This is a genomic window from Clostridium sp. (assembly GCF_050717635.1).
Lineage (GTDB): Bacteria > Bacillota > Clostridia > Clostridiales > Clostridiaceae > Clostridium_AD.
Genome location: NZ_JBOITO010000002.1, coordinates 57672 through 115342, shown reverse-complemented (window position 1 = coordinate 115342; position 57671 = coordinate 57672). Strand labels below are relative to the sequence as shown.

General features: G+C 33.0%; 52 protein-coding genes (2 of these 52 cut by a window edge). 11 read left to right on the top strand and 41 right to left on the bottom strand.

Annotation, left to right across the window (positions count from 1 at the left end; genetic code table 11):
* Positions 1-970, bottom strand: partial view of an oxamate carbamoyltransferase subunit AllH family protein gene (locus ACREWB_RS00865; RefSeq protein ID WP_431545588.1) — the 5' portion only. The gene continues 29 nt to the left of window position 1, outside the view; the window shows 970 of its 999 coding nt (coding positions 1-970); it begins with the start codon at positions 968-970; the stop codon falls past the left edge of the window.
* A gap of 278 nt (positions 971-1248) precedes the next feature.
* Here ACREWB_RS00865 and ACREWB_RS00860 point away from each other — a divergent pair, with 278 nt between their 5' ends.
* Complete coding sequence (locus tag ACREWB_RS00860; RefSeq protein WP_431545587.1) at positions 1249-2421, top strand: endonuclease; 1173 nt, start codon at positions 1249-1251, stop codon at positions 2419-2421.
* A 74-nt stretch (positions 2422-2495) separates the two neighbouring features.
* On the opposite strand, the gene ACREWB_RS00855 is transcribed toward ACREWB_RS00860, so the two are convergent.
* Positions 2496-3149, bottom strand: a complete 654-nt coding sequence (locus ACREWB_RS00855) for a pentapeptide repeat-containing protein (RefSeq protein ID WP_431545586.1) — start codon at positions 3147-3149, stop codon at positions 2496-2498.
* A 390-nt stretch (positions 3150-3539) separates the two neighbouring features.
* On the opposite strand from ACREWB_RS00855, the gene gltS reads away from it, so the two are divergent.
* The gene (gltS, locus tag ACREWB_RS00850) at positions 3540-4742 is read left to right on the top strand and encodes a sodium/glutamate symporter (RefSeq protein ID WP_431545585.1); all 1203 of its coding nucleotides are present in this window, start codon (positions 3540-3542) and stop codon (positions 4740-4742) included.
* 104 nt (positions 4743-4846) lie between these two features.
* Here gltS and ACREWB_RS00845 read toward each other — a convergent pair whose 3' ends face one another.
* From ACREWB_RS00845 to ACREWB_RS00810, 8 genes are all read right to left on the bottom strand, one after another.
* Positions 4847-5491, bottom strand: coding sequence for a hypothetical protein (locus ACREWB_RS00845; RefSeq protein WP_431545584.1), 645 nt, complete (start codon positions 5489-5491; stop codon positions 4847-4849).
* A gap of 131 nt (positions 5492-5622) precedes the next feature.
* A complete protein-coding gene (locus ACREWB_RS00840) occupies positions 5623-6342 on the bottom strand; it encodes a M15 family metallopeptidase (protein WP_431545583.1) in 720 nt (239 codons plus the stop codon).
* 166 nt (positions 6343-6508) lie between these two features.
* On the bottom strand, positions 6509-7000 hold the full coding sequence (locus tag ACREWB_RS00835) for a glutathione peroxidase (RefSeq protein WP_431545582.1): 492 nt from the start codon (positions 6998-7000) through the stop codon (positions 6509-6511).
* 81 nt (positions 7001-7081) lie between these two features.
* Positions 7082-8395, bottom strand: coding sequence for a hemolysin family protein (locus ACREWB_RS00830; RefSeq protein ID WP_431545581.1), 1314 nt, complete (start codon positions 8393-8395; stop codon positions 7082-7084).
* A gap of 130 nt (positions 8396-8525) precedes the next feature.
* Positions 8526-9323: an ABC transporter permease subunit gene (locus ACREWB_RS00825; protein ID WP_431545580.1), complete on the bottom strand. Its 798-nt coding sequence runs from the start codon at positions 9321-9323 to the stop codon at positions 8526-8528.
* 14 nt (positions 9324-9337) lie between these two features.
* Complete coding sequence (locus ACREWB_RS00820) at positions 9338-10216, bottom strand: ABC transporter ATP-binding protein (RefSeq protein WP_431545579.1); 879 nt, start codon at positions 10214-10216, stop codon at positions 9338-9340.
* A gap of 181 nt (positions 10217-10397) precedes the next feature.
* A complete protein-coding gene (msrB, locus tag ACREWB_RS00815; RefSeq protein WP_431545720.1) occupies positions 10398-10853 on the bottom strand; it encodes a peptide-methionine (R)-S-oxide reductase MsrB in 456 nt (151 codons plus the stop codon).
* Between the two features lie 60 nt (positions 10854-10913).
* Complete coding sequence (locus ACREWB_RS00810) at positions 10914-11672, bottom strand: AIM24 family protein (protein ID WP_431545578.1); 759 nt, start codon at positions 11670-11672, stop codon at positions 10914-10916.
* 406 nt (positions 11673-12078) lie between these two features.
* On the opposite strand from ACREWB_RS00810, the gene ACREWB_RS00805 reads away from it, so the two are divergent.
* Positions 12079-12963, top strand: a complete 885-nt coding sequence (locus ACREWB_RS00805; protein WP_431545577.1) for a cation diffusion facilitator family transporter — start codon at positions 12079-12081, stop codon at positions 12961-12963.
* 46 nt (positions 12964-13009) lie between these two features.
* Positions 13010-13426 (top strand): hypothetical protein, encoded by a 417-nt coding sequence (locus ACREWB_RS00800; protein ID WP_431545576.1) that lies wholly within the window; start codon positions 13010-13012, stop codon positions 13424-13426.
* Between the two features lie 133 nt (positions 13427-13559).
* Here ACREWB_RS00800 and ACREWB_RS00795 read toward each other — a convergent pair whose 3' ends face one another.
* Positions 13560-14750, bottom strand: coding sequence for a pyridoxal phosphate-dependent aminotransferase (locus tag ACREWB_RS00795; protein ID WP_431545575.1), 1191 nt, complete (start codon positions 14748-14750; stop codon positions 13560-13562).
* A gap of 377 nt (positions 14751-15127) precedes the next feature.
* Between ACREWB_RS00795 and ACREWB_RS00790 the strand changes: the two genes are divergently transcribed.
* A complete protein-coding gene (locus ACREWB_RS00790) occupies positions 15128-15325 on the top strand; it encodes a cold shock domain-containing protein (RefSeq protein WP_071611355.1) in 198 nt (65 codons plus the stop codon).
* A 113-nt stretch (positions 15326-15438) separates the two neighbouring features.
* Here ACREWB_RS00790 and ACREWB_RS00785 read toward each other — a convergent pair whose 3' ends face one another.
* From ACREWB_RS00785 to ssnA, 22 genes are all read right to left on the bottom strand, one after another.
* The gene (locus tag ACREWB_RS00785; RefSeq protein WP_431545574.1) at positions 15439-16605 is read right to left on the bottom strand and encodes a YgeY family selenium metabolism-linked hydrolase; all 1167 of its coding nucleotides are present in this window, start codon (positions 16603-16605) and stop codon (positions 15439-15441) included.
* A gap of 182 nt (positions 16606-16787) precedes the next feature.
* Complete coding sequence (locus tag ACREWB_RS00780) at positions 16788-18245, bottom strand: collagen-like domain-containing protein (RefSeq protein WP_431545573.1); 1458 nt, start codon at positions 18243-18245, stop codon at positions 16788-16790.
* A gap of 230 nt (positions 18246-18475) precedes the next feature.
* Complete coding sequence (locus ACREWB_RS00775) at positions 18476-19558, bottom strand: tetratricopeptide repeat-containing glycosyltransferase (RefSeq protein WP_431545572.1); 1083 nt, start codon at positions 19556-19558, stop codon at positions 18476-18478.
* Between the two features lie 86 nt (positions 19559-19644).
* On the bottom strand, positions 19645-20244 hold the full coding sequence (locus ACREWB_RS00770) for a hypothetical protein (RefSeq protein ID WP_431545571.1): 600 nt from the start codon (positions 20242-20244) through the stop codon (positions 19645-19647).
* 166 nt (positions 20245-20410) lie between these two features.
* Positions 20411-21058 carry a L,D-transpeptidase family protein gene (locus ACREWB_RS00765; protein ID WP_431545570.1) on the bottom strand — a complete coding sequence of 216 codons (648 nt, stop codon included), beginning with the start codon at positions 21056-21058 and terminating at the stop codon, positions 20411-20413.
* A 111-nt stretch (positions 21059-21169) separates the two neighbouring features.
* Positions 21170-22009: a molybdate ABC transporter substrate-binding protein gene (gene modA / locus ACREWB_RS00760; RefSeq protein WP_431545569.1), complete on the bottom strand. Its 840-nt coding sequence runs from the start codon at positions 22007-22009 to the stop codon at positions 21170-21172.
* On the bottom strand, positions 22002-22796 hold the full coding sequence (locus ACREWB_RS00755) for an ABC transporter permease (RefSeq protein WP_431545568.1): 795 nt from the start codon (positions 22794-22796) through the stop codon (positions 22002-22004). Before ACREWB_RS00755 ends, modA begins: the two co-directional genes overlap by 8 nt.
* 29 nt (positions 22797-22825) lie before the next feature.
* Positions 22826-23848: a molybdopterin-binding protein gene (locus ACREWB_RS00750; RefSeq protein WP_431545567.1), complete on the bottom strand. Its 1023-nt coding sequence runs from the start codon at positions 23846-23848 to the stop codon at positions 22826-22828.
* A gap of 1 nt (position 23849) precedes the next feature.
* The gene (locus ACREWB_RS00745) at positions 23850-24647 is read right to left on the bottom strand and encodes an XdhC family protein (RefSeq protein WP_431545566.1); all 798 of its coding nucleotides are present in this window, start codon (positions 24645-24647) and stop codon (positions 23850-23852) included.
* Between the two features lie 14 nt (positions 24648-24661).
* Positions 24662-25426 carry an ABC transporter ATP-binding protein gene (locus ACREWB_RS00740; RefSeq protein WP_431545565.1) on the bottom strand — a complete coding sequence of 255 codons (765 nt, stop codon included), beginning with the start codon at positions 25424-25426 and terminating at the stop codon, positions 24662-24664.
* A 14-nt stretch (positions 25427-25440) separates the two neighbouring features.
* Positions 25441-26481, bottom strand: a complete 1041-nt coding sequence (locus ACREWB_RS00735; protein WP_431545564.1) for a FecCD family ABC transporter permease — start codon at positions 26479-26481, stop codon at positions 25441-25443.
* Entirely contained in the window at positions 26456-27472 is a 1017-nt protein-coding gene (locus tag ACREWB_RS00730; RefSeq protein WP_431545563.1) for an ABC transporter substrate-binding protein, read from the bottom strand. Before ACREWB_RS00730 ends, ACREWB_RS00735 begins: the two co-directional genes overlap by 26 nt.
* A 6-nt stretch (positions 27473-27478) precedes the next feature.
* Positions 27479-28018 (bottom strand): nucleoside-triphosphatase, encoded by a 540-nt coding sequence (locus tag ACREWB_RS00725; protein ID WP_431545562.1) that lies wholly within the window; start codon positions 28016-28018, stop codon positions 27479-27481.
* 221 nt (positions 28019-28239) lie between these two features.
* Positions 28240-28569: a winged helix-turn-helix domain-containing protein gene (locus ACREWB_RS00720; RefSeq protein ID WP_431545561.1), complete on the bottom strand. Its 330-nt coding sequence runs from the start codon at positions 28567-28569 to the stop codon at positions 28240-28242.
* The gene (locus tag ACREWB_RS00715; RefSeq protein WP_431545560.1) at positions 28570-29379 is read right to left on the bottom strand and encodes an XdhC family protein; all 810 of its coding nucleotides are present in this window, start codon (positions 29377-29379) and stop codon (positions 28570-28572) included. It lies immediately after the preceding gene.
* Positions 29372-30193 (bottom strand): selenium-dependent molybdenum cofactor biosynthesis protein YqeB, encoded by an 822-nt coding sequence (gene yqeB / locus ACREWB_RS00710; protein WP_431545559.1) that lies wholly within the window; start codon positions 30191-30193, stop codon positions 29372-29374. The genes ACREWB_RS00715 and yqeB overlap by 8 nt, the downstream gene beginning before the upstream one ends.
* Complete coding sequence (gene mocA / locus ACREWB_RS00705) at positions 30186-30779, bottom strand: molybdenum cofactor cytidylyltransferase (RefSeq protein WP_431545558.1); 594 nt, start codon at positions 30777-30779, stop codon at positions 30186-30188. The genes yqeB and mocA overlap by 8 nt, the downstream gene beginning before the upstream one ends.
* 16 nt (positions 30780-30795) lie before the next feature.
* Positions 30796-31530: a selenium cofactor biosynthesis protein YqeC gene (yqeC, locus tag ACREWB_RS00700; protein WP_431545557.1), complete on the bottom strand. Its 735-nt coding sequence runs from the start codon at positions 31528-31530 to the stop codon at positions 30796-30798.
* A gap of 15 nt (positions 31531-31545) precedes the next feature.
* Positions 31546-34104, bottom strand: coding sequence for a selenium-dependent xanthine dehydrogenase (xdh, locus tag ACREWB_RS00695; RefSeq protein WP_431545556.1), 2559 nt, complete (start codon positions 34102-34104; stop codon positions 31546-31548).
* Entirely contained in the window at positions 34097-35470 is a 1374-nt protein-coding gene (gene hydA, locus ACREWB_RS00690) for a dihydropyrimidinase (protein WP_431545555.1), read from the bottom strand. The genes xdh and hydA overlap by 8 nt, the downstream gene beginning before the upstream one ends.
* 20 nt (positions 35471-35490) lie before the next feature.
* Positions 35491-38493 carry a putative selenate reductase subunit YgfK gene (gene ygfK / locus ACREWB_RS00685; RefSeq protein ID WP_431545554.1) on the bottom strand — a complete coding sequence of 1001 codons (3003 nt, stop codon included), beginning with the start codon at positions 38491-38493 and terminating at the stop codon, positions 35491-35493.
* Between the two features lie 19 nt (positions 38494-38512).
* Positions 38513-39844: a putative aminohydrolase SsnA gene (ssnA, locus tag ACREWB_RS00680; protein ID WP_431545553.1), complete on the bottom strand. Its 1332-nt coding sequence runs from the start codon at positions 39842-39844 to the stop codon at positions 38513-38515.
* A 292-nt stretch (positions 39845-40136) separates the two neighbouring features.
* Between ssnA and dpaL the strand changes: the two genes are divergently transcribed.
* The 5 genes from dpaL (at position 40137) to ACREWB_RS00655 (ending at position 46297) form a co-directional block, all read left to right on the top strand.
* Positions 40137-41339 carry a diaminopropionate ammonia-lyase gene (gene dpaL, locus ACREWB_RS00675; RefSeq protein ID WP_431545552.1) on the top strand — a complete coding sequence of 401 codons (1203 nt, stop codon included), beginning with the start codon at positions 40137-40139 and terminating at the stop codon, positions 41337-41339.
* 58 nt (positions 41340-41397) lie between these two features.
* The gene (locus ACREWB_RS00670; RefSeq protein WP_431545551.1) at positions 41398-42708 is read left to right on the top strand and encodes a YgeY family selenium metabolism-linked hydrolase; all 1311 of its coding nucleotides are present in this window, start codon (positions 41398-41400) and stop codon (positions 42706-42708) included.
* Positions 42709-42733: 25 nt separating this feature from the next.
* Positions 42734-43927: a knotted carbamoyltransferase YgeW gene (gene ygeW, locus ACREWB_RS00665; protein ID WP_431545550.1), complete on the top strand. Its 1194-nt coding sequence runs from the start codon at positions 42734-42736 to the stop codon at positions 43925-43927.
* Between the two features lie 91 nt (positions 43928-44018).
* Entirely contained in the window at positions 44019-44948 is a 930-nt protein-coding gene (gene arcC, locus ACREWB_RS00660) for a carbamate kinase (RefSeq protein ID WP_431545549.1), read from the top strand.
* Between the two features lie 29 nt (positions 44949-44977).
* Positions 44978-46297: a uracil-xanthine permease family protein gene (locus ACREWB_RS00655; protein WP_431545548.1), complete on the top strand. Its 1320-nt coding sequence runs from the start codon at positions 44978-44980 to the stop codon at positions 46295-46297.
* A gap of 79 nt (positions 46298-46376) precedes the next feature.
* Here the strand turns inward: ACREWB_RS00655 and ACREWB_RS00650 are convergent, their stop codons facing one another.
* The 7 genes from ACREWB_RS00650 to ACREWB_RS00620 all read right to left on the bottom strand — a co-directional run bounded on the left by ACREWB_RS00650 (position 46377) and on the right by ACREWB_RS00620 (position 56051).
* Complete coding sequence (locus ACREWB_RS00650) at positions 46377-47726, bottom strand: NCS2 family permease (RefSeq protein ID WP_431545547.1); 1350 nt, start codon at positions 47724-47726, stop codon at positions 46377-46379.
* Positions 47727-47805: 79 nt separating this feature from the next.
* Positions 47806-48300 carry a xanthine dehydrogenase subunit XdhC gene (xdhC, locus tag ACREWB_RS00645; protein ID WP_431545546.1) on the bottom strand — a complete coding sequence of 165 codons (495 nt, stop codon included), beginning with the start codon at positions 48298-48300 and terminating at the stop codon, positions 47806-47808.
* Positions 48293-49180, bottom strand: a complete 888-nt coding sequence (gene xdhB / locus ACREWB_RS00640) for a xanthine dehydrogenase subunit XdhB (protein ID WP_431545545.1) — start codon at positions 49178-49180, stop codon at positions 48293-48295. Before xdhB ends, xdhC begins: the two co-directional genes overlap by 8 nt.
* Before the next feature lie 19 nt (positions 49181-49199).
* Positions 49200-51479 (bottom strand): xanthine dehydrogenase subunit XdhA, encoded by a 2280-nt coding sequence (gene xdhA / locus ACREWB_RS00635; protein ID WP_431545544.1) that lies wholly within the window; start codon positions 51477-51479, stop codon positions 49200-49202.
* Between the two features lie 34 nt (positions 51480-51513).
* Positions 51514-52872, bottom strand: a complete 1359-nt coding sequence (locus ACREWB_RS00630) for an 8-oxoguanine deaminase (RefSeq protein ID WP_431545543.1) — start codon at positions 52870-52872, stop codon at positions 51514-51516.
* A gap of 61 nt (positions 52873-52933) precedes the next feature.
* Positions 52934-54658, bottom strand: coding sequence for an adenine deaminase (ade, locus tag ACREWB_RS00625; protein ID WP_431545542.1), 1725 nt, complete (start codon positions 54656-54658; stop codon positions 52934-52936).
* Positions 54659-54695: 37 nt separating this feature from the next.
* Positions 54696-56051: a nucleobase:cation symporter-2 family protein gene (locus ACREWB_RS00620; RefSeq protein WP_431545541.1), complete on the bottom strand. Its 1356-nt coding sequence runs from the start codon at positions 56049-56051 to the stop codon at positions 54696-54698.
* 212 nt (positions 56052-56263) lie between these two features.
* Here ACREWB_RS00620 and ACREWB_RS00615 point away from each other — a divergent pair, with 212 nt between their 5' ends.
* Positions 56264-56908 (top strand): helix-turn-helix transcriptional regulator, encoded by a 645-nt coding sequence (locus ACREWB_RS00615; RefSeq protein WP_431545540.1) that lies wholly within the window; start codon positions 56264-56266, stop codon positions 56906-56908.
* 59 nt (positions 56909-56967) lie between these two features.
* Here the strand turns inward: ACREWB_RS00615 and ACREWB_RS00610 are convergent, their stop codons facing one another.
* Positions 56968-57671: the 3' portion of a 2-hydroxyacid dehydrogenase gene (locus tag ACREWB_RS00610; RefSeq protein WP_431545539.1), read on the bottom strand. Its footprint extends 274 nt past the window's final position; 704 of the gene's 978 nt are visible here — the last part of the coding sequence; its start codon lies beyond the right edge, outside the window — the gene reads right to left on this strand; its stop codon occupies positions 56968-56970.

Below are 57671 nucleotides of genomic sequence, written 5' to 3'. Positions count from 1 at the left end.
AAACCCTCCTATACTTTAATTTAGTCAAAATTCTAAGTCCCACGTAAATTCCAAGCGCTGTATCAGTTCCTGATGTTTCACCATACTCAATAACTTCTCTTAACCCTTTAATAATACTTCTATGGTTTTCATTACTGGTATCATTATTAAGCTTTAAAATTGCTTTCATTAAATTTTGTACAGCCTCATTTGTCTCCCCCACTGATGAATGTTTCAACATTTCAGCACTAACTCTAGTTGTTATTTTTAGACCACTACTAATAATTGCACTGTTAAATTTATATATTTTTAGAGAATTTAATTTATAATAACTTCCCATATATATGTACGCAATCATTAAGCCACTAATAAAATCATCCATTGATGGTGTAAGCCCACATCCAAACCCAATAACATACTGTGCTATATATCCTATGCCATCTTCATATGCATTTATTACTGAATAAATAAAATTCATAAACCTACCCTTTATAAATTCGAAGCTTATATCAAAATCACATTCAGGAAGGAAACCCAATTCAAGTTCTGGTAGTTTATCTGCAAGCATATTTGTGAGTGAACCCATAACATAGTACTTTCCATGTGTCTTTAACCCTTGTCCAATAATTTTTATGTTTTCTAAAAGCTTGTGCTCTGGGCAGTATAAAATATTGGTATCAACCAACGAAGACCACTTTTCAGCACTACTCATGGATATAAATAAATTAATTTGTCTGCAATAAATTTTACTTGTAGTAAACTCAAATATCAAACCTTGTGTTATATTTAGATTATTAAAATCAACTTGTCCTAACCCATCTACAATTACGCTCATTGGGGACATCTTTTTCTGTTTGCACAAGAGTGTTATGAATAAGTCACCGCACTCAATGTTGCATGCATTTTTAAATACAGAGTGAACATGTCCACATAATGTGCCTCTTTTTAAAATAATCTTTTGAAGATTTTCGCATATAAATAATCCATTCATTAAAATCATCCCTTTATATCTAAATCTTATTATTAAATTTATATTTTTATTCATCAATTTATCTAAATATTAATTTTATAATAGAAGAAGAAATAATGTCTTCCATTGCGGAAGGTCATCAAAAAATATTAAAAGCACAAAATAAGTCTACAATCCTTTAAAAATCATTATTTTAATAGATTGTAGACTTATTTGTTTAAATTTTTTTTTGTTTTTCTATATTTTAGAGTATAATAATAATTACCAATCAATTTCTAAAAAAATTAGGGGGAATTATTTTGAACAAGAAAACCTTTAAAAAGAGAAATTTCATGCTTAGTTTTATTCTTATCTTATCCCTTGTCATATCGTCTTTTGCATTCAAGTTTTCATTTGCAACTACTGAAGACGGATCATGGGAAAACCCTTACACAGTGGCACAAGCAAACAACACACAAAATAATACTTTAAAAACACTTCAAGGATATATTGTTGGTCAACCCACTGCTACTACAACAGTGATTACTAGCAATTATCCAAACGATTATGCAATAGCAATAGCCGATATTGCTACAGAGACAAACACATCTAAGATGATTTATGTACAAATACCGACTGCTAGTAGAACTACTTTTGGATTAAAAACAAATCCAAGTTTAAAAGGAAGTAAAGTCAAGATTACTGGTTATTTAACTGCATACTTCACCCATACCGGTGTTAAAAATGTTTCCGCTATGGCGAAAGCAACACAAACTATTCCTGAAACAGGTGGTACTTCCCCATACGATGGCACATACTATGCACTTGCAGTTGGCAAAACAGGTGAAAGTCTTAAAAGAATCTTAAATGATATTATCTCTAATCAAACCAAGATTTCCTACAATGCAGTTTGGGATGCATTAAGATATACAGATCAGGATCCAAATAATACGAATAATGTGATTTTACTTTACACCGGACGTTCTCAATCAAAGCTTACAAACGGAGGTTTAGTAAACGATTGGAATAGAGAACATGTATTTGCAAAATCTCATGGTGATTTTGGAACTTCAACAGGACCAGGAACAGATTTACACCATCTTAGGCCAACAGATGTATCCGTAAATGGTGCAAGAGGAAATTTAGACTTTGATATGGGCGGCACATATAATATAGAAGCAACAGAATGTAAATCTGATAATGATTCTTGGGAACCACGAGATAGCGTAAAAGGTGATATTGCTAGAATGATATTCTATATGGCTGTACGTTATGAAGGAGAGAATGGAGAAGTAGATTTGGAGTTAAATAATTTAACAAGTAATACTACTGCCCCTTACATGGGTAAATTATCCACTTTATTACTATGGAATGCCCAGGACCCAGTTGATGATTTCGAAAGAAATAGAAATGATGTGATCTATACTAAATATCAACATAATAGAAATCCATTTATAGATCATTCAGAATGGGCAAATGCAATCTTTAATTAAATCATTAACAAAATAAGGCTACAATCCTTTATTATTTTAAAGGATTGTAGCCTTATTTTTTTATAAAATTAGTTTCACTTAATAATAAGACCTAGTATGGAAGAAAGAGAAACTGCTTGCATAGTGGTAACTCTTGCACCCTTAACGTCAGCAATATTCACTCCAATTCCTTCAATCTGGCAACTAGTAAAATCTATTCCTTTAAGGCTTGTAAAATTCATTTGAGCCTTGGTAAGATTAGACTCCTTAAATTCAACTTTTAGAAATTTCGAATTTTGGAAATCCGAAGAACGTAATTGACATCTAAGAAATGCAACTTCCTTAGAATTAGAATAACTGAAAAAAGCAAATTCACCATTACAATTTTCAAATATTACATTTCTAAAGGTGCCTTCATTTAAATTAATACCAATGATCTTACAATTCACAAATTCTACTTTATGTAATGAAGCCTCATTAAAATCTACATTTGATAAGTCACAATTCTCAAATCTCACATCCATCATTTCTATACGTCTGAATTTTACCTTATTAAAAATAACATTTTTGAATATTACTTGTTTAAAAGTAACTCTGTCTGCTTCATAGTTTTCTAAAGAACAATCACTAATTGTTCCAAAAGAAAATATACACTCATCCTCAATATTTTCTTTAGAAAGGTCTATTATATCTAAATCGCTATCAAATTTAGGTCTTAGTACTTTTGTTTTTATTTTAGTATTTTCCATAGTATACTCCCCCTTTAGTGGCATATATTTTCAAAGAAGAGTGAATAAGTTTACTTTTCTTTGTATGTTTAAGTAGAATTTTGTAGTTAGTTGTACCCTAGCCGTATAATAGATATTATAGCATAAATAGTATTTTTGAACCTTAAGTCCAACTGAAATACATGAATTTTAATTTTAAAATATAATAGCTTACTAATGAAAATAGTTCCTTTCTGTTTTCATTAATAAGCTATTAACATATAGCGGTTGCTATTTAAATGAGTTAATAAAAAAAGCTACATATTGAGATATTAACTTTATTTTATAACGGTTTTATGAAAACGATTCCTTTAAGAAGACCGTTAATTAGCTTTTTTACACACAATAAAAATTATAAAGGGGACAAATAAAATGGTATTAGAATTAGATATGGTCCAATCAGCAGCATTAGCAGTTGTAGTCTTATTTATAGGGCAAATGCTAAAAAACAAATTAACATTTTTAAGTAAATACTGTATTCCTGCACCAGTAATCGGTGGAATACTTTTTGCGATTATGACACTCATATTAAAACAAACAAATGTATTGGCTTTTCACTTTGATGTTACACTGCAAAAATTCTTTATGACTGCATTCTTTACAACAATTGGTTTTACAGCAAGTTTTACGCTTCTGAAAAAAGGTGGAAAACAAGTTTTCATTTTCCTCGGAATAGCTATATTGCTAGTAATTTCTCAAGACATTACTGGAGTAGTATTTGCTAAAATTTTCAACTTAAATCCACTTATAGGGCTTTCTACCGGTTCTGTACCTATGGTTGGCGGACATGGAACTGCGGGTGCTTTTGGTCCAGTATTTGAAGAAGCAGGTGCTGTAGGAGCAAATACAGTAGCAATGGCTTCAGCTACCTTCGGATTAATTATGGGTAGTATGCTTGGCGGACCAATAGCTAAGAAACTAATTGAAAAACATAAACTTGCGCCTTCGATAAAATCAGATAAATCTTTGTCAGAAGTTGCAGTAGCTAAAGAAAGTAATTCTAAAAAATTAATACCTGATAACTTCATGCATGCTACAACTCAAGTTTTTATAGCTATGGGTGTTGGAACAATAATATCTCTTCTTTTAGAAAAAACAGGTTTGACATTCCCAGCATATATTGGAGCAATGTTTGCAGCTGCAATTCTAAGAAACTTATCAGATTCAACAAAAATATTTAAGATTTATGCAGAAGAAATTGATATTATAGGAAGTGTTGCATTAGCTATATTCTTGTCTATGGCTTTAATGGGATTAAAACTATGGCAATTAGCTGATTTAGCTTTACCACTTTTAGTAATGTTGTTAGCTCAAGGATTAATAATTGCATTATTTGCTTACTTTATAACCTTTAATCTTATGGGTAAAGATTATGAAGCAGCAGTAATGTCTGGTGGTACATGTGGATTTGGTATGGGTGCTACACCAAATGCTATGGCAAATATGGAAGCTCTTACACAAAACTATGGGATTGCTCCAAGAGCATTCTTTATCGTACCACTTGTAGGAAGTTTATTCATAGATTTCTTCAACGCTGGTATTATCACATACTTTATGAACTTTTTCGTAAAATAGCCCGCTTAAAAATTTTACGAATATACATTTTAATATTTAGATTTAGATAATAACAAAGGTATAGACTTTTAAGTCTATACCTTTGTTATTATCTTTTATACCTCTTAAGGTGTATATTGCCCCTCTACTTTTACAACTACTTTATTTTCAGTATAGATATAACATAACATATGCTGATTCTTAGTAGAAACACTTCTAAATTTATCATAAGAAACAGAATGGTTATTAACATCACCGTTATATGGATCTATCGAACATCCTAAAAGACTTAGTGAAGCTTTATCATCTATAACATAGTTTTCCATCTTTTCACTGCTATTAACAATATAGTAATCATCATATACGAAATATTCTCCATTTTCATACTCGGCATCCCCATTTTTTTTAGCTGCTTCAATAGCTTCATTTCCCATTAGAAATTTCACATCATCAAATTTCAAATATCTCTTGCCACCCTCTTCATATACTTTAGATATATAACCTATTTGTTTTGATTTCACTATTGGAGTTGGCTTAACAATAAGTTGGATTTTTATTTTTTTTTCATAATTCTGAACAGTTCCAATAAAATCTTGTGCTCCAATGATTCTACTGTCTACTTTATTTGAGTGATCAATATTTTCACGAATATTATTAACTACTACCTTGTTTTTTATAAAATTAACAGTTACTACTAAAATAAATACTAAAACTATCATAGATAGTGCAATCATAACTTGTACTTTGGGTTTATTTAAATTAGAACTCATAAAATTATCAATCCCCTCTTATAATTTCCTTACTATAATATTCATCAAGACTACAATTTATCATACAAATAAAAAAACCACTAAATATATTAGCAGTTTCTTCGCTATCTTTCATAAAGTTCTACTTATATCTATCTATCAGCAACACTTATATTTAAATATTCCTCTAATGTAATATCTCTGCGTGCAATCTCCCTAGCCACCTTATCTCCAACATATCTAATATGCCAAGGTTCATAAGCATATCCAGTAATTTCTTCTTTCCCCTCTGGATATCGAAGTATAAATCCATATTTATAGCAATTCTCAATAACCCATTTATAAGCTTTTGTATTTTTAAATCCTTCATCTAAAGTTGTATATTCATCTGAGAGTAAATCCATAGCCAGTCCCGTTTGATGTTCACTTTCTCCCGCTTGTGCAACGAATTTATCTGCTTCCTCTTTACCACTTCTAGTCACTTTATCATTGTAAAGTTTTTCTTGATAAGAATAATCCCTATATCCTGATACTCCAAGTAATATTATATTATTACTTTTAGCAGCATCAAAAAGATACTCTAGTGCTACTGCTGCATCCTTTTCCATTTTCCTAACATTTGGATCTCCATTAGATATAAACTCAACATTTGGGATTTTAAATTCCTTTATGTAATTATCTTTTTCTAGACCATTTTCCTTATTCACTAGCACTATGTTTGAGCTAAACGTATAAACATCCTCTATTTTATTATCCATTTCCCCAATATTTGTTTTTGGAGTATTATTAGTGCTGACAGAATCAACCTGCTTAACACCTAGTGTACTACTCAGCATTATTAAAACAAAAATACAAAATTTATTATTTTTCATATGCCTCACTTCTCCTCTTTATAAATATCATTCATCTAATAGTTCTGCCCAATAAATAAAATAATATACAATTAAAAAGGAGACATTGCCTGATGCCACCCCAACCTAGGTTGGGGCTACCATCGTGGCAAGTTGCAAAGTGGACAACAAAATAGCAGCTCTGCCTTTAACTTACAGAACTGCGTTTTAATAAACTCTCAATACCACCTTTTAACTTTATTGGAGCTACTGTTGGTCCATATCTCTTAATTATATTTCCATCTGTATCAATTAAGAATTTAGTAAAATTCCATTTTATTTCCTTACTTAAAAAACCATTTTGCTCACTCTTTAAATATTTATATAGTGGATGTGCATTTTGTCCATTTACATTTATTTTTTCAAACATAGTAAAACTAACTCCATAGTTTAATAGGCAAAACTGATGTATTTCATTATTACTTCCTGAATCTTGATTTGCAAATTGATTGCATGGAAACCCCAAAATTTCAAAGCCTTGTTCTTTATATTCCTCATATAATTCTTCAAGCCCTTTAAACTGAGGTGTTAACCCACAATTGCTTGCAGTGTTTACAACTAAAACCACTTTTCCTTTATATTCATCCATCTTCACTTCTTGGCCATCTATATTTTTCATTGTAAAATCATAAAATTTCATATTATTACTCCTTTCCGATTTCAAGTTAATAGTATTAAAATTATATAAATGATGCTCTACTTTTTAAAAGTAGAGCATCATTTATATACATATTTTAATTTTTCCTATTCTTCTTTCTCTGACTTCTTCTATTTTAAATATTACATTACCATATTGGATAGTTTTGTTTTCATTTTTCTTTGGAATACGTCCTAGTAGGCTAACTAAAAAGCCTCCTATTGTATTGTAATTTTCTGACACTAATTCCAAATGTAAATTATCATTTAATTCATCTATTGATAAAAGTCCATTCACTATATAAGTATTGTTATCAACTTTTCTTATATCAGGTTCATCATAATCATATTCATCTTCAAAATTACCCATAACTTCTTCTATAAGATCTTTAGTAGTAACTACCCCTGAAAATCCTCCATATTCATCTATAAGTACAGCCATATGATTTTTAGCTCTTTTTAACTCCATAAATAATTCATCTATATTTTTACTTTCGTTAACAAAGTAAGGAACATGTAATATACTCTTAATGTTTACATTTTCAAAACCATTTGTGCGAGCTTCTATTATAAAGTCTTTCATGTGAAGTATTCCTATGATGTTATCAACATCACCGTCATACACTGGCACCCTAGAATGCTTTTGATCTAATAGCTCGTCTAAAAACTGTGTAACAGAATCATTTATGTCAATCAAAAACACTTCAGTTCTTGGAGTCATAACTTCTTCAGCTGATTTATCATCAAATTCGATAATATTATTTATCATTTTTTTTGCAGTTTCGTTTAGAGATCCATGTTCTTGACCCACTGCTATAATTGACTTTATTTCCTCTTTTGATAGTTTTTCCTCTGTTTTTTTTATATTAAGACCAGTAATCTTAACTAAACCATTAGTAGACTTTGAAAGTACCCATACAAAAGGAACAACCAGTTTAGATATATAAAAAATAGGTACTACTGAAAACATTGCAATAGTTTCTGATTTTTGCTTTGCTATGAGCTTTGGAAACCATTCACCAAACACAATCATTATATATGTTATTCCAATAGTTATGCTCGCTAAAGCAATTTGTTTACTAAAAGGTACATCCAAATTGTTTAAGTATCTTGCAAAATTACTATATATACCTGTAGCCGCAAATGCGCTAGCCAAAAAAACAGTAATCGTAATTCCAATTTGAACAGTGGATAAATATTTTGTTGGTTCTTCAATAATTCTCACTAAAAGTTTTGCTTTTTTATTGCCCTCTTCAGCAAGATGTTTAATTTTATTTTTGTTTAATGATACTATTGCCATTTCCGCTGATGCAAAAAATGCATTTATCAGTGTTAAAATACCAATTAGTATAAATTGCGCCATTATATTAGTAAGCGCCGGGTCGGGGTCTGGATTCATTAAAAATTCCTCCTCTTAAATAAAAAATCTTAACACTATTATTATATCACAAAAATGATTGTTTTTCTGGCATTATAAAAATTAATATTTTAGCAGTGCATCTAAGTTTTTATATGCTTTTTAAAAGTTATTAGACAGATATATCCTTATTTCTATATACAGCATATGTTAGTGCTATGCTGATCACCATAACTGACACCATAATGAGTATATATAACGGTTCAATGGCATTATTCATTAATATATCCCCCGCATCCACATATTTAAAAGGACTAAGGTATTTTAAATTATTAAATTTATCTGATATTCCTGAGATTACACCTAAAAAATAACATAAAAATACTAGTCCTAGTGAAGCCGCTAGAATATTCCTGCTCTTTTTTATTATTGTAGATAGAAAAAAAGAAATCGTTGCAAAAGTAAAATGTAGTAATATAGTAGCTATAACCAGCAAAGAAAAAGTTTTCATTGATGGTTGCTCGTTCTTTGCAAATTGGAAGCCCAAAATACTTATTATAGCAATGATGCCATTAAAAATTAAAATATTAGCACTCATTGCAAGTAACTTTTCAGTAACAATTTGAGTCCTAGTCACAGGCTTTGATAATAAAAATTCAATTGTTTTTTCATTCTCTTCTTTAGAAATGATGTTTGATGCTAGCATTGAGGCAAAAATGCTTCCAAACAGCGTAGTCATCATATAAATTTCTATACCGTAAAAGCCTAATATAGTACTCATGTCCAATTTGTCCATGCTGAATGCTTTTTTAAGGGATTCTGGGTAAGAATTTAAAAGTTCATTCATAGCCTTATTGTTAATATTAAATTGTGGATATATGCTTAGCATTAATAAAACAAGACCACCTATCGCAATACTCCATATAATTAAAGATTTTAAATTTCTTGAAATTTCTCTTTTAAAAATCATATTATCTCCTCTCTCTATTTTTCATAATAATGCATAAACACTTCTTCAAGTGAAGGCTCTTCAATTAATAAGTCTTTAAATTCCATATCATTTAATTTACTAACAAGTGCTTTCATATCTCCATTGTATAATAGTCTAATGCTATTGCCCGTTACTTCTTTTTTCACAATACCATCAATAACAAGTTCAATATCTTTAATTTTATCTAAAGTTAAAGATACATTTTTAAATCTACTATTCATTAAAGTTTCAATAGTTTCTACTTTAATTAATTTCCCATCCTTAATAATTCCAACCCTATCGCAAAGCTTTTGCACTTCACTTAATACATGGGATGAAAAGAACACTGTTGCTCCTTTTTCTCGCTCCTCTTTTAAAAGCTCAAAAAATACATTTTGAATTAATGGATCAAGCCCACTAGTAGGCTCATCTAATAACAATAGCTTAGGTTCATGCAAAAGTGCTTGGACTATACTTACTTTTTTACGATTACCAAAAGATAAATCTTCTATCTTTCTACTTAAGTCAAGATCTAGTTTATCAGCAAGTTCTTTCATTCTTTTAGGATTTTCTTTTTTATGAAACTTGGCCGAATAGATAAGGATGTCACTTACCTTCATGTCATCATAGTAAAATACCTCAGAGGGTATATATCCTATGTTTTGTCTTATGTCCTTTGATTTTTTAACTATATCCATTCCAAATATTGTAGCATTGCCACTAGTAGGAAAAATAAAATTTAGAAGTGTTCTAATGGTTGTACTTTTCCCTGCACCATTAGGTCCAATAAACCCAAATATTTCACCTTCCTCAATGGACAAATTCAGATCGATTATTCCTCTACTTTTCTTATTATAAAATTTAGTCAGATTATTAATTTCAACAATTATCATAGCTTTACCTCCATAAATATACTCCTCTAATTATTTAAGTTTACACAACCTACTATTTCTACATTAATTTACAATTACCTTCATTTAAATTAATAAACTACTATACACAAGAACTAATAAATCCGTTAATACTGAAAATAAAAGCAATCAACATTTCTGTTGATTGCTTTTATTTTTAGTATTATGACTTACTTAAACTTAGAAGATATCCATACCCTTCATTCTCCATTTTATTCATAGGTATAAATTTTATAGCAGCACTGTTAATGCAGTATCTGTTCCCGCCTTTATCTTTAGGACCATCATCAAATACATGACCTAAATGTATATCTCCACTTCTGCTTCTAACCTCAGTTCTGTTCATATTAAATTTTTTATCCTCTTCAAGTTTAACTACTTCAGGTACAATAGGCTTTGTAAAGCTGGGCCATCCGCATCCTGAATCATACTTATCCTTTGAAAAAAATAATGGTTCACCTGTCACTACATCTACATATAAACCATCCTCGTGATTATCAAAGTACTCATTTGAAAAAGCTCTTTCAGTATTATTCTCCACGGCCACCTTATATTGAGTATCTGTTAACTTTTCTTTTAGTTCTTCATTACTAGGTCTAGGATATTTTTTAATATCTATGTTAACCACCTCTTTTTTTAAATTAGAAAAATATTTATTTTTATCTTATCCAGTTTATTATTATACATTCATTGGTCTATTTTTTTTTGTAGGTGCAATCCAAACTTCACCAGTTCCTTCAAATGTTTGTAAATACCCCTCACGCTTTGACTTTTCTATCTTTGTTTCTATTTTACCTCTTATGACAATTGAGAAACTCCCATCGACTTTTAGTGTCTCATTATTTAGCTCATATATGAGTATTTCATCAAAGGGTACATAACTTTCTAGAATTGCAATGCCACTCCCACTTAGTTTCGGTTGTCTAAATCCATCAGCACTCACTAAGCCTGTGGCAATGTTTTTATTTGTATGTACAGAAAGTTCAATGCTGTCTTCACAGCAATAAAACATTCCATCACCTAAAATAATCTCTTCATTAGATAACTCTAGAACATAAAAATACTTATATGAGGGATCTAAATATATTTCACCGTATTTCCCATAATATCTCGAGGTAAATGATGCTTCTCCAGTACCCACGTTTTTAAAAAACCCCTTAGAAGCAGAAGGTGCGTTTTTCTGAATCTCAATTTGAATTGGCCCCTTCATAAATTGGAGCTCTCCAGGTTGTACTAATACTCCTCCATCGTTAATATTAATTCTAACTTGACGAAGTTTTTCACCACCATATTGAGTGGGCAAGGTGTTTACAGCCGCAGCATTAAAAACACCTCCATTTCTAGGTTTCTTATATTCAATTACTTCGAATATGGTATTATTGTTACTTGTTATAGTATCAATTACTCTTACTGCATCTGAAAAATCCGGATTAAACATATTAATTTCCCCCTTTATTCTATTTAATATTATTACTATTGTTTGTATTTTACCATTAGCACCACTTTCTTTCAATTGCTAGCTATATTCCTCTGTAAGTTTCTCTTGAAGTAAGTCTATTCTTTCACCCATCACCAATTATTATTTTATTCTATCGCTATGTAAATACAAAATTAACAAAATATCACGGCAGCCCATATACTATAATGTAATTACTTTACAATGACTAATTAAATTTATATGTTCCTATATTCTTAGATAATAATCACTCCCAAAATATAGTGGATATTGTTATCAATTGATAATTCATTTCGTTACAAAAAGTTGTTGCAAATCATATTATATCAGCATATACTGATAATATAGTTTGCAAGATCTATTATCAATTAAAAACGAGGTGTGTTAATTGGACAGTGAAGAAAGATTTAATATTGGTATCAAAATATCTAAGATAACAATAACTTTCAATATTTTGTTATCAGCAATTAAATTGTTTGCAGGCATTATAGGTCGAAGCGGAGCTATGATTGCTGATGGTGTACATTCACTTTCAGATGTACTAAGTACAATTGCTGTAATGCTTGGATTAAAATTAGCCAAACAGCCTGCTGATGAAGATCATCCATATGGTCATGAAAAAATGGAGCCTATTATGGCTAAGATACTGGCTAGCATATTGTTAATTACAGCACTACTAATTGGTTACAATGGTATTGTGGTTATTATTAATGGAACAACGGTAATTCCGCAAAAGATTGCTATGTATGCAGCTATACTTTCTATAATAGTCAAAGAATGGATGTATAGATATACCGTAAATGGCGCTAAAAAAATTGAAAGTTCCGCTCTTATGGCAGATGCTTGGCATCATAGATCCGATGCATTTTCTTCTATCGGTACACTAATCGGAATTTTTGGTGCTAGAATGGGCTATCCGATATTAGATCCAATTGCATCACTAGTTATATGTATTTTAATAACCAAAGTAGCGATAAATATTTATAAGCAAGCTATTGATCAATTAATTGATCACTGCGCCGATAAAAATACTATTAATAACATAAAAAATAAAATTGAAAATATAAATGGTGTTATAAGTATAGATGAACTAAAGACTAGAATTAGTGCTAATAGGTTATATGTAGATGTAGAAATATGTGTTAATAGCAATTTAACCGTTTGTGAAGGTCATGAAATTGCGGAGAGTGTTCATAGTACTATAGAAAATTCTGATAATAGGATTAAACATTGCATGGTACATGTTAATCCAAATTTGAATAACAAAAACTAATAGAACATCATATACTATAATGTAAATACTTTTAGGAGCCAATTTTATGTATATAGATGAAGATACTATTAGATCTTATTATTCAGAGTACATGTATGAACTAGAAAATCAAGACCTTCCTTTAGATTGCCCCTACAGACAAATGCTTCCTTTTCCTTTTTTACCAATAGGTACTCCAGGTCCTAAAACTCCTCAAGGCGGGCCACCTTCTGGACCTCCAAATTACACACCATCGCTTCCTAAATCACAGCAATTTGGCGCTACTCCTAAAGCTGTAGACCCAGGTGCAATTCGGCCTTGCCTCTATAGATTCGTATATATATGGCCAAGAAGAGGTAGCGGATTCTGGGCATGGCTTACATTTGTAGGGCCTAGATCTGTAGCAGGCTTCCGCTTTAATAGGAATACTTGGAGTTACTTCGGAATGGATCTTAGAGATATTAATAGTTTCCAATGCTCTTAAAATAGGATAACTCAACATACCTATTCCAGCGAAATACTCATATTTTGCTAATCTCAACTTATACGTAAAACTAAAAAATTAAAGGAAGCCACAATGGCTTCCTTTAATTTTTCCTCTTAATTTTATCATAATATTACTTAATTTCGTATAACTGGGCTAATTTATCAAAAGCTGATAGTGAATTTTGTATTTTTTCGTAAGATATACAGTAAGCTAACCTTGCATGTCCTGGGCACCCAAAGGCTGATCCCGGTACAATCAATAAGTTAAACTGTTTTGCTTCATGGCAGAATTTTTTATCGTCTGCTATTGGTGTTTTAATAAATAAATAAAATGCTCCCTGGGGTTTCACACATTTAAAACCTATTCCTGTAAGATGATTGTATAAAAGGTCTCTGTTCTTTTTATATATACTGACATCAACTTCAGACTCCAGGCAATTTGCAATAACCCTCTGAAATAGTGATGGTGCATTTACAAATCCTAAAATTCTATTGGCTACATTTAAAGATGCCATTATCTCTTCAGAGGTATCCATATTTGTATTTGCAACTACATATCCAATTCTCTCTCCAGGCAGTGATAATGATTTACTATATGAATAACCAATAAATGAATTTTTATAGTATTTTAAAATATATGGAACAACCACATTGTCATAAACTATTTCTCTATATGGTTCATCAGATATTAGATATATACTTGTATTTAGTTCCTCTTCTTTTTCACAAAGTAGTTTTGCTAAATCTTGTATAACCTTTTCCGAATAAACAATACCTGTTGGATTATTTGGCGAGTTTATAATAATTGCTTTTGTTTTGCTATTTATTTTATCTTTTAATACTTGCATATCAGGTTCAAAGGTATCAATATCCGTAGAAACTACTACAAGCTTACCATCAAAATTATTTACATAGTTTCTGTATTCACCAAAAAAAGGTGAAAAAACAATAACTTCATCCTCTGGGTTAAGTAATGTTTTTAACAATATATTTAATCCACCAGCTGCTCCACAGGTCATAACTATATTATTATAACCAATATTTATATCATGCTTTTCATTTAAATATTGCGCTATTTTTGTCCTGACATCTTCATATCCAGAATTATTCATATAGCCATGTATAAGTTTAGGCGCTGTTTCACTTAATATTTTATTAATTTGATTTTTAATATTCTCAGGCGGTTCAACATTGGGATTACCCAAGCTGTAATCAAAAACATTTTCTTCTCCATAAATTTTAGATAATCTTTTACCTTCCTCAAACATCGCTCTTATTATAGAACTATTAGCAACTAATTTTTTCATTTTGTTAGATATCATTTCAAGTCTCCTTTTTATATGTTTTTGTAAATATAGTTAATTATATAATTCAGTATATCATATGAACAGAATTTGTATAGTGCCACCCACGTGGCAAGTGGCAAGTGACAATATGGACAAGTTAATCTGCAAGTAATATAATTATATTTATTCTAAATAAAGGTAATAGTATAGCACAATAAAAATATTATGTTTAATAAAACTTGCTTTTTGAAATAAAGTATGATAATATAGGAATTGACTTAAATGAATAGTAAGTAATGCAGCACAGATATATTTCAATTAGTACTTTTTAAATATAGTATTTTAATATCGAAATTTTATTTAGTGAACTATTACAAAGCATTTAAGAAAATAAAATTTCGGAGGTATACATTATGAACGGTACAGTTAAATGGTTTAATGGAGAAAAAGGATTTGGTTTTATTACAGGAGAAGACGGAGTAGATGTTTTTGCACATTTCTCTCAAATAAATTCAGATGGTTACAAATCTCTTGATGAAGGACAAAAAGTTTCTTTTGATATAGTAAAAGGACCTAAAGGACCTCAAGCTGAAAATATTACAGTTCTTTAATTTGAACTAATATTTAACCATTAAATAGGAAACTATTTAATGGTTTTTTTATTTTTTTGTAAATTATAAATAAAGTACCACCCACATGGCACGTAGGTGGTACTTTTGTAACTTTATCTATTTTCCATTCTACTTACATATAAAATAGGAATAACTGCATACATAGCAGCTGCCTTTACTAATTCACTTTTCCAAGTTCGTTCATTTGTTGAATGTGCCTCTGCCTCATGACCTGGTCCAAATCCAATACATGGGATATCATATCTCCCCATGATAGAAGCACCATTTGTAGAAAGTGTCCATTTGTCAAATAGAGGTTCTTCATTAAATAAAATTTTATAGCCTTCTGCTAAAGTTTTGCAAACTGGATGTTCCTCTTCTATTACCCAAGCTTCAGAATAAGCAGCCGTTGGATAAACAACCCCCTTATAAGAAGGTTTTTCATAATCACAAATGAAAACCTGTGCTTTAGTCTCTTTCACCGAAGGAAGATTTCTTATTTCTTCTAGTGCATCTTGATATGTTTCTCCATTAGTTAACCTTCTATCTATTAAAATTGTACAACGGTCTTGCACACCGACTGAAGAAGAAATAACCGGCACCCCAGAAACAGTTAATGATCCACTTCCTAAAAACTCATCATACTGTAACTTTTCATTAAGGTGACCTAAATCATTTATTATGGAATCTATCTTATAACCTTCAGCAATTACTTTTATCTCCATTCTTCCTCTATGACCCCTATATATATTACAAGAGGTAGGCTCTGTTATTACAACAAATTCAGGTTGAATCTTATCTTCATTTATCATATACTGCCAACAAAGTCCCGCACATTCCTCCTTTTGAACTGTACCTGTAATAATCAGCGTATAATTGTCTTCTAATTCTAAATCTTTAATTATTTTTCCAGCATATACCATAGCAGCCATTCCGCCCTTTTGCTCACTTCCACCTCTTCCTATGATTATATCTTCATCTTCATAACCCTTGTATGGATCATACTGCCATAAATTCTCTTCTCCTATACCTACTGTATCAATATGTGCATCCATAGCAATAACATGTTTACCCTGCCCTATAGTCCCTATTATGTTACCCATTTTATCTATTTCTATATTATCAAAGTTGGTCTTTTGCATTTCCTCTTTTATTCTCTCTACAATTCTTCTTTCATGACAACTTTCACTAGGAATAGCAATCATGTCCCTTAAAAACCTTGACATGTCCCCTTTGTACTCTTCTGCTTTCTGTAAGACTCTTTGAAAATCTACATTCATAGAAAACCCTCCTTCTATTTATCAAAGTTTATCAGTTTATACCTCTAGTGCTTTATTTTCACTACTAACAATATCATATTTATAAACGCACAAAAAAATTACTCAATCAAAAAATAAAAAGAGGCCGTCTAAGAGTAAAGAATAATCTCTACTCTTAGGCTACCTTTTAAATCAACGGTTTGTTATACAATTCTAAAAATAGATACAGTTCCAATAGGTCCAGTTAAACCTACCAACACTATACTAATAGGGCCACTTGAATTGTTAACAAATTTGAAAGTTTCTCCTGCAGTTGCAGCATAAATTCTATTAGATCCACTTATTATTGGATTTGTTGCTGTAATAGATATACCAGCAATTATCCCATTAAGTGATGATCGCAAGTCAACCTCTATAGAAACTGTTCCAGGATTTGGAGTAACAGCTAGTTTCCAGTCGATTACATAAACACCTGTTGTATTGAATGTGAATACACCCGTTACTGAATTATAGCTTAGATCAGCTCCTACAATATTTACAGCATCATAAATAATAGTACCTGCAACTGGAATGTTTAATTTGTTTGTTGTTATAACACCATTTAAATAAGAATTAAAACATGGGCCTGTTGGGCCTATTGGTCCTGTTTGACCTGTTGGTCCTGCTGGTCCTGTTTGACCCGTTTGACCTGTTGGTCCTACTGGTCCTGTTGGTCCTACTGGTCCTGTTGGTCCTGTTTGACCTGCTGGTCCCGTTTGACCTGTTTGACCTGTTTGACCTGTTTGACCTGTTGGTCCTGCCGGTCCTACTGGTCCTGTTGGTCCTGCTTGACCTGCTGGTCCTGTTTGACCTGTTTGACCTGTTTGACCCGTTTGACCTGTTGGTCCTGCTGGTCCTACTGGTCCTGCCGGTCCTACTGGTCCTGTTGGTCCTGTTTGACCTGTTGGTCCTGCTGGTCCTGTTTGACCCGTTTGACCTGTTTGACCCGTTTGACCTGTTGGTCCTACTGGTCCTGTTGGTCCTGTTTGACCTGCTGGTCCCGTTTGACCCGTTTGACCTGTTTGACCTGTTTGACCTGTTTGACCCGTTTGACCTGTTGGTCCTGCCGGTCCTACTGGTCCTGTTGGTCCTGCTTGACCCGTTTGACCCGTTTGACCTGTTTGACCTGTTTGACCTGTTTGACCTGTTTGGCCCGTTTGACCTGTTGGTCCTGTTGGTCCTACTGGTCCTGCTTGACCTGTTTGGCCTGTCGGACCTTGAATACCCTGAATACCTTGTGACCCTGTTGGTCCTGTTGGTCCTGTTGGTCCTTGACTACCTTGAACACCTTGCGCTCCTGTTGAACCAGTTGGTCCTATTGGGCCTATCGGGCCTGTTGGACCTGCTGGTCCTGTTGGTCCTGTTCGTCCAGTTGGTCCTGTTTGACCTGTTGGTCCTGTTTCTCCAGTTGGGCCTGTTCGTCCCGTTGGTCCTGTTTGACCTGTTTGACCTGTTTGACCCCTTGGGCCTGTTGGACCTGTTGGACCTGTTGGACCTGTTGGGCCAACTTTACATTTACATTTAGGATGACAATGGTCAAAGCAATCATCGTCATCATAACAATGTTTATTTGTAGAAATACAGTCTATATCCCATTCGGAACCATCTTTTAATTTACTCATAATAGACACCTTCCTTATTAATATAACTTTATACTCATATAGGATGCTGATGGCCTCTTATATATGAATACTGTCCTTACATAATATGTAGATGCTTTAATTTATGTAACAAAATATATTAAAAAACATAAATATAAAATAAAATCAACCAAATAACTTTTGGCTGATTTTATTATATACTCTATTTCTATATTATATAAAGTTGAATCATCATCTGTGATGCAGCAATATTAACCATTCAAATAAATTTTATGATTATTTAATAGCCTTTCATCATTAGGAGACAACTTAATAGCTTGCTCAGAAAATTCTATTGCTTTAACTAGCAAATTTAAATTATAACAACCTAAAGCTGCTAAATCATAAGGAGTAAAATCCCAAGCATTTACCTCGTTAGCAAAGTTTAATGTTTTTTCCTTAATATTTAACGCTTCATTTGCGTAATAATAAACACCAAGCCAATCCTTTTCTTTGTAAGCTAATAAAGATAACTCTACGTATGGTTCTCTTAGAAAAATAGCTTCAGCAACGGCTTTATGAAACCATTTTTTTGCTTTTAATACTTCTCCTTTTTCATAATATGCTCTAGCAATAAACCTCATGGCAGATGATCTCTCTTCTTCATAATCTGAAGTAGGCAATGTTAAATAATTCTTTAAGGTTAAAATGCAATCATCAAAGTTACTATCAAACATATATTCTCTGCCAAGATAATACATATTCCTGCTACTGCTGGGATTTTCTTCAACAGCTAATTTTAATAATGGAAGATTTAGACTTCTATTTTTTGTTTTATCAGGATAATGATTATAAACCATGCCCTCAATATAGACTTGTTTTTCAACTCCAGGTCCTATATATTCTAAAACCTCATGTGTTGGATAAATCCATCTAAATCCATGCCTTGCATGAATTCTTTCCCAAGTATATTGCACCGCAGGAGAACCATCCTCATTGATACTCCAATTATATAGATATAATCCTCTTGTGGTATCTTTTGTCCATGCATTTTCTAAATGCTCTCTCCAACCATGTTCAATAACATCGTCAAGATCAGCAGCTACGCAAATATCTATATCGCCAGGAATAAATTTTAAACATTCATTTCTTGAATAATCAAATCGAAATGGACTTACATCTATAGAATAAACAATAGCTCCTCTTTCTTTTAATCTATTTATTGTATTATCGGTAGATCCTGTATCTGCAATTATAACAACATCCGCTTCACTAAAATGATCCATAAAGCGATCAACAAATTTCTCCTCATTTTTGCAAATTGAATACACGCAGACTTTATATTTATTACCCATGTAAAAACCCCCAATTAATCGAATAGTCACTAATCATTTCATCTTATGCTTATAAATACTTATAGGTGCTATAGAATTTACCCCCATTAAGTAATTCTAAAAACAGATATAGTTCCAATAATTTCTGGTGTTGTTGTATATACTATACTAATAGCACCAATTGAACCATTAATAATTGCTAACTCTTCCCCTGCTTCAGCAGCATAAATTATATTGGAGCCAGTTACTACTGGATTTGTTGATACCACTGATATTCCTCCTATTATGCTTAAACTAGGTGATTTTACTAAATCAATTTGTAATGCAAAAGTTAAAGGCCCTGGAGTAACAGATATCTTCCATTGAAATACATAAACACCTGTTGTTGCATTATAGCTAAAATCAGCTCCTACAATATCTACAGTATCATAAATAATAGTGCCTGAAGTTAGAATTGATACTTTATTCATTAATATAACACCATTTAGATAGGAATTAAACCCTGGTCCCGGTGGTCCTGGTGGACAAGGATGGCAAGGAATACATGGAATACACGGAATACAGCAATTACAATTGTTATCTTCATCATAACAGCATTCTTTATTAGAGGAATTATGTTTTAGAACAATATTTTCAGTACCTTCATCTTTAAGTTTTGATTTATTTTTTGTAATAGAACTATTAGTGGATTTATTTATAATATTCACCTTACTTATATTTACAATATTCTTTATATATTATGCCGATACTTTTTTTAATAATAAATTTAACTATAAAATTCATGATAAATATTTTAGTAAAATAAGGCACTTCCATTCATAATGAATGGAAGTGCCTTGTTTAATAAGATTATTCAGCTTTTTAATAATATCTCTATTTATAAATTTCTACAGGGATATTCATTTTAGTATATTCCCAAATAATTTTAATATCATCATCTGATACTGCAATACATCCAAAAGTCCAATCACTACTGGTTCCGCCTCCATGTATACCTATAGCTCCACCTAAGGCAGTATTCCAAGCTGGTCTTTTTCCACTTTCAAGCTCAGATTGTATTTCTTCAAAATCTGTTTCACTAATCAGACCCTCTTCTAATCCTATTTTTGCATCTTCTACATTTGGATAACTGAGTCCTAAGAATAGAGTATACTTACTTTTATCGTTTCTTGTACAAATATAATATTTACCCTCAGGGGTTTTCTTATCGCCCTCTTTTTCTTTAGCTCCAATAGGTGCTGCACCTATTGCAATCCTAAATCTACCTATTAGATTATCATCTCCATATAGTTCTAATATCCTTATTTCTTTGTACACCTTTATACTTACATCTAGTGGTTTCTCTTCAGGCTTTGTATAAAACATTCTCTCTTCAGTGTCAATTGACATAGTTTCTCTGTGAACTAGCCCTGACTTATAAAAGTTAAAATCAGTATTTTTAAAATTACTTTTATATATTTCATAGGCTGATATTACTCCTACTGCCAGAAGTGCTCCAATAATTATGTTCTTTTTACGCATTTTCATCTTCCTTTCTATACAATTTTAATTCTCATTATTTTAACCTTATCATAACTGTTCCCAATTGTGAACAGTTTTTTATACTAGGTTTATAAAAAAAATAAACCTTATCTAAGGCTTATTTTTATTGTTTATACTTTCAAATCCGTACCTTTCAAAAATCCCTTGACCCTCATCACCTAACAAGTATGCATAAAATTTTTCTGCATTCACATTTTCAGTCTTTAATTTAGAAATGAAGTACTCTACCTTCACATTATGCTCTGTCGCAATTTTTACCACTTTAACCTTATCCACAACACCTGTTGTAACATCAGAGGAATATACAAAGGCTACATCTGCTTCTCCCATTACAACCTTATTTACCACCTGTTTTACGTTGTTCTCCTCTGATACAATATTATTTAGTACCTTGTCCTCAAACTCTACTCCATATATTCCTGATAAGGAGTGAATTATTTCTTTTGCATAACCTCCAGCAGGAACTTCCTTTTGTGCCAATACAAGTTTGCATTTATTTTGCACGTCCTCAACTTTTTCTATATGAGCTGGATTATCTTTTGGTAGAATTATTACCATAGAATTTTCTAAAAAAACTTGTCCTTTTGAGATAAATCCCTGTTCTTTTAATGCGTCATAATGTTTTTTATTTGCAGACAAGAAAATATCTGCTTCTACTCCCTGCTCTATCTGTAACCTTAATCTACTTGTACTTTCCAAATTGAGTTTAACTTTTACCTTTGGGTTCTCTTTTTCAAATAATTTGATTACTTCTTCCATGCTTTCAGTTAAAGACGAAGCTGCAAAAACAGTAATTTCCTTATTTAAAATCACATTAGGCTGTTTTTCTGCACACCCACCACTCAATATAATTAATGATAGTGTCATTATTATTGACACCATTCTTATTAAACTCTTTTTCATTGCTTTTTCTCCATATCCATCAACCATTGCTGTCCTCCTCAGATTTTGTAATAAGTTTCAATACAACCAAAACCACAATCGATACAAAAACTAAGCATACCGCAATTCCCATAGATAGGTTTAAATCCTTTTCCATCGCTGTATATATAGCAAGAGGTAGTGTCTGTGTTTTTCCTGCCAAATTACCTGCAAATAGAATAGTTGCTCCAAACTCAGCAAGTGCTCTTGCCCAAGATAAAATAGCTCCAGTTATCAATGCATTTTTTGATAAGGGCAGTGTAACATTTACAAGAATTTGAACTGGAGAACCTCCTAAAACTGCTGCACAGCTCTCTAGTTCTCTGTCAACCTTTTCAAATCCAGCCCTTGCTGCCATAATAAATATGGGAATTGATATAAATACTTGTGCTATAACCACAGCTATGAAAGTGAAAGGTAGCTCAACACCAAAGGGAGATATGTATTTCCCGATAAGTCCATTTCTACCAAAGGTAACTAATAATAGTAACCCTGCAACGGCTGGAGGCAATACCAGCGGAAGTTTCAAAATTATTTCAACAAATCCCTTTCCCCAAAATGAATATCTAGCCATATAATATGCAGTAGGCGTACCTACTATTATAATTATTAACAGTGAAAGAAAGGTACTTTTTAAACTTATAATAATTGCCTGTAATACAAATGAATCAAAGATTAAATCTAGCGACTTTCCCCAAGGAAAGGTGAACAGTGCAATTATAGGGCTTAATAAAAATATAACACATATACCACATATTAAAGCTAAAATTATTTTAAAAAATCCTTTATCCTTCATGTTAAACCTCTATTCTAATCTTTATTATTCTAAATCCCCTTTCCAAAAGCACAATCAGGGTATTTACACTCCTCACATTCATTGCATAGTCCCCCATGACCATAAGCTGCAAGATCTGCAAAGCTCAATTTTTCATTTGTAAGAATCCTTGGAAGTACCAAATCAAAGATGGTTGTTCTACTGTACATTACACACCCTGGAAGTCCAAGTATTGGAATTTCACCTTTATAAGCTAATAAAAACATCGCTCCTGGAAGCACCGGTGCACCGTAAGTTATAATTTCTGCTCCTGTTTTTTGAATTGCCGTTGGTGTAACATCATCAGGGTCTACTGACATACCACCTGTACATATCACCATTTCAGCTCCCTTGCCTATCCATTCTTCAATTGCCTTTGTTATATTATTCTCTTCATCTGAAACTATGGATTGACCAAGAACTACGCATCCATATTCCTCTACTTTTCTTCTTATTACTGGTCCAAATGCATCTTTTATTCTGCCCTTAAATACTTCACTGCCAGTAGTAACAATTCCTACTTTCATAGGTATAAACGGATGGACATTAACAATCTTTTCAGTGCCAATTAACTTCTCTGCTTTTATTATCTTATCTTCTTCAATTACAAGTGGAATAACTCTTGTTCCTGCTACCTTTTGTCCTTTTTTCACAGGGTAGTTATTATGAAGCGTCACTAAAATTATCTCCCCTAGTGAATTAAGCTGATATAGCAAGTTAGTATTAATTGTAAGAAGTCCTGGATAATCTGCTATAAAATTTATTTTACCTTCTTTTACTTCACTAAATGTAAGTCCCTCTCCTGCCGTAAGTATTCTTAAACGCTGTGCAGCATCATTTTCATGAAGATAACCTTCTTTTTTCTCCCATACATATAAGTTTTCTTTTCCGATAGAAAGTAATAATGGTATATCTTCCTCTAAAATTATATGTCCTTTTTTGAATGCTATATCTTTTAATACTCCTGGAATAATCTGAGTAATATCATGACAAAGAACGGACCCAACTGCTTCATTTACAGGTATTTTTTTCATGTTAACAACTCCCCTTCATATGGTTTAACTCACCATTATTTTTCACTAAAACTATCTCAGACAATATGCTTAATGCTACCTCTTCTGGGGTCTCTCCACCAATTCCGATTCCTATCGGTGCATATACATTTTTCAAACATTCTGCATCTATATTTTGACTTAACAAATTATCCATTATAGTAGAAACTTTCTTTTTACTTCCAAGCATTCCTACATATGCAGCATTCTTTGTTATAATTTCCTTTAATATATTTTCATCACATTTAGTTGAACCACTTGCAATCACAACATATGAATTTTTATCTAAATCATAATTCCTCAAACAATCTGAAATCTCTCCGTATATTAATTTTGTTGCTTTTGGATACCTATCTTTTGTTAAAAGATTTTCTCTATTATCAAAAACATGCACAGAGAAGCCGGCCAACACAGCAAATTTATAAAGACAATAAGCCACATGACCTGCTCCTGCTATTATAATTTTTTTTTGTGGCATATAAGTCTTAATAAATATTTGAAGCTTACCTACACATATTTCTCCTCCAACCTCTTTAACACCAACATCAAAAGAAATTGTTTTACTATTTTCTTCACTGATGCACTTTAGGGCTGCAGCTATAGTTTCAAATTCTACACTTCCTCCTCCTACTGTACCAAATATTTCTCCATTTTCTTTTATAACCATTGAAGTACCTATCCCTCGTGGAGTAGACCCTTCTTGCTGCACAATAATTGCATAACATACTTTTTTATCTTCCATAAGCTCATTTTTTATAATCGTTAAAAGTTCTAATTCCATCTCTATCTCCAATCTTATAAACTAACAAAGTTTATACCGTTTCTTGTATTTAGCACCTCAAATTTCATATCATATACCTCTAGTAAACTCTGCTGATTTAGTATTTCTTCAGTTTTTCCAGAATGCAAAACTTTACCACCACTAAGTAGTACTGCTCTATTACAATATCTCATTGCAAGATTAGGGTCGTGAATAGAAAGCAAAATTCCTATGTTAAAATCCTTGGCTATATTTTTTATTCTATCCAATACATCATGCTGATTTCGAATGTCTAAACTAGAAATAGGCTCATCCATCAAAATAAATTTTGTATTTTGGACTAAAGCTCTGGCAATTAAAACTAATTGTCTTTCTCCTCCACTAATTTCGCAATAGTTTTTCTGCGATAAATGTCCAATGCCAAGATTTACAAGAGCCTTCTGTGCTAATTCATACTCTTTACTATATGGCCTATCAAATAAATTCAAATAAGGATTTCTACCCATCACCACTAATTCAATGACTCTAATCCCGTAGATTGCTTCCTCATTTTGTGGAACATAAGCTATTAATTTTGATAGCTCCACTATGGGTATTCTCTTAGAGTTCATACCCTCAATAGTAATTAACCCACGCTTGTACGTAAGTAGTCCTAAAATTAATTTTATTAAAGTAGTTTTCCCAGATCCATTCCTTCCAAGTAACGCATACATGTTACCTCTTTTAAACTCTAAATTAATATCTTCTAATATACACTTTTCATTATAGCTAAAAAACAAACTTTCTACTTTTATATCCATAGTATATCTCCTAACTATATTGTTTTCTTAAATATTAATAGATATCCTAATACAGGTGCCCCTATTGCCGCCGTAAGGATACCAACAGGGATTTCCGTAGTACTAATACTACGTGCAACATCATCGAGCAATATTAACGTTGTAGCACCAATCAAACTGGTAATTAAATAAATATACTTGTTTTTATATCCAAGAATTATTCTCGTAATATGAGGTACTATAAGTGCTATCCATCCGATCGTTCCAGATATACTAACGCAAAAACAAACTACAAAAGAAACTAAGCACAAAATATAATTTCTGAACTTTGAAACCTCCATACCCATAGTTTTTGCCATATCATCATTAAGCAAAAGCATTTTCAATTTGAATCTTAGGCTATTTATAATGAAAATGCTAGGAATAACAACTAAACCACAACCAATAGCATTTGTCCAATTTGCCCTGTATAGACCACCCATTGACCAGAAAACAATGGATGGTAATTGTTCGTAAGGATCCGCTAAATATTTTATCATTGAAAGTAGTGCGGAAAAAAATGCTGAAACAATAATCCCTGACAAAACCAAATACAATATATTGTTATCCTTAGAGGATTTTTTTAATCCATAAACTATAACCACCGCAAGTAGTCCAAAAGCAAATGCACATATTTGAATTATACCCGGGAATTCAAAAGGCAATATTATTCCAAGGGCTGCTCCAAAGCTTGCGCCTGAAGTAACTCCTAATATATCCGGTGAGGCAATGGGGTTTTTAAATACCTGTTGAAAAACAAGCCCTGAAATAGCAAGTCCCGCTCCAACAAAAGATGCAAGTAAAATTCTTGGTAGCCTAACTTTATACAAAATTATAATACTTGGATCAGATATAGGTTCACCTATTATAAATCCGCCTAAGTTCATAATAACATTTTTATACTCAGCCATACTCATTCGATATCTGCCCATAAATATTGATGCAACAAAAACTACAAGAAAGAGTATAAAAAACACAACAAGTTTATGTTGCAACAATTTACTATGAGGTTTACTTTTTGGTATTACCTTCTCCAAGTAAAGTTCCTCCTAACTCATCAAAAGATTTACCATAAAATTCACTATAAAATTCATTTACAACTTTATGTATATCTAAATCATCAAATTCTTCTGGATACAGTGTTTTACTCATCCAAAGTATTGCTAATATACTACTAGGCTGTGGATAATCCCAAGGTGCAATATTTGATGGAATCTGATGAACTTTTTTATTTTTTATAGCACTTACTGTTTGAAGTTCAGCCTTTTCCATAATCTCAGCTGGACTCCCCTCTGGGCAATACATAACAGAAATGATTTCCTCAGGATTCCATGCAATTACTTGTTCAACAGAAACATCATTCCATCCACCCTTTAGCTTAGCTGCAACATCTATTCCACCAGCAGATTCTATTATTTCATGTTGCAAAAAGTCCCCTGAAGAGGTAGAAAGAATACCGTGGGCACCTGCAAGATACACTGTTTTTTTATCTTTAATTGTAGATACCTTTTTAGCAACATCTTCAATTTTATCTTCATAGTATGTTACTAATTTCTTTGAATTTTCAACTTCCCCTATAGCTTCTCCAACTTTAATAATATCTGACTTTAGTAATTTTATAGTTTCAGGATTAATAGAAATAACTTTTATATTTTGATCAGCTAATTTTTTCATTGTATCATCGGATTCTTTAGTTGGATATAGGATTACCACATCAGGTTTTAAAGAAACTATTTGTTCAATGTTTACACCATTTTTCTTTGAACCAACTTCAGCCAATTTACTTGCTAAATTTTCATCAAGTTTCATAAGAAGTGGGTCTTCTTTTGCTCCATCGCTCCCTCCCACTAATTTGTCTTTGCCACCTAAAGCAAGTACAATATCTGTAGCTGGTTTATATGTTGTAACAACTCTAATGCTTGAGTTTGTTTTAGTGTTTTCTTTTTTTTCAGTTGATGCCCCTGAACAACCCGTAAATAAAACTATCACAGATATAACTAACGCTAAACTTTTTTTTACGATTTTCATAATTAATCACTCCCAATATTTATTAATTTCATGTATAATACTATCTCTATTTTCTAAGGTAACTCGTATCACTTTAACATCCTTCCTAGACGCAACAGACCTTAGAAAATCATTTGTCTTTTCTTTTAATACTCCCATTACTCTATGTGGGCTATCAAGAGTTCTGTGTACTTGGGATTGAAACTTTAGAGCATCATTTTCAAAAAAACCAAGTTCATCCATTAATATAATTGAATTTGACATCTTTATAGATTCAAGTAGTATTTCAACACCTTTTTCATCAAATACTTTTGGAATTCCATAGCATGATTTCCCTTTGCCAAGTATCTTATTAATTCCTACCAAATTTTCTGAAGCATTACAAAACATAGATTGAATCTGGCTCTCTATATAATACCCTTTTAAAAATTCATTTTCATAAAGTGGTTTTGTTTTAAATCCTGAAATACTAATAGTTTTTTGTTTATATTTTTCTAGAAATTTGTTAATAGCAGTAGATTTTCCAATATGAATCTCTCCAGTTAAAAAAATATTTTTAACACTCAATTTCATCCCCCTTTTTTATTTTGCCACCCTTAATTGCTTCTAAGGTTTATTTCTTCTTTGGAATGAAGACATGGTTTAATTGTTCCAATAGAGATTGTTTGTATTAACTCCTTAGATATAAATTGGTTATATTTTATAATACATAACGCTACATATAATATTACCTTTAATTGTACCCCTTGTAAATATAAAGTTAGTATATAAATTTCTAAGGCAATCTACTATTTGAATTTTTTATTAAATAATTCTGTAACGCACTGTTCTACTTCCATTTCAAATTCATCAAATTTTCGAATTAAATCTCTAGCTTCTTCGGTAAGTATAGAACCTCCACCATCTTTTCCTCCAATTTGTTTTTGGAGTACCTTTATACCAAGCCCCTTCTCCAAACACAATATCATATTCCAGGCTTTTGTGTAAGAAAGCTTCATAGAACTTGCTGCCTTTCTTATAGATCCTAATTCATCTATTTTCAAAAGTAGCTTTTGGGGTCCCTTACCAAATATCTTTATATTGTCTTCCTTAAAAAAAATTCTCCAACTTACGTTCATCTAAAATTCTACCTTTTTAATGTCCTTTAAGTGCTCCAATGATCCACCATTTTTAATTAATAAAATTTCACTCATAATCCCAAAAGCAATTTCATTTGGCTCCCCCGAGGAAATATTAATTCCTATTGGTGCGTATACCTTTTTAAGTGCTTCTCTTTGTATTCCTTCAGTTATTAAATTCTTCATAACAAACTCTGTTTTTTTCTTACTTCCAATTACTCCAATATATGAAGCATCAGATTCAGCAGTAAATTTAAGTGCATCAGCATCACATTCATGACCTCTAGTTACTATTACAATATAAGTATTTTTATTAATAGGATACTTAGAAACCTTTTCAGAAATATCGCCTACAATTATTTCATCTGCTCCTTCAAATCTGTTTTCGTTTGCATATTCATCTCGATCATCAAATATAACAGTATAAAAATCTAATATCTTTGCTAGTTTAAAAAGTTCTACTCCTATATGTCCCGCCCCTATAATAAGCAGTTTGGGTCTAGGTTTAAATACCTTCACATATAAAGTAGCATCTCCTCCACACTGCATGTTTAAATCACCTTCATCGGTTAATTGAAATTTAAATTCTCTATCCACTTCTTTCTTAATACAATCTATGGCTTTTTCTATTACCTCATATTCAATATTGCCTCCACCAACGCTTCCCTGAATTTTCCCATCTTCCCAAACCGCCATAAGAGAACCTTTTTTTCTTGGAGTAGACCCTTTTATCTCTGTAATAGTTACCAATGCCGATTTTTGTCCACTTGCTAGACTTTCATAGATTTCTTTAATAATTTTCTCATTCATAATGCATATCCTCCTTAGATTGATTCAATAGATATAATATTGCTTCTAACACTCCGCCAGCTATATTTCTTGCTTTATCAGAAATAGTATAACAATTAATCTTTTCTGACTCCCTTGGATCAATATCTGCAATCTTAAATCCAACGGGTACAGTACTTCCATCGCGTAAAATCCCTCTGAGTAACCCTTGCATTGTTGCTTTTACTGGGTTTTCTCCTATATAAGCAATAACCTCATCCTTTTTAACTATAACACCAATATCAACAATATTCTTCATAATTCCAGCGCTATCCGAATGTATAACTCTTTCTTTAGAGAAACCCATAACATTTCCTGGAATCCCTGTGTTTTCTATAGCTTTACCACTCAAAATAAGTCTACCTACATTATGCCCTCTTTTAGTTTCTATTACAATATCAACATCTTTCCCTGCTGTAAAGCCAGGTCCAAGAGCTATGGTTATATCTGCCATGTCTATTGTTGTTCCCAGATTCTTCTTTGCCAAAATAGCATCCACTAAAATTTTAGGCTTTATCTCTTTAATTAACTTCCCCTCTGGGTCTATAATCACTGGAATTTTTTTACTAATCCAAGCGTTTTCTATTTCACTTAAACATCCTACGTGTATAGCTGTAATTCCTTCTATCTCTACTTCTTTTTCATACACCGCTTCACTATAAGAAACGGTCCGTCTAATGCAAGTAGGCTTTGCTACTTCTAAGACCAATACCCTAAAACCACTTCTATATAATTTTTGAATTGTACCAGATGCTAAATCTCCTCCGCCACGTACAATAACAATATCATTAAACATAATCCTTATTCTCCTCTAGCTTTATAATATAGTCATAATTTTCACTTGTATCAACATCAAATAATGCCCAACTATCACTTGTTTCTACAAATTTAACCCTGTCTAGATTTTCATTCATTATTGTTTTGCCACCAATATCCCCCTGTAATTTTATAAAGTCTTCCTTAAGGTCCGGAGGAAATATAACAGGATTTCCTAGCCTTATAGCGCACTTAGGTACTATTATATTAGTTGGATTTTCTATAAACTCACGTATTAAGCTTATTATTGTATCTTCACCTAAAAAAGGCTGATCTGCGGTAAAAAACATATAGCCATCTGTTTCTTTTGCATTTACAACACCCAATTTAATAGATTCACTTATTCCTTTATCTGCATTTTGGTTTTTAATCACCACAAGCTTATTCATATTACCAATTTCTATAACTTCTTCTTCCCTAGCTACAAGAATCACCTCTGAAAATCCACACTTTAAAATAGTGTTTATAGTTCGCTGTATTAGTGACTCACCTCTATATTTTAAAAGTAGCTTATTCACTCCCATTCTCCTTGAGTAACCTGCTGCTAAGATTATAGCACTTATCAAATTCTATCACCTACTTTCATACTTTATCTAAATATGTGTCAGTTTTTAAACTTCCAATGAGTATTTGATCTATTGGGTTCTCGCCTTTTATGTTTGTTTCATTAACTAAGGCCTTAGCTAATATTAAGTCATTGGCTGATTCCACTTTATTGATGTATAATATTTTTTCCCCTAGTGCTGCCTTAAACAGTCCTAGAGGATTTATAATTATCTTAAGTAAGTGTTCAATTTTAACAGTTTCACCTTGTTTTGCGCCAGTTAACTCACAAAATATTTCACTTCTATGAACATTATTCTCATTGATTACCATTCCAAGAGCTTTTATATCTATAATACCTACAGTTTTTGTGGTTCTTTTGAATATAATTGGTTCAGTTTCATTCCAGCCTTTAAGGCATTTTTTCTTTGCTCCATCAGCTTCTATAAGAATATAATCAAAGTATGGTACTAACTCATCTAACTCACTTTCAGCAAGGCCTAATATTTTATTTTCACCGTTTACACCTGATCCTAAAATATATATCCCATTTTCCTGCATATGAGCATACTTAGATAACATTCCACTATCAGTACAGATAAAATCATACTTATCCTCTAATGGAAGGTATATTTTGGTAGTTGTGGTTACTAGGACCTTATTAAGGCCCCGTAGCTCCCCACCTAATTTAAACATCATTGTGGTTTTTCCACCTGCACCTACAATAGATATGATATCACTCTTCACTAATCCAAGGTAATTACTAAGTTTCATAACATCGCCCATTCGTTACTTTTTCTTTCTGTATGGTGTATTAGAAATAGGAAGCTTAGTCCTGAATTCTCCATCATAATTATAATAGGCACCAGCCACAGCGGGAGCGGTAGGTATTGAACATATTTCGCCTATTCCTTTTGCTCCATATGCAAGTTTATTATTGCCTTTACCGAGTATTATACACTCTATTTTTGGAACCTGTGTTACTTTAAGTAATCCTAGTGTTGCAAATTTTGCAGTTGGAACGCTATCCACAAGTGGATAATCTTCTGTTAATGCATATCCAAGACTCATAACAACACCACCCTGAATCTGTCCCTCAATATTTTTAGGATTAACAGCAGTACCAACATCATGAACCGCAATAACACTATCTATTTCACCTTCATCATTTAAAATAACAACTTGAGTTGCATAACCATAGGCTACATGACTTATAGGATTTTGTTTAATTGAATTCATTTTATCAGTTATTCCCTTAAATTCCCCGTAAAATTCTTCACCATCTAAGTTTTCTAATTTCTGATAGCTTAATGTATCAAGAAGTTTTATAGCTGCTTTTTTGGCTGCCTCACCTGTAAATAAGGTTTGACGTGAAGCTGTTGTATTTCCTGAATCAGGGCAAGTTGAGGTATCTGGCGGAGCATATACCACTTTATCCGCTGATATATTAAGAGTTTCACAAACTATTTGCGTTAATATAGTTCCAAGCCCTTGTCCAATACAAGCTGCACTAGAATGGATATATACTTTGCTATCCTTAATTATAAGTTTACAGCGTCCAATATCCGGAAGACCTACCCCAAGTCCACTGTTTTTTATAGCACAAGCTATTCCAGCTTTTGGATATTTTTCACATATTTCTTTTACTGCTTCTAGTGTTTCAACAATAGCTGTAGACTCATCTGCAATTTGACCATTAGGAAGAATCTGTCCTGGTCTTATAGCATTTCTATATCTTATTTCCCAGGGAGTTATTCCTACCATTTCTGCGAGCTGATTTAAATTTGACTCTATTGCAAAACAACTCTGCGGCACTCCAAACCCTCTAAAGGCACCAGCTGGTGGGTTGTTTGTATATATTGCTTTTCCCACTATGTCAACATTTTGATAATTATATGGACCTGCTGCATGGGTACAAGCTCTTTGAAGGACTGGTCCTCCCAGGGATGCATAAGCCCCAGTATCAGCAATGATAATAGCTTTCATAGCAGTCAAATATCCATTTTCATCACATGAGGTTGTAAACTCCATCTCCATTGCATGACGCTTTGGATGTAACATTATGCTCTCTTTCCTTGACAGCGCAAACTTTACAGGTCTATTTGTTAAAAAGGCAAGAATCGCTGTATGGTGTTGAACACTCATATCTTCTTTACCACCAAAGCCACCGCCAACTATCTTACTTACTACTCTTACTTTACTTTGATCTATTCCAAGGGCTTCTGCTGATTCCTTCCTTGTTTGATAAATCCCTTGATCTGCACAATATATTATTATTCCACCATCACCATCAGGTCTTGCAACAGCTGTTTCTGTTTCTAAGAAAGCATGTTCTGTAAATGGTGTGCTATATTTATTAGTTACTACATATTTTGAATTTTTTATAAATTTATCTGCATTACCAAATATCAAGTTCTCAGTTGCAAGTATATTACCACTTGCGTGAATCTGCGGTGCATTTCCTTTTAGAGCCTCAATTGGAGATGTAACAGGCACTAATTCCTCAAAATCAATTTTAACTAGTGATTTAGCTTTCTCTAATATTTCCTCTGACTCCGCTGCTATTAAAACTATAGCATCTCCTATGCAGTGAGTTGTCTTGCCTACAGGTATTAATACATCCCAGTCCTTTATGATATGGCCAACCTTTTGATTTCCTGGAAGCTCATTAGATGTAATTACTGCATAAACTCCTGGCAAATTTTTAGCCTCGCTAACATCTATACTTTTTACTATAGCTCTTGGATATTTAGTTCTAACTGCCCCACCATAAATCATGCCTTCTATACGTATATCATCTACATATTCTGCTGTTCCAAGAACTTTATCTACTGCGTCAATTCTATTTAGGTTTTCCCCAACTAGTGCGCCGCAGACGCCTTTAGGCACCTGCGTATTCTCTCTTAATAATTTTGCAGCTAGTTTGACTGCTTCAATTATTTTTACATATCCAGTGCAACGACAGATATTATTCTTTAAGGCATTTTTTATCTCAAGTTCTGTTGGATCTTCCACTTTATCAATTAAACCTTTTGAACTTATGACCATTCCTGGGGTACAAAACCCACACTGAACAGCTCCAGCTTCCATAAAAGCATATCCATAAACATCTTTTTCTCTATTCGAAAGTCCATCAACAGTTACAATGTTTTTATCTTGGATCTTACTAGTTTTTAACACACATGCTTTTTTTGCCACGCCGTCTACTAAAACCATACATGTTCCACAAGCACCTTCAGAGCAACCATTCTTAACTGATGTTAGGTTCATATCTTCTCTTAAAAATGTAATTAACTTTTTATCATCACTTGTACTGACCTTATTTCCATTTATAACAAAGTTAAACATTAATACCACCTCGTTCTATATATTTGCCTAAATTTTCACTTATAATATTCCCATCACGCACAATATGATTTCCTCTTAGAAAAACTTGTTTAGCATATCCTATAGTTTTAAATCCTTCATAAGGTGTATAATCCACATTTTGCATTTGATTATCCACAGATATAAATCCTTCCCGCGATTCATCCCATATAACTATATCTGCATCACTTCCAACTTGAAGCGTACCCTTACGAGGATACATTCCGAACATTCTAGAAGTATTTTCACTAAGCATGCTACACATTTGTTCTTTAGTTATTCTACCCTTATCTACTCCATAGCTATATATAAGAATTGGTCTATGCTCAATTCCTGGTAATCCACTTGGGATTTTACTAAAATCATTTATGCCATGTTCCTTTTGCCCTTTAAGATTAAAACTACAATGGTCAGTTCCAACGATGTCTATATCTCCATTGTTAAGTGCTTGCCATAATCTTTCTATATCATCACTTTTCCTGAGCGGTGGTGACAGAACGTATTTAGCACTTTCAAAATCCTCGCCTAAATATAAACTATCATCTAAAAGTAGATATTGAGGACAGGTTTCTATATATACACTCTGTCCTCTTTTTCTTGCTTTTAATACCACATCTAAGGATTCTTTTGTACTCAAATGTACAATATATATAGGTGCTCCCGCTAAGTATGCAATATCTATAAATCTTGATACTGCTTCAGCTTCAACCATATTTGGCCTTGATAACGGATGGGCAGATGGCGTAGTATTTCCTGAGCTCAGTTGCTCATTTACCATAGTATTTACAAGATCACCATTTTCACAATGAACGCCAAGTATAGCGTTATACTCTTTAAGGCATTTTAGTATTTCATATATTTCTCCATCATTAATACGTAAATTATCATAAGCCATATACGCTTTAAATGATGTTATCCCCTGCTGGCACATTGTTTGAAGTTCATTTTTAACATCTTCATTCCAATCTGTTATTGCCATATGAAAGCCATAATCACAGCTTGAAACGCCTTTTGCTAGTTTATGCCAATTATTAAGGCCTTCACTTAGAGTCTCTCCCTTGTTTTGAGTTGCAAAATCCAAAATTGTTGTGGTTCCACCCATGATAGCTGCAGCAGTACCTGTTTTAAAATTATCTGCAGTTCTTGTGTATCCTGTGTCTAAATCAAGGTGAGTATGAGAATCAATAAATCCCGGGAACACTAAACATCCTTTTGCATCTACTATTTTAGCCTTATTATCTTGTAAATCCTCACCAATGTTAACAATTATCTCACCTTCAATTTTAATATCTGAAATATAGCTTTTACTCGGAGTTACAATAGTTCCGCCTTTAATAATAATTGACATATTACTTCACCTCACAATTTTTATATCATATAACTATAATCAGTGATTACAGCCCAAATCATATTCTCTATGTCTTTAGGTAATCCTGAATCATTGTCTTTAAGATTAACCTCTAAAACTTTGCCTTCTAATCTAACTTTTACGATGTTCTTATCCACATTCAAAATTACAAAACCCATGTTTTCACTGTTTTCAAAGTCTGCTTCTGTAGCATAAAGCGTAAACTTCTCTTTATATGGAGCACTACTATATGGACAGAAAGTTTCACAGTTTCCACACTCATTACACAGTTTATCAAGGTGGATTATTTGATGCATTTCTTTGCCCTTAACGTTTATTGTAACATTTGCGCGATTAGGACAAACATCCACACAAACTTCACAAATCGTTGAACATTGAAGGCATCTTTCAGTTTCATTAATACCTTTAGTAGCCATTTTAAGTATACCTTTTTTTGCATTTATTCCACAAATATCATCACCTAAACGTTCTGAACTAATTGTGAAATTATAATTTTTCTCCTCTTTAACTACAGCCCTTGCAAACTTAGTTGCTTCTGCTATACCTTGAACTACTGTTGAAGGACCATGTAGACCATCTCCAGCAACATACACTTTTTCAATGTTTGTTTCTAATGTTTCCTCATTTACAACAGCCTGTTCTCTTTCATTTACTAAAATATTGTTTTCTTTAAATATCTTAGGATCTACCTTCTCACCAACTGCTGATATTAAAATATCTGCAAGTATTTCTACCATCTCTCCACTTCCAACTGGTTTTCTTCTGCCACTTTCATCTGGCTCTCCCAGTTTCATAACTTCACATGTAAGAACCCCACTACTGATTTTCACTGGTGCTAATAACTCCTTAAACTCTACTCCATCTTCAATTGCAAGGTAAAGTTCTTCAGCATCTGCTGGCATGTATTTTTTAGTTCTACGGTACACTAAATATACATGTTCTACTCCCTTAACTTTTTTAGCTGCTCTAGCTGCATCCATAGCTGTGTTACCACCGCCTACAACTACAACATTTTTCCCAAGGGCAAGGCTGCTATCTCCACTTCTTAATCTCTCTAAGAATTCAATTACATTAATTACATTTTCACCTTTAATATCTAACTTACCTGGTTTCCATGCACCAATTGCAAGTAAAATATACTTATATCCTTGTTTCCTTAATTCATCTACAGAATTCTGCTCTGAGTTTAGGTGAACTTCAACTCCCAAACTTTTAATAAGCTCTACGTCTTTTTCAACAGTATCCCCTGATATTCTAAATTCTGGGACTACATGTTTTACTATTCCACCCAGTGATTTTCGTTTTTCAAAAATTGTTGCACTAATTCCTTCTCTTGCAAGGAAATAAGCTGCTGCAAGTCCTGTAGCTCCTCCACCAATTATAGCAACCTTTACGCTACTTTTCTCTGTTACTTTAATCTCTTTCATCAAATTATCATATGCATTTTCTGCAGCTTGTAATTTTATGTTTCTGATATTAACAGACTCATCACAGAAAATTCTACTACATTTACTCATGCACGCATGATTACATATTGTTCCCGTTATAAATGGAAGGGGATTTTTCAGTGTTATAACCTTTAATGCCTCAAGATGTTTATTTTGCCCTACAAGACGTATATATTCTGGAATATCTTGGTGTATAGGACATCCATCTTGACAAGAAGCAACAAAACAATCAACTAGTGGTACTTTTGCATTTATTTTACGACTAGGAATTGGTTTTATAGGCTTAATATGATGAATATCACTTATCGAGCTGTTTTTGAGTTCATACAATTTTTCATTATCCATAACATACCTGTTCTTATATTCTGATTCTTTAAGTGTTTCAGCGATTTGAACACATCTTTCATATCCGCCGATTTTTAATAACGTTGTTGCTATAGTTATAGGCCATATACCTGTTTCAAATATCTGTTTTATATTGAAAACGTCTGCTCCCCCAGAATAAGACATTTTAAGTGTGCCATTAAATTCTTTTGAAAGCTTATACGCAAGTGCTATTGAAAGTGGATATAGAGATTTTCCTGACATATACATCTCATCACCAGGTAATTCACTATTTTTAATTCCCACTGGCAATGTATTAGTTAATTTAACGCCAAAGGTTAATGAAGCGCCGCTTGCTAATTTTTGAAGGCGTTTAAACATAACAATAGCATCTGCATATTGTAAGTCTTCTATAAAATGATGATCATCAAAGGTCAGATAATCATATCCCATACTATCTAATGTTTTTCTTGCAAATTCATAACCTAATATTGTAGGATTACATTTTACAAAAGTATTCATACCTTTTTCACTTATTAAATATGTTGCAATACGTTCAATTTCTTTTGATGGACATCCATGTAGCGTTGATAATGTTATTGATGTACTTACTTTAGTTGATATATTCTCAACATATTCACTATCTATATTTTTAAATTTTTCTATATTATCTAAAGTATATTCGGTGCACTCTTTCCATATATCACTCTTAGATGCATCTTTTAGGCCCATAATAAAATTATCTATTTTAGGTGAGCAAATACCCTCAAAATCATAGCCTACGCTCATGTTAAAAATAAATCCATTAGGATCTCCAAGTTCTAATTCTTTAGATAATAATTTCAAGGCAAACCAAGCTTTAACATACTCATCATAAGCCTCAGGAATTCTAAGTTCTGTTGACCATTCTACGTTATAACACTCATCTGCTGCATTTATACATGGCTTTGATACCGGTAAATCTTCTCCATCAAGGGTTTGCACTGTTTTTAATTCAAAAAATCTACATCCAGAAACATAAGATGCAATTATATTTTGTGCAAGTTGTGTAGCTGGACCAGCAGCTGGACCAAAAGGAGTTTCTATTTTTTCACCAAAAATTTCAAGCACCTTGTTGTCATTGTTTTTAAAAAATTTGTTTACTCCAAATATCTTACCGTATTTTTTATTCTCTTCCATTATCCATTTCATTAAATCTTTAAATGGAATAGGTGTCATTCTATCTCCCATATCTAATTCCTCCTATTTTTTATTTATTGATTTTATTCCATAATTCATTTGATAATTCTCTTGATTTCATCATGATTTTTTCAGTATCAACACCGAGTATTTCGCGATCTTTCATAAGAATTTTACCATTTATCATTGTAGTTGTAACACACCTTCCACTTACTCCAAATAAAATATGAGAGTTTGCATTGTTTCCATCTAGTGGTGTTAGTGAATCATAATCTGCTACTATAATATCTGCATAAGCTCCTTTTTTTATAACACCAAGTGGTTTTTCAAAAAATCTATTAGCAATCTTTGCATTATTATCGAAAAGCATTAAAGGTACTTCACCCCATGCAACAGTTGGATCACAGTTATGATGTTTTTGCAAAACATTTGCAACCTTCATTGATTCAAACATATCGTTTGTATATCCATCTGTTCCAAGCCCTAATGTAATCCCTTTTTTTACAAGTTCAAGTACTGGTGTACATCCTACTGCATTGCCCATATTAGATTCAGGATTATGAACTACCATAGTGTCCGTATGCTTTAATAAATCCATTTCCCCATTATTTGTATGAATGCAATGAACAGCGATAGTTTTTTCACCTAAGATATCAAAATCAAAAAACCTATTTACTATTCTTTTATTATACTTTTTAAGGCAATCGTATACATCCGTTATACCTTCAGCTGTATGTACATGATAACCTGCACCTTCCGGCATATTCTGTGCACAATACTCAAGGGTTTTATTACTTAACGTAAATGATGCATGAAGTCCCATCATACCCTTTTGCATGTCCGAAGAGTCGTTTTTAACTTTTTTCATAAAATCAACATTTTCCTTTACAGCTTGTTTCATTTTTTCTTGTCCATCTCTATCAGAAACTTCATAACATAGTGAAGTTCGAATTCCAAGTTCTTTAGCCGCATCTGATATTTCAAATAAACTTCCTTCTATATTACCATAACTTGCATGATGATCAAAAACAGTTGTAACACCATTTCTTATACTATCTAAGTAAGTTGTATAAGCACTATATTTTGTATCTTGAAGGGTTAATAACCTATCTATTGTCCACCACATTCCTTCTAAAATATCTGAAAAGCCTTTAGGACTAAACCCCTTAATAGAAAGCCCACGAGCGAATGCACTATATATATGATGGTGAGTATTAATCATTCCTGGCATAATCATGCCTTTTCTAGCATCCACAAACTCAGCCGACCCATATTTTTTCTTCATTTGCTCTGTGGTTCCAAGATCTACAATAATATTATCATCAACACATACACAACCATCTTGGATAAATGTATTATTATCATCTCTAGTAAGTAGCTTACCATTACCTATTAATATCATAATTTTCCTCCTATAATTTATATTCTTTTTGATAGAAAAACAATTCAATTTATTAATTGATTATTCACATTACTATTATAAGTACATTTTATCATCTTTTTAAGATTTCTTCAATTGATTTACAAAAATTTTTGTAAATTTAAAATATTTTTGTAATTGTTATTGATTTTAGAAAAAATATTTGATATACTTGAATTATGAAATTGTTTAAATTTTCAGCTTTATTATATGATTTAATCGATATTATAACAAAGCAAAATATGATATATATGAAAACACAGGAGGTTTTTTTATGACAAAAATAAAGTGGGTACCTAATAAGCTCCCAAAAACATCTAATGAAACACTTAATATAATGTCACCTGAAAAGGTTTTAAAAGCTGCTTCATTTCATAAGAGCTTTCCACAGTATACTGAGACACCACTAGTTAAGCTAGATAAGATGGCTAATTTCTTAGGACTTAAAAGTCTATATGTGAAAGATGAATCTAAAAGATTTGGATTAAATGCTTTTAAAGTATTAGGTGGATCTTTTGCTATAGGTTCATATATTGCAAAGAAACTTGGAAAAGACATATCTGAACTACCTTACAATATTCTAACATCTAAGGAAACTCTTGAAGAATTTGGACAAACAACTTTTTTTACTGCAACAGATGGTAACCATGGAAGAGGACTTGCCTGGGCTGCTAATAAATTAAACCAAAAATGTGTTGTTTTTATGCCAAAAGGCTCATCAGAAGTTAGACTTGAAAACATCCAAAAAGAAGGCGCTACTGCTACAATAGAAGAAGTAAATTACGATGAATGTGTACGAATAGCAATGGCAGAATCAGCAAAGGTTCCGGGTTCTGTAGTTATTCAAGACACAGCTTGGGAAGGCTACAAAGAAATTCCAACTTGGATTATGCAAGGTTATGGAACAATGGCAATGGAGGCTAATGAGCAACTAAAATCTGATAACTCCTCCGCACCAACTCATATTTTTATACAAGCTGGTGTTGGTTCTCTTGCTGGTGCCGTTCAAGGATACTTTGCAAATGTTTATCCAGAGAATCCCCCAACAGTAGTTGTGGTGGAATCAAATTTGGCAGATTGTATATTCCGCTCTGCTAAAGCTAACGATGGAGAAGTAAGAATTGTTAGTGATGATATGCCAACCATTATGGCAGGACTTGCCTGCGGCGAACCAAATACAATAGCATGGGATATTTTAAAAAACAACAGCTCTCACTTTATATCTTGCTCAGATCATGTGTCTGCAAAAGGTATGAGAATACTTGCAGTTCCTCTTAAGGGTGATCCTAAAGTTATTTCTGGTGAATCTGGCGCTGTAACAATGGGAATCCTGTTTGATATCATGACAAACGATAATTTAAAGGATTTAAAAGAATCCCTAAAACTAAATGAAAACTCAAAAGTTCTACTCTTCTCAACAGAGGGAAATACTGACCCTGATTTCTACCGTAAAATTGTTTGGAATGGAGAATATTAATTTACCCTTTCCAATGCATATAAAATTTATCTAAAAATTATTATAGGAGGTATATATTATGGATTTTAATGGTATTAAACTAAGCGCAGAAGGTTATGAAACTCAAATGACAAAATTCTTACGTGACCTAATTGCTATCCCAGGTGAAAGCTGTGGAGAAGAAGGTGTTGTTAAAAGAATAGAGCAAGAAATGGTATCACTTGGTTTTGATAAAGTAGAAATTGATGCGCAAGGAAATATTTTAGGGTATGTTGGAACAGGTAAAACCCTTATAGCTTTTGATGCTCATATTGACACTGTTGGTCTTGGAGAACTTTCTAACTGGACTTTCGATCCTTATACAGGTTATGAAACTGAAGAAGAAATTGGCGGACGTGGTACGTCTGATCAACTTGGTGGTATAGTTTCTGCTGTATATGGTGCTAAGATAATGAAAGATCTTGACATGTTAAGTAAAGATTACACAGCCCTCGTAGTTGGATCAGTACAAGAAGAGGACTGTGACGGAAACTGCTGGCTGCACATAATAGAACAGGACAAAATTAAACCCGAATTCGTTGTAAGCACAGAGCCTACTGATAGCGGTATCTACAGAGGACATAGAGGACGTATGGAAATCCGTGTTGATGTTAAGGGTGTTTCATGTCACGGTTCAGCTCCAGAAAGAGGAGACAACGCAATCTATAAAATGGCTGAGATATTAATGGATGTCAAAAACCTTAACACAAATGATGCTGCTGATTCTACAGAAATCAAAGGTCTAGTAAAAATGTTAGATAAAAAATACAACTCTAATTTCGAAGAAGCAAACTTCCTCGGACGTGGTACTATAGCTACATCAGAAATATTCTTTACTTCACCAAGCCGTTGTGCTGTAGCTGACTCTTGCGCGATTTCATTAGACCGTCGTATGACATCTGGAGAAACATGGGAAAGTTGCCTCGAAGAAATTCGTCAGCTTCCAGCTGCTAAAAAATACAACGCAGAAGTTACGATGTATAAATATGAAAAAGAAAGTTGGACTGGACTTTCATACCCTCAGGATTGCTACTTCCCTACATGGGTTATACCTGAAGATCATGCTGTTGTTAAGGCAATGGAAGAATCATACAAAGGAATGTTCGGAACAACAAGAAGCGGTGCTACTAACACTGATGAAATGAGAAAAGCTCGCCCACTTACTGATAAATGGACATTCTCAACAAACGGAGTTGCTATAATGGGTCGTCACGGAATACCATGTATAGGATTTGGACCTGGTGCAGAAGCTCAGGCACATGCTCCAAATGAAAGAACTTGGAAAGAAGACTTAGTTAAATGTGCTGCTGTATATGCTGCTCTTCCAACAATCTATTGTAAAAACAAATAATCTAAATTAAAAGGAGTGTTTAATAATGGCTATAATGGATAAATATATTCAAAAACTTGACTCACTTGATTTTAAAAACATGTATAATAATGATTTTCTACTTACTTGGGAAAAAACACAGAATGAATTAGAAGCAGTTTTCACTGTGGCAGAATCTCTTAGAGAGCTTCGTGAAAATAACATATCCTCAAAGATTTTTGATAGTGGTCTTGGAATTTCACTATTCCGTGACAATTCAACTCGCACAAGATTTAGCTTTGCTTCTGCTTGTAACCTCCTCGGTCTTGAAGTTCAAGATTTAGAGGAAGGAAAATCTCAGGTTGCACATGGTGAAACAGTAAGAGAAACTGCTAACATGATCTCTTTCATGGCAGATGTTATAGGTATCCGTGATGATATGTATATTGGAAAAGGTAATACTTATATGCGCGAAGTATCTAACGCTGTGAAAATAGGTAATGAAGACGGTATATTAGAACAACGTCCTACACTTGTTAATTTACAATGTGATATTGATCACCCTACACAATGTATGGCTGATGCTCTTCATCTTATAAATGAATTTGGTGGTATTGAAAACTTAAAAGGCAAAAAAATTGCTATGTCTTGGGCATATTCCCCATCATATGGTAAACCACTTTCAGTTCCTCAAGGAATAATTGGACTATTAACTCGATTTGGAATGGATGTTGTTCTTGCACATCCTGAAGGTTATGAAGTTATGAGTGAAGTTGAAGAAGTTGCAATTAAAAACGCTGAACAGTATGGTGGATCATTTACAAAAACAAATTCTATGGCAGAAGCTTTTAAAGATGCAGACATAGTTTATCCAAAAAGCTGGGCTCCTTTTGTTGCTATGGAAAAACGTACAGATTTATATGGTAATGGTGATACTGCAGGTATTAATTCACTTGAAAAAGAACTTCTTGCACAAAATGCAGAACATATAGATTGGCAGTGTACTGAAGAACTTATGAAAACAACAAAAGATGGAAAAGCACTTTACATGCATTGTTTACCAGCTGATATTTCTGGACTTAGTTGTAAAGTTGGAGAAGTTGACGCATCTGTCTTCGATCGTTACCGTAAACCGCTTTATAAACAAGCTTCTTATAAACCTTATGCTATAGCTTCTATGATTTTCTTAAGTAAAATTAAAAATCCTCAAGGCGTTTTAGCTATGCTTGAGAAAAATAATGTAGAACGCAAAATAAAATAATGCTTTAAATTGCTTTTCATAAAAGGCTACATGAAATTTTTAATTTCATATAGCCTTTTCTACAAAAATTTATTAATGGAGGTATAATTTTATGAACAAGAAAATAGTAATAGCACTGGGTGGTAATGCTCTTGGTACTAATTTAAAAGAACAAATGGAAGCTGTCAAATCTACTTCAAAAGCTATAGTTGACCTTATCGAAGCTGGCAATGATGTTGTTATTTCTCATGGAAATGGTCCTCAAGTTGGAATGATTAATATTGCAATGAGTGAACTTCGTAAAAATAATCCTAAATATTCGTCTGTACCTATGTCTGTCTGCGTTGCAATGAGTCAAGCTTATATTGGTTATGACTTACAAAATGCATTAAAAGAAGAACTTTTTAATCGTAACATAAGCAAAAATGTTTCAACCATAATAACTCAAGTTGAAGTAAATCCAAGTGATAAAGCCTTTGAACATCCAACAAAACCTATTGGAAGTTTTATGACAAAAGAAGAAGCTGATACTTTTGTAAAGACTGGTAAACAAGTTGTTGAAGATGCAGGTCGAGGATACAGAGAAGTTGTAGCTTCACCAAAGCCAGTAGGTATTGTTGAAATTGAAACAATAAGATCCCTAGTTGATATAGGCCAAGTTGTTATTGCCTGTGGTGGCGGTGGCATACCTGTCATAAGAGAAGGTAATCACCTAAAAGGTGTAAGCGCAGTTATTGATAAGGATTTCGCTAGTTGTACTCTTGCAAAAGAACTTGATGCAGATTGTCTTATTATTTTAACAGCAGTAGAAAAAGTTGCTATTAATTATGGCAAACCGAATGAAAAATGGCTAGGAAATATTACAACTTCTGAAATTAGTCAATATGCAAAGGAAGGCCACTTTGCTCCTGGATCAATGTTACCTAAAGTAGAAGCTGCTATTGATTTTGCCTCATCAAAAGAGGAAAGATATTCCCTCATAACCCTACTTGAAAAAGCTAAGGATGGTATAGCAGGTATTACAGGGACTACAATAAAATAAGCAAAGTTAAATATTAGGAGGATCTTTTTATGAGTTCTAATCAAAAGTCACTACTATTTAAGTTTGATGGTATGCCATCAATAAAAGAAATTATACCATTAGGCCTTCAACACGTTGTTGCTATGATTGTTGGGTGCGTTACACCTGCTCTCATAATTGCTGGAATTGCAAATCTTACTGGTCCAGACAAAATTTTACTTGTACAATCTTCACTGTTTTTCGCAGGTATAGCAACACTAATTCAAATTTTTCCTCTAGGCAAGGTTATCGGTTCGAAGCTCCCTGTAATTATGGGAGTAAGTTTTGCATATGTCCCTACACTTGCAGCTATTACTGGTGAATTTAATCTTGCTACAGTTTTTGGAGCGCAAATAGTAGGTGGAATAGTAGCCATATTTTTTGGAATATTCCTTAAAAAGCTTATAAAATTCTTTCCACCACTTGTTACTGGTACAGTTATTTTTGCCATAGGATTATCCCTGTATACGGTTGCTATTAAGTATATAGCTGGTGGCGTTGGTTCTCCTACGTTTGGTTCTCCTTTGAACTGGACCGTTGCCATGATAACCCTTGGAGTTGTAGTCTTTCTAAATTTCTTTACTAAAGGAACTCTTAAACTAGCATCCATTTTAATAGGTATAATTGTTGGGTATATTCTTGCACTATCCCTTGGAATGGTGTCCTTTGATTCATTTGCTTCAGCTGGACTTTTTCAAGCACCAAAGCTTATGCACTTTGGTATAAGCTTTAATGCTACAGCCATAATATCTATGGCTATAATGTATATTGTAAATTCTGTTCAAGCTATAGGTGATTTATCTGCTACTACGGGTGGAGGCATGGATAGAGAGCCTACCCACAAGGAGCTTTCTGGCGGTATTATTGGAAACGGTTTCTCTAGTATACTTGGTTCACTCTTTGGTTGTATGCCAACTGCAACGTTTAGCCAAAATGTTGGTATAGTAATTACAAATAAAGTTATCAATAAATGGGTATTTGCATTTGCTTCTTTTGTTGTTATTTTAGCAGGACTTATTCCTAAATTTGCCTCACTACTTACAACTATCCCTCAATGTGTTCTTGGTGGAGCAACAATCTCTGTTTTTGCCACTATAACAATGACAGGAATTAAAATGATTTCCTCATCCAAGATTACAATGAGAAACTCAGCAGTTGTAGGTATTTCAATAGCCTTAGGTATGGGTATTGTTCAAGTTCCTGATGCATTTGCTCTATTCCCAACATGGTTTATATCTATATTTGGTAAATCATCTATCGTTGTTACAACAATAGTGGCAATAGCACTAAATCTTATCTTACCAAAAGATAAGCCACTAGATAATGTATAATTCTCTATTATTCTACAAGTGCCTGTCACTCAATAAAAAAAAACAATTCGCTTAAGCGAATTGTTTTTTTTTATAACTTTTAGCCTGTAACAATTAATTTACCAACAAATATTATCGCCAAAATATAAATAACGATTGAAACTTTCTTTCTCTTAGTATGATCCTTAGTAAATAAGTTATTGATTCCGTTTAATACAGCATAAGAAAGAAGTCCAATTGTTAAACCATCTCCTATACTATAAGTAAGTGGCATCATTATGATTGTTAAGAAAGCAGGTACTCCCTCAGTGAAATCATTAAAATCTATCTTAGTTATTCCACCTATCATGAAAAATCCTACTATAATGAGTGCTGGTGCAGTTGCACACATTGGTATTGCAACAAATAATGGTGAAAAGAACATTGCTATTAAGAATAATATTCCTGTTACAACAGAAGCAAGTCCTGTTCTAGCGCCTTCTGCAACTCCCGCTGAGCTTTCTACGTAAGTAGTTACAGTTGAAGTACCAAGGACAGCTCCCACAGTAGTACCAACGGCATCTACAAGTAGTGCCTTTCCAGCATTTTTAACCTTACCATCTTTGTCAACCATTCCAACCTTAGACGCAACTCCTACTAAAGTTCCTACAGTATCGAAAAAATCAACAAATAAGAATGTTAATATTATTATAAGAAAATCCAGTATTCTACTTGAATCTGTTAAGTATGAAAAATCTAGTTTAAAAGCAATTGGGGACATTGATTGAAGTTTAAATATTCCTTTTGGAGTAGCTATTCCATAAGTTGCTGCTGTTATTGGTGCTATCATAGCATATATCCAAGCTGCTCCAGCACTTGCAACTATTCCCCATAATATAGCTCCTCTAACTTTTTTCTTTGACAATACTACTATTACGATTACTCCCAGTACTGTGATTAGTACTGCTGGGCTTTTAAACGTACCCATAGCTACCTTTGTTGCATCATTGCTAACTACAATTCCAGCATCTACAAAACCAATAAATGCTATAAAAAGTCCGATACCTGCAGTAACTGCCAATTTTAAAGTTGTTGGTATAGCATTAACTACTGCTTCTCTTACATTGGTTAATGATAATACAATAAAAATAAGACCTTCTACAAATACAGCTGCCAGTGCCACTTGCCATGGAATTCCTTTTCCTAATACTACACTAAAAGCAAAGAATGCATTGAGTCCCATTCCTGATGCTAATGCAAAAGGTAGATTTGCATATAATCCCATAGCTATTGTAGTAAGACCTGCTGTTAAACAAGTTACTGTAACTATGGCACCCATATCCATTCCTGTAGCACCTAAAATATTTGCATTAACTGCAATAATGTAGGCCATAGTTAAAAATGTTGTTATCCCTCCAATAACCTCCTTTTTTACGTCACTTCCATTTTCTTTCAACTGAAATCGTTCCATCTTTGTTCCCCCTCAATTTTTTTATAATTAAGCCCTATGAGCTATCACAGGGCAAAATTTAAAACATTGTTTTATTGTATCATAATTTTGTATTTTTACAATCACAACGATGAACTTTTGTTTTTTCTACGGCATTTAATATATTTTCATAACCTGTACAACGGCACAGATTACCAGAAATTCCTTTTTTAACTTCTTCAGTTGTATACTCTTTATCATCTTCAAGAACAGCAATAGAGGACATAATAAATCCGCAGGTACAGAAACCACATTGCACAGCACCTTCCTCAATAAATGCTTCCTGAATATCTGATATATTCCCATCAGAATCCATGAGTCCTTCAGTTGTACGAATTTCTTTACCTTCTGCCCAAACTGCAAGATAAATACATGAATCATAGGCTTCACCATTAATAAGAACAGTACAAGCTCCACATTCTCCAACCTCACAGCCTTTTTTAACACTTGTAAGATTAAGCCCATTTCTTAAAACATCAGTAAGTGAATCTCTATCATCTATCATAATTTGTGTAGGCTCACCATTTACTATAAAGCTTAATATTTTATTAGCCATTGATTACACCTCCACATTTTTTTATACATTCCTTTAAGGCCCTTTTACTGAGTTCCCCCACAAGCTGAAGTCTGAAATCTTTAGATGCACGCCAAGATGTCCGAGGATTCACTTCAGTCTTTGCTGTTTCGGAAAAAATATTAAACATATCCTCAGTAAAACCCATTTCCTTTATAGCTTCTTCAGCTTTAAAACATCTCATAGGAATTGGAGCTGCAACGCCGTAAGCAAGACGTACATCTTCTATCTTATCCTTTTGTGCATTAAGTTTACAAACTACGCTACAACCAAGAGTTGCAATATCCATTGCATTACGCATAGCATATTTAATGTAATTACCACTAAAGTTTTCATAATTTTCTTTAGTGATATAGATAGCTGTAAGTATTTCTGCATTTTTTAAAGTAACTTTTCCTGGCCCTGCGTAGTACTCTGAGATAGGAATAACCCTTTCTCCATCAGGACCTTGTATTTGGAGCTTAGCATTTAGTGCAAATAACGTGGATGCACTATCAGCACTTGTAACACCATTTGAAATATTTCCTCCAATTGTACCAATGTTTCTTAATTGTGGACCTCCTATTTCATCAACTGCTTCTCCAAGGACTGGGATATATTTTTGGATAATATCATTTTTAGTTATGTGTGAAAAACTTGTAAGTGAACCTATCTTTATGCTACCATCCTCTTCAAGAGTTACTCCTCTTAGTTCATCTAGTCCAAAAATACTTACAAGAGAGCATCCAGCAAGCTTGCCATGACGAATGCTTATAAGCACGTCACTCCCGCCTGCAATAATTATAGATTTTGGTTCCAGTTCAAGATGACTTATAGCATCCTTTACTGAAGTTGCCTGGTATATTCTTTCAATATCATACATTGTTATTCCACCTCTACTTTTATATTAAATTTTTCTCTTTAAATTTTTCTACAAGTCTTTGTGGTGTTAACGGAGCAACATTAAACTTAACTCCTGTAGCATTAAGCACAGCATTTCTAATTGCAGGTGCAACCGGAATTGCAGGTGGTTCTCCTAATGCCTTGTTACCAAAAGGCCCTGATACATCATAGGTTTCTGCAAATTGAGCTTCCAAATGTGGAGTATCCATAATAGTTGGAAGTTTATAATCAAGTAAATTATCATTGAGCATTCTACCTGTCTTTGGATCAAATAAAAGCTGTTCACTTAAACCATAACCTAAACTCATACTCATACCACCATGTACCTGTCCTGCCGCTAGCTTAGGATTAAGAATTTTACCACTATCGTGGACATTAATAACATTAATTACTTTAATTTTACCTACGGGAATATCAACTTCAACCTCAACAAAACATAATCCAAAAGCGAAGGAATTTGATTTACATTGATTTGTAACATCTGCAGTTATGTGAACTGATTTTTCAGTATTGTAAAGTGCATGCATAGCAACTTCTTTAAGTGAAGCTATAACTTCACCAGTTTCACTATTTACAATATTATTATCTTTAAGTTCAATGTTTCCTTTAGGAAGTTTCAACATAAAATTCGCATGTTCTATTATTTTTTCTTTTATCTCTAAAGCAGCCTTCTTAGCAGCCATACCTGATACATAAGATTGCCTAGATGCATAAGCCCCTGTATCAAAAGGTGTAATATCTGTATCTTGCGTTGATACAGTGTGCACATTTTGAGGTGGAATGCTAAGCACCTCTGCTACCATTTGTCCAAAAACGGTATCTGCCCCTTGACCTATTTCCGTAGCACCCATTTGAAGTTGAACTGAACCATCTTGATTAAGCACAATTCTACAAGCTGACGTTTCCAGTGAAATAGGATAAACACCCGTTGCATAGCTAAATATTGCCATACCCACGCCACGCCTAATTGGTCCAGTTTGATTTTGGTATTCTTTAAGTTTATTATCCCAGTCTATATATTTTCTACCCTTTTCAATGCATTCATAAAGTCCATTACTGTAACACTTAACCTGATTGTCAACAAAACCTAATTTCATAGAATTTAGTTTTCTAATTTCAATCTTGTCTAAATTAAGTTCAGTTGCAATATCATCAACATGAGATTCAATAGCAAACGTTATTTGTGGTATACCATAAGCACGCATAGCACCAGATGATGGCATATTAGTAAATACTGAATACATATCACCTTTAGTTGCAACTTCGCTCTGATATACTTGTTTGAATGCGTGACCTGCTTTACTTGTTATACTATGTCCATGGGATGCATAAGACCCTTTATTACCATATACTTCTACTTTTCTAGCAACAAACCGTCCATTTGGCCTCACATAACTTTTGATTTTAATTTTCATAGCATGACGCACACGGGTACTCACAAAATCCTCTTCGCGACTCAAATCAAGTTTAACACATCTGCCACCAATAACTGTACATAAATATGCATTTAGCGGTTCGTAAAGAACCTCTTGCTTATTACCAAAGCCTCCACCTATATAAGGTTTAATAACTCTGACTTTTCCCCACTCAATGCCAAGAGCTTGACCAACTACACGTCTTACAATATGAGGAATTTGAGTTGATGTAACAACAACAATTCTTTTACCCTCCGCATAAGCATAAGAAATTGGATTTTCAAGTTGGCAATGCTTAACCATTGGAGTTTCATATTCTCCCTCAAAAACAACAAGCCCTTCTTCTTTTATAGCATTATCATAATTGCCTACTTCATAACTTGTATGTGCAAAAATATTACCTGGATACTCCTCATGAATGCTTTTAGCTCCTTGTTTTAGTGCAGCATCAATAGACATTATAGGTTCATATTCTTCGTATTCTACTTTTATAAGGTTAATAGCTTTTGTTGCAGTTACACTATCTTTAGCAACTACTGCTGCTATGTCATCACCATAATATCTAACCCTTTGATTAAGCAGTTTTCTGTCTGCTATATCCTGGTGGGCAGGGTCCAGCGCAAAAGGATGCCCAGCTGTTGGAAATCCGGTAGAGGGAACATCAAAACAAGTTACAATTTTTACAACCCCTTCTAGTTTCATTGCATCTGCTACATCAATACTTTTAACAAGGCCATTTGCAATAGTACTATGCATAATTTTAGCAACAAGACAATTACTCAACTTAAAATCATCTGTAAACTGTGCACGTCCAGTTACTTTATCAAAGGCATCGACTCTTTTAATACTCTTTCCAATACTCATATTGTTCCTCCTTATATAGTAATCAAAACTTCTATTATAAATTTTCATTAAATTTCTTTGCAACAATATTACCTTCATAATAGATCTTTTCTTCATCAATGTTCACCAGTTTACCATCTTTTACAGCAATCACACCGTTTACAATAGTATAATCAACATTTCCTTTAAAGCCTACAGTACCAAGAAATGATTTAGGGTCTAAATCTGCCCCTATAAGTTCTAGACGGTTAAGGTTTATCATAAATAAATCCCCTGCCATTCCAACCGATAACTTACCAATATCTGAGCGTCCAAGTACTTTCGCACTTCCTCTAGTAGCCATTTTAAGTATATCATAAGCTGTGGGAGCACTTTTACCTGAGTTTAATCTATGCAGTAAAAATGCAACTCTCATCTCTTCTAGCATATTTGATCCATCATTGCTTGCGCTTCCATCAACTCCAAGACCAACAGGTACTTTGCACTTTAGCATTTGGGGAATCTTTGCAATTCCTGAGGACAATTTCATGTTGGATATGGGACAATGAGCAATGCCTGTACCAGTACTTGCAAGTAATTTTATTTCATCATCATTAAAGTGAATACCATGTGCAAGCCACACATCAGAGCCGAGCCATCCCAAACTTTCCATGTACTCAAGAGGGCGCATGTTGAATTTTTCCATAGTAAAATTTTCTTCATCTACTGTTTCTGCAAGATGTGTGTGGAGTCTAACCCCAAGTTTTCTAGCAAGTTTTGCTGATTCACGCATTAAATCTCCAGTGACACTAAATGGTGAACAAGGAGCAAATGCAACCTGCCTCATTGCAAAACGATTTTTGTCATGGAATTTTTTAACCAATGCCTCACTATTTTTTAAAATCTCGTCAACAGTTTGAACCACTGAATCCGGTGGAAGTCCACCATCCTTAATGCTTAGAGACATACTACCTCTAGATGCATACATTCTTATTCCAAGCCTTTGCGCCGCTTCGAACTGTGTCTCTATTAGCCCACTTTGGTTTTTAGGAAATACATAGTGGTGGTCAAAGCATGTTGTACATCCTGTCTTTAAAAGTTCACCCATTCCACAAAGGGAACTGTACATAATAACATCACTGTTTACATTTTTCCAAATCTCATACAAATATCTTAGCCATGGGAATAATTCCATATTTTGAACTTCTGGAATATTTCTACTAAAGTATTGATAAAGATGATGGTGTGTATTTATAAGACCTGGATACACTACCATATTTGTTGCATCTATAATCTCATGGGCTGGTTTAACTTCGCTACCAATATATTTAATTTCGCCATTTTCAATAAATAAATTTATATTTTGAAATACGTTGTCCTCATCATCACAAGTCACTAAATATTTAATGTTCTTTAAAAGGATTGAATTCTTCATAAGCATCTCCTTTAAAACAATTATATCATCCTTAAAAAAATGCGTCAATAATAATTATTAATTACAAATCAGTATGCTTAAATTTAATTACATCAAAGAGTCCTCTATCAGTAATCTTTAGTTCAGGGATAACCGGTAATGCCATGAAAGCTAAAGTCATAAAAGCATTAACACTTTCATTAATGTTAAGTTCTTCCATAGCTATTTTATTAAGTTTTTCATGTCCTTTTGATACAGTTTCTAAATCCTCTGAAGACATAATACCTGCAATATCTAGTGGTAAATATCCTTTGACCTCACCGTCTACAACAATAACAAGACCTCCGCCAATTTCTATTATCTTTTCTACAGCTATTTTAACATTGGTAGGATTATCGCCTATTACTATTAAGTTATGGGAATCATGTGCTATCGTTGATGCAATTGCTCCATTTTTAAGACCATACCCTTCAATTAAACCCTTACCGATATTGCCAGTACCACTATGTCTTTCAAATACATAAATAGGAAGTATATCAACTGCTTCATCATATATATAAAATCCATTTTCATCTACTTTTACTTGCCTAGCTACATTCTTCGTAAAAAGACTATGATCCATAATTTTGATAACTTTTGCAGTGTTAGATGTAACTTTTAACTTTAAATCATCCTTCGAAAAGTCTTTTATATTAACACTGTTAGATACAGTTTCTAAAAGTTTCTTATCTTCCGCTATATCTTTATACCAATCATCTTTTATTTGTTTTCCTTTTTTAAAAGTTTTTAATACATTAAAGTCTGATAAATTATCAACTATTATAAAATCTGCTATATACCCCGGAGCAATAGCTCCAAGTTTTTTAAGATTATAACATTCCGCTGAATTAAGTGTTGCCATTCTAATGGCAGTAATAGGACTCACCCCCGCTCTAATAGCAAGCCTAATGTTGTTGTCTATATGCCCTTCTTTTAAGATGTCCGTAGGGTGTCTATCATCTGTGCAAAAAGTAAATCTTCGCTCATTAAAGGAATTTACTGCTCCAACTAAATCTAATAGATTCTTCGCTGCCGATCCTTCTCTTATTGCAACATAAATACCATTTCTAAGTCTATCTAATACCTCTTTATGGTTGCTACATTCGTGGTCTGTTTTAACTCCAGCTAAAGAATAAGCATTTAATTCTTTTTCTTTAATAATAGGTCCATGACCATCTACTATTTTATGGTAATCATCAGTTAGTTCAAGTTTTTTAAGAATACCTTCATCTGTAAAAACAACTCCTTGATAATTCATAAGTTCTCCTAAACCCAAAACTCTTTCATGCTTCATAAGTTCTTCTAAATCTTTTGCTTCAAGAATAGCCCCCGATGTTTCAAAATTCGTAGCTGGAACGCAAGATGGTAACATAATATATACATCAAGTGGTAGATTTTCACTAGACTCAATCATATATTTTATTCCAGAAAGTCCTTTAACATTTGCTATTTCGTGGCAATCAGAGATAACCGTTGTGGTTCCTCTAGGTAAGACTGCTCTTGCAAATTGATATGGTGAACCCATAGATGACTCTATATGCACATGAGAATCAATTAACCCAGGAACTATATATTTCCCTTCACCGTCAATTACCTCTTTGCCTTCATAATCACCAATACCAATAAATACACCATCACTAATAGCTAATTTACCATATATGATTTCTTGCGAAAATACATTAACCACATTACAATTTTCAATTACTAAATCAGCTTTTTTTCTACTTGTAGCTATTTGAATTAAACTTTTAGTTTTACTGGATTTCATAGTACTAATCCTCCCTAGGTACTTCCTTTAATATATTTTATTGTTCAATTGTTTTTGAACCAATTTTAGAATTTAAGTTTGAAGGAGTTTCTTCTTTTAATATTACGTTAAGTAATAAAGCCACTACTGTACCTGCACTTATACCTGAAGAAAAGAAACTTTTAACAGCTGAAGGCATACTACTTAAAAAATCAGGCCTTACAGTAACACCTAGACCTATTCCAAGTGAAATAGCTAGAATAAGCATGTTTCTGTTGTTAAGATTAACCTTTTGAATTGTTTTAATTCCTGCGGATATAACCATTCCAAACATTATAATACCTGCACCACCTAAAACTGGTTCTGGCATAATAGAGACAAGTGCTCCAAATTTAGGGAATATACCTAATATCATTAAAAGTATTCCTGCAAGAGCAACTACAGATTTACTTGCAACTCTAGTAATTGGTATAAGTCCAACATTTTGTGAAAAGGATGTATTAGGTCCAGCATTTACGCACCCTGCTATAAGTGATCCAACTCCATCAGCAAGTATACCTTTTGAAATATCATCAGATGATATATCTTTACCTGATGCTTCTCCAATAGCCATAAGAACTCCTACTGTCTCAACGGTTGTAACTAAATAAGCTATAATAAATGCAGCAAATGCTGAAAACTTAAAAGTAATACCATATTTAAATGGTGATGGGAAAGCAATGATGCTAGCATTCGTAATTTGTGATAAATCAAGCATTCCCAGTGGGAAACATATTATATAGCCAAATATTAACCCAATGATAACTGATGCAGAAGAAACAAGTCCTTTACCGTATCTATTTAATAATGTAATTACAATCATTACTGAAAACGCAATACTTACGTTTCTAACACTACCATAATCTTTAGCACCAAATCCACCAGCAGACCAATCTATTGCTACGGGTAATAAAGTAAGACCAATTAACATAACAACTGTCCCTGTTACAATTGGTGGAAAAAACTTTCTTAAAGGCTTAATAAACCGACTTAAAACGATTTCAATGAAGGACCCCATTATTGTTGCTCCAAATATTCCTGGTAATCCAAGAGCAGATCCAACAGCTATAGATGGTCCAACAAATGTAAAATCAGTTCCCATAACACATGGTACCCTAGCCCCTACAGGACCAATCCCTCTAGCTTGAATAAAAGTTGCTATACCTGCTGCAAATATTGCAGCACTTACTAAAAATGCAACGTCTTCCCCTGGTAGTCCTAAAGCTCCACCAATTATTAATGGTACTGCTACAATGCCCCCGAATGCTGCCATTATGTGCTGAAAAGCAAGTAAAATTGATATGTGGAATGGTGGTTTATCATCGATCTTATACAAAATACCACCATTGTCCTTAGATGAATTTACTGTACTCATAATATAGCCTCCCTATGTATACTCTTTATATTTTTTAGATTATCATTACTCTAAATAAAAGTCAATATGATTTTCATAATATTTTTGCAATTCAAAAATATTTTTGTAAATTGTATTGATTTTAAAAATAAATATTGATATACTTAAATTATAAAATTTTTGTAAAATTCTTTTAATTTTAGATTAATTATACGAATTGTGAGGTTATTTATATGAATAATGATTCTAATTTAGATTTTTTAAAAAGATTAGCAAAAGGTATTTCATCCCAATTTGGTAGAAACTGTGAAGTAGTTATTCACGACCTATCTTCTGGAGATGTAGATTATCCAATTATATTTATTGAAAATGGTGACGTTACACATAGAACCACAAGTACTAATGCATCCCGCATTGTTTTAAATGCGCTAAAACATGTTTCTGATTCACTGGAAGATAAATTAAGTTATATTACAAAGACTTACGATGGTAAGATTTTAAAATCAAGTACCATATATATACGAGATAATGAAAATAAGCCTACAGGAATATTCTCTATTAATTACGACATTACTGAGCTAACTATTGCTAAAAACTGTTTAGACTCTTTAATTAATTATGGAGAAGATATTGAGGAACCAAATAAAATTCCTCAAAATGTAAATCAACTCCTAGATGACTTATTGGATGAATCTGTAAAAAAAATAGGTAGACCAGTTGCACTTATGAGTAAGGAGCAAAAGATAGAAGCTATTCAATTTCTAAATGATGCTGGAGCCTTCTTAATTACAAAGGCTGGCGATAAAACTGCGGAATTTTTCGGTATTTCAAAATACTCCATATACAATTATATAGATATCAAAAATAAAGTTATTTAAATAGGCGGAACTAAAAAAAGTACTACCCCTTTAAATAAACGGTAGTACTTTTATAGTATTTATTTTAATACTTCCGTATTAACGCAAGTATCTGGCTTTTCACCTGCAAGAACTTTAATAATATTCTTAGCCGCAATCAATCCCATATTTGTTCTTGTTTCCATTGTAGCCGAAGCAATGTGTGGTACTATTACAACATTATACATGTCTAAAAGTTCTGGTTCTATATCCGGCTCGTGTTCATACACGTCAAGTCCAGCTCCCCATATTTCACCAGACTTAAGGGCCTTAACTAATGCTTTTTCGTCAACTACTGCCCCTCTAGATGTATTAACAATAACCGAAGTTTTTTTCATAATAGAAAATTCTTTTTCTCCAATATAATGAGTGGTAGAAGGCAAAAGGGGTACATGTAGGGAAACAAAGTCTGATTCTATTAAAAGCGTTTCTTTATCCACATAAATAGCACCTAATTCATTTTCTATTTTAGAATTTCTCCTTGGTCCAGTGTAAAGTAATTTCATATCAAAAGCCTTAGCTTTTTTTGCAAAGTTAAAACCAATTCTACCTGCTCCTACAAGACCTAAGGTCTTTCCGGTAATGTCCCGTCCAAGAAACATCATAGGATCCCAAGCTTGAAATGCACCGTTCCTTGTAAATTTATCTGCTGATACTATTCTTCTAGATACTGCCATAAGAAGTGCCCATGCAAGGTCTGCAGTAGCATCATCTAGTACTCCAGGTGTGTTTGTAACTATGACTC

Excerpts from the sequence above, each read along its gene's own strand:
- ACREWB_RS00855 (WP_431545586.1), bottom strand. The coding sequence starts at position 3,149 with ATGGAAAATACTAAAATAAAAACAAAAGTACTAAGACCTAAATTTGAT.
- gltS (WP_431545585.1), top strand. The coding sequence starts at position 3,540 with ATGGTATTAGAATTAGATATGGTCCAATCAGCAGCATTAGCAGTTGTA.
- ACREWB_RS00845 (WP_431545584.1), bottom strand. The coding sequence starts at position 5,491 with ATGAGTTCTAATTTAAATAAACCCAAAGTACAAGTTATGATTGCACTA.
- ACREWB_RS00840 (WP_431545583.1), bottom strand. The coding sequence starts at position 6,342 with ATGAAAAATAATAAATTTTGTATTTTTGTTTTAATAATGCTGAGTAGT.
- ACREWB_RS00835 (WP_431545582.1), bottom strand. The coding sequence starts at position 7,000 with ATGAAATTTTATGATTTTACAATGAAAAATATAGATGGCCAAGAAGTG.
- ACREWB_RS00830 (WP_431545581.1), bottom strand. The coding sequence starts at position 8,395 with ATGAATCCAGACCCCGACCCGGCGCTTACTAATATAATGGCGCAATTT.
- ACREWB_RS00825 (WP_431545580.1), bottom strand. The coding sequence starts at position 9,323 with ATGATTTTTAAAAGAGAAATTTCAAGAAATTTAAAATCTTTAATTATA.
- ACREWB_RS00820 (WP_431545579.1), bottom strand. The coding sequence starts at position 10,216 with ATGATAATTGTTGAAATTAATAATCTGACTAAATTTTATAATAAGAAA.
- ACREWB_RS00810 (WP_431545578.1), bottom strand. The coding sequence starts at position 11,672 with ATGTTTAATCCGGATTTTTCAGATGCAGTAAGAGTAATTGATACTATA.
- ACREWB_RS00800 (WP_431545576.1), top strand. The coding sequence starts at position 13,010 with ATGTATATAGATGAAGATACTATTAGATCTTATTATTCAGAGTACATG.
- ACREWB_RS00795 (WP_431545575.1), bottom strand. The coding sequence starts at position 14,750 with ATGATATCTAACAAAATGAAAAAATTAGTTGCTAATAGTTCTATAATA.
- ACREWB_RS00790 (WP_071611355.1), top strand. The coding sequence starts at position 15,128 with ATGAACGGTACAGTTAAATGGTTTAATGGAGAAAAAGGATTTGGTTTT.
- ACREWB_RS00785 (WP_431545574.1), bottom strand. The coding sequence starts at position 16,605 with ATGAATGTAGATTTTCAAAGAGTCTTACAGAAAGCAGAAGAGTACAAA.
- ACREWB_RS00780 (WP_431545573.1), bottom strand. The coding sequence starts at position 18,245 with ATGAGTAAATTAAAAGATGGTTCCGAATGGGATATAGACTGTATTTCT.
- ACREWB_RS00775 (WP_431545572.1), bottom strand. The coding sequence starts at position 19,558 with ATGGGTAATAAATATAAAGTCTGCGTGTATTCAATTTGCAAAAATGAG.
- ACREWB_RS00765 (WP_431545570.1), bottom strand. The coding sequence starts at position 21,058 with ATGCGTAAAAAGAACATAATTATTGGAGCACTTCTGGCAGTAGGAGTA.
- modA (WP_431545569.1), bottom strand. The coding sequence starts at position 22,009 with ATGGTTGATGGATATGGAGAAAAAGCAATGAAAAAGAGTTTAATAAGA.
- ACREWB_RS00755 (WP_431545568.1), bottom strand. The coding sequence starts at position 22,796 with ATGAAGGATAAAGGATTTTTTAAAATAATTTTAGCTTTAATATGTGGT.
- ACREWB_RS00750 (WP_431545567.1), bottom strand. The coding sequence starts at position 23,848 with ATGAAAAAAATACCTGTAAATGAAGCAGTTGGGTCCGTTCTTTGTCAT.
- ACREWB_RS00745 (WP_431545566.1), bottom strand. The coding sequence starts at position 24,647 with ATGGAATTAGAACTTTTAACGATTATAAAAAATGAGCTTATGGAAGAT.
- ACREWB_RS00740 (WP_431545565.1), bottom strand. The coding sequence starts at position 25,426 with ATGGATATAAAAGTAGAAAGTTTGTTTTTTAGCTATAATGAAAAGTGT.
- ACREWB_RS00730 (WP_431545563.1), bottom strand. The coding sequence starts at position 27,472 with ATGAAAATCGTAAAAAAAAGTTTAGCGTTAGTTATATCTGTGATAGTT.
- ACREWB_RS00720 (WP_431545561.1), bottom strand. The coding sequence starts at position 28,569 with ATGAACGTAAGTTGGAGAATTTTTTTTAAGGAAGACAATATAAAGATA.
- ACREWB_RS00715 (WP_431545560.1), bottom strand. The coding sequence starts at position 29,379 with ATGAATGAGAAAATTATTAAAGAAATCTATGAAAGTCTAGCAAGTGGA.
- yqeB (WP_431545559.1), bottom strand. The coding sequence starts at position 30,193 with ATGTTTAATGATATTGTTATTGTACGTGGCGGAGGAGATTTAGCATCT.
- yqeC (WP_431545557.1), bottom strand. The coding sequence starts at position 31,530 with ATGAAACTTAGTAATTACCTTGGATTAGTGAAGAGTGATATCATATCT.
- xdh (WP_431545556.1), bottom strand. The coding sequence starts at position 34,104 with ATGTTTAACTTTGTTATAAATGGAAATAAGGTCAGTACAAGTGATGAT.
- hydA (WP_431545555.1), bottom strand. The coding sequence starts at position 35,470 with ATGTCAATTATTATTAAAGGCGGAACTATTGTAACTCCGAGTAAAAGC.
- ygfK (WP_431545554.1), bottom strand. The coding sequence starts at position 38,493 with ATGGGAGATAGAATGACACCTATTCCATTTAAAGATTTAATGAAATGG.
- ssnA (WP_431545553.1), bottom strand. The coding sequence starts at position 39,844 with ATGATATTAATAGGTAATGGTAAGCTACTTACTAGAGATGATAATAAT.
- dpaL (WP_431545552.1), top strand. The coding sequence starts at position 40,137 with ATGACAAAAATAAAGTGGGTACCTAATAAGCTCCCAAAAACATCTAAT.
- ACREWB_RS00670 (WP_431545551.1), top strand. The coding sequence starts at position 41,398 with ATGGATTTTAATGGTATTAAACTAAGCGCAGAAGGTTATGAAACTCAA.
- ygeW (WP_431545550.1), top strand. The coding sequence starts at position 42,734 with ATGGCTATAATGGATAAATATATTCAAAAACTTGACTCACTTGATTTT.
- arcC (WP_431545549.1), top strand. The coding sequence starts at position 44,019 with ATGAACAAGAAAATAGTAATAGCACTGGGTGGTAATGCTCTTGGTACT.
- ACREWB_RS00655 (WP_431545548.1), top strand. The coding sequence starts at position 44,978 with ATGAGTTCTAATCAAAAGTCACTACTATTTAAGTTTGATGGTATGCCA.
- ACREWB_RS00650 (WP_431545547.1), bottom strand. The coding sequence starts at position 47,726 with ATGGAACGATTTCAGTTGAAAGAAAATGGAAGTGACGTAAAAAAGGAG.
- xdhC (WP_431545546.1), bottom strand. The coding sequence starts at position 48,300 with ATGGCTAATAAAATATTAAGCTTTATAGTAAATGGTGAGCCTACACAA.
- xdhB (WP_431545545.1), bottom strand. The coding sequence starts at position 49,180 with ATGTATGATATTGAAAGAATATACCAGGCAACTTCAGTAAAGGATGCT.
- xdhA (WP_431545544.1), bottom strand. The coding sequence starts at position 51,479 with ATGAGTATTGGAAAGAGTATTAAAAGAGTCGATGCCTTTGATAAAGTA.
- ACREWB_RS00630 (WP_431545543.1), bottom strand. The coding sequence starts at position 52,872 with ATGAAGAATTCAATCCTTTTAAAGAACATTAAATATTTAGTGACTTGT.
- ade (WP_431545542.1), bottom strand. The coding sequence starts at position 54,658 with ATGAAATCCAGTAAAACTAAAAGTTTAATTCAAATAGCTACAAGTAGA.
- ACREWB_RS00620 (WP_431545541.1), bottom strand. The coding sequence starts at position 56,051 with ATGAGTACAGTAAATTCATCTAAGGACAATGGTGGTATTTTGTATAAG.
- ACREWB_RS00615 (WP_431545540.1), top strand. The coding sequence starts at position 56,264 with ATGAATAATGATTCTAATTTAGATTTTTTAAAAAGATTAGCAAAAGGT.